This window comes from Bradyrhizobium sp. SZCCHNPS1003, from assembly GCF_032381555.1.
In the GTDB taxonomy this organism is placed as follows: Bacteria; Pseudomonadota; Alphaproteobacteria; order Rhizobiales; family Xanthobacteraceae; genus Bradyrhizobium.
The window spans coordinates 112,337-168,341 of the sequence record NZ_JAUHIU010000004.1; the positions used below are offsets into that span (position 1 = coordinate 112,337).

Below are 56,005 nucleotides of genomic sequence, written 5' to 3' on the forward strand. Positions count from 1 at the left end.
GATCCGGCGATGGGATGCTGCAGGACCTTCACGCCATCGCCATGCCGTCCCTGCACGTCGTTGTCGCGCCACATCGCCGCAAATTCCGGGCTCGTCGCGCAGAGCTCATCGACCAGCGACTGGACATTGCGGGCCGCACCGGCGCGCGCCACGTCGGCGCGGAAGGACGCGACCACATAGCGCGCCACGGCCTGCCAGTTGGGCTGTGCTGCGCGGACACGGCTGTCGTGGAACATCATGCGCAGAACATTGCGCTGGTCCTCCGGCAGGGTGCTGTAGTCGGTGAGGACAGCCGCAGCCGCCCTGTTCCAGGCGAGGATGTCCCATGTCGCCGTGCGAACGAAGGCGGGACTGTATTCCAGCGTGTCGAGCACGCGTTGGAGACGGGGTGAGATGCCGTCGATCGCGTGATAGCGGGCTTCGGGTGGCCGGCCGAGACCGAGCAGGAACAGATGCTCGCGCTCGGCGTCGGTCAGCATCATGGCGCGAGCGATGCGGTCAAGCACGTCGGCGGAGGGCGCGCCGCCGCGCCCTTGCTCGAGCCAAGTGTACCAGGTGGCGCTCACATTGGCGCGTTGCGCCACCTCTTCGCGCCGAAGCCCCGGCGTTCGCCGCCGCTGCAGCGGCAGGCCGAAGGCGGTCGGATCGAGCTTGGCGCGGCGATCCCTGAGATAGGTCCCGAGAGGGTTAGCGTCCGTCATCCTGTTAGCGATTATACCCGTATAAAGTCACGACTTTACCCGCATGAGCAGCCTAGCAATATTCCGGCGGTCTGAACAGGGAGTGTGTCTCATGCGCGTATTCGTCACCGGCGCCGCCGGATTCATCGGCTCCGAAACCACCAGGGAGCTGATCGCCGCCGGGCATCAGGTCATCGGCCTCGCGCGCTCCGCCGAGAACGTCCGCACGCTCGAGCAACTGGGCGCGCAGGTTCATCGCGGCTCGCTGCAGGACCTCGACAGCCTGAAGCGCGGCGCGAGGGATGCCGACGGCGTGATCCATCTCGCCTTCATCCACGACTTCGCGAAATTCGCGGAGAACGGCGCCATCGACAAGGCCGCCATCGAAGCCATGGGCGATGTGCTGGTGGGCACGAACAAGCCGTTCATCGTCACCTCTGGAACGGGGCTCGTTGCGGCCAACGTGGTGGTCACCGAAGACATGCGGCGCGAGTCGTCAGCGCATGTCCCGCGCGTGTCCGAGCAGGCCGGCCTGGCCTATGCATCGCGTGGCGTGCGCGCGATGGCGATCCGCCTGCCGCAGGTGCACGGCGCGCCCGGAAGGGCCGGGCTGATCTCCTATCTGGTGGAGCTCGCGCGGCAGAAGGGCCGCGCCGCCTATGTCGGCGAAGGCACCGAGCGCTGGGCGGCGGCGCATCGATCGGACGTCGCCCGCCTCTACCGGCTGGCCCTTGAGAAGGGCGTGGCAGACGCGATCTACCACGCCGTCGGCGAGGAAGGCGTCGCGATGCGTGAGGTCATCGAGGTGATCGGTCGCGCGCTGAACGTGCCGGTCGTTTCGATAGGTAAGGAGGAGGCGGGCGACTACTATGGACCACTGGCGATGTTCGCGGGCCTGCACATGCCGGCCTCCAGCGCCCTGACACAGCAGCGCCTGGGCTGGAGACCGGACGGGATCGGCCTGATCGCCGACATCGGCCAGCCGGGTTACTTCAAGGCGTGAGCGGCGGCCGCGAACGTGGGAAGTGCACGAGCCAAGCGCAGGGTCGCGCGAGTCTTGTGCACTGCCACCGGCCTCATGCGATCGGCACGACGCCGGCACTGTGTCGTCCGCGCGCCCCGCAATGACGGCGACGCGGAGATTGGGGCCTTCGGGCGCGAGGCGACTGAACGTAGCGCTCCTGCCGTCATCGCTGCTAGTCTGGTTCATCCCTGCATGAGCCCGCCATGGCAAAACAGCCCATCCCGCACCCGATCCTCTCGACCGCCCGCCTGCGACTGCGACAGTTCGATCCCGATGACACCGAAGCAATGCACCGGTGCTTCAGCGATCCGGATGCGATGCGCTTCTGGAATCATCCGGTTCACACCAAACGGATCGAGAGCGAACGTGCCGTCCGCCGGTTCATCGATTGTACGCCGTCCTACTACCGGTTCTGGGCGGTGGCAGAAGCCGAGACCGACCGCTGCATCGGCATGGTGAACTATCACGACGGTCACATGCGTGCGAAGCGCGTCACGATCGGCTACATCGTCGATCCTGCCCGGCAGCGCGATGGCATCGCCACCGAGGCGGTCGGTGCGATGCTCGATTTCTGCTTCGGCGAGCTCGGCCTGCACCGCGCGCAGGCGCTGATCCATCCCGACAACGCCGCGTCGCGCAAACTGGCCGAGAAGCTCGGCTTCCGCTGCGAGGGCCGGCTGCGCGACCACCTGCGCGTCGGCGGCGAATGGCGCGATGACATGCTGTATGCGTTGCTGAAGACCGATCCGCGCGGGTGGGGGCACAATGCGTAGCCCACATGAGCGTAGCGACATGCGGGACCCATGGCGCGGCACATCCGCAACGGTCTCGTGATCCCGGATGTCGCTACGCTCATCCGGGCTACGCTTGCTGTTTCGAGCCTTGAAAGGGACGCCGCAAATTCAGTACAGGCGGCGTCCCAAACTGTGCTGGGACAAACTATGAGTTGGTTCGGGGCGGTATTCCTACTCGTCCAACGAGGTGTGATAAGAAGATCGCGAATAGGAGCAGATCCGTAGCAATTTGCAGACCTACGACCGTGTTTGCACCGGGCGGATAGCCGAGCGTGCCAAGAACCGTAATCGACGAAAACAGGGCGTCTTCCTTGCGTACGTTGGTTCCGACAATTTGATACCAAATAGCAAACATAAAAACGATCTGAGCGACGTTACAGATAAATAGGATAAGTGATCGCTCCGTAGATTCGACGCTCCCCAAGACTTTTGAGAGAAAGACCACGTCCAACAATGCGACAACCGAGCTTGTCGAAAAATAAGCGCAAAGGGCGCCTGCCCATTCTCTCGGCGTAAGCCAGAATGGGATCACTAGCTCAATCGGTCTAAGCCAGAACCAAATCGTCAGTCCCAAGCAAATTGATACATAGATCTCGATCGCAATATCGGGGCGTCGGCGAGCAACGGGTATTTTCTGAAGATAGAAAGAAAGGGACAAAGGCCAGATCCAATAGAGACCAGTGGCGAGGATGGCTTCAAACCCAGCTAATGACCTCCATACTTTCGAGCCTTCCGCGGGCCATGGCAATTTTCGTTGCATATGGGTGCCCTCGACGACTCAAGATCGTGTGGTGTTTCAAACCGGGAGAAACTTGGCCGAAAATCTGGAAGAGTCCAGATAAAATAGAACTCACCACGCGAGTGCCGGGGGAACGCTAGCGACCCCTCGTGAGAGTCATAGAGCGTTATGGATTGGCTTGAGCGTTAGTCCCCCCGCGTTGGTCGGTAGACCGCGCCCAAGTCCCGGGCGGCCACCCGCCCCAGTGGGTGTGCGGTCGGCGGCTATGCCGCCAGCCCCCCGTGCGCCCAGCCGAGCACCGCAAAGCCGCTAGACTAGGGCTTGCGGTCCGCAACCTCCGCGTTCTGTGGGGCGGTGACGCTGCATTAAACGTTGCAGACCACTTGGTCGCTCGTTGTGAGTTTTATACAGTTTAGCACTGTCACCTTAATACCCATCCACCCGCTCATTGCGGGGACGTTGCCGCTGCGTTCCAGCTGATTTCTTAATGATTGGATCATATCGATGATCCTGGTCCTCAGGCGGCGATCATGCGTGGAGGTTAGGCATGAGTGACGATGTGCCTTGGTACGTAAGTCTCATCATAGCCTGGTTGCCATTGATCATGTTCGTCTCAGCCGTTGTATGGAGCACGCGCCGGCTTCGGACATCTCTGATGACCGACGACGGTCGCTCGCTGGTGCAGGTCGTCGGTGATGTGGCGGAGGAGATGAAGCGCGTGAATGATAGAAGATGGTAGCCCGCCGCGCGGATCATCTGAGCCAGACTGATTGATATCGAAGGCAATCGTAGGGAAGAGCTCGGGTATGGCTAATGATGTGCCTTGGTATGTAAGCCTGATCGTCTCCTGGCTTCCCTTTATCATGTTCATTGCCGCGATTCTATGGAGCTCACGGCAGCTCCGGAAATCGCTGACCACTAGCGATGGACGCTCGCTGGCACAGGTTGTTGACGATCTGGCGCGAGAGATGAAGCGGACGAACGACATCCGTGACGAGGGGCGATCATAGGACTTGGCTCGCGTCTTGCTGTACCCTCCATTCGGCGAGGCGCAGGAGCGATTGGCCGGACTAGAATCACCTCCGCCAAAGCACGATTTTCTCCAGCAATCTCAACGCGACTCGCCCTGTCCAGTCCTGCCGCGAAAAATATTCGACTTCCGTTTATCAGAAAATCATGTTTCACTCTCTCCGTCCCGCCTCGGCACGAGGGGCGTATCGCGATCGTCACGGCACGCGGGGTGGGATGCGGTGGGCGCTTTGGGTCGCAGCATGGCTGATGCTGTGCGGACGAACGGCTTAAGGCGCACGTTGAAAACGTATGGTCCTGGCATCCCGACGCTGATGCTACGCCGGTGGTGATGATGATCCGCCGGTCACGGGGGCAAGACAGCCCGGTCCCCGGGGAGAGTACGCATAAGGCGTAAAGCCATCGCGCAGGGAATGCCGGTTGACCGGCTGGACCTGTGGTGACTGCCGCCTGCTTTTTTTCTGCAGGCGGGCCATGGGTTGCGGCCAGCACCCGGCATTCCCTGCGCCCTCGTCTTTCGAAGAGGGTGAAATGAGATGCAAGCCTCGGGCGTTACATGCCGCGAGAACGATGGCTCATGTCAGTTCACCGTCATTGCGAGCGCAGCGAAGCAATCCAGGGTGGTGTGCGGGACTCTGGATTGCTTCGCTGCGCTCGCAATGACGATGTGGCAGCAGCTGTGTGCACGTCAGACAGAGAGCGTTGCTGCGCGCGATCAGCTTTCCGCTGTCGCCGCGCCGCCCTTGTAGATGCGATGATAGCGCCGGCCGAGATTGGTCAGGACTTCGTAGCCGATGGTGCCGAAATGATGCGCGAGCTCGTCGACCGTGATGCCCTCGCCGAGCAGCGTGGCGAAGTGACCGCGGCGGGCGGCCTTCGGCGGCAGGTCGGTGACATCCACCGCGATCAGGTCCATCGAGATGCGCCCGGCGATCGGGCAGCGTTGGCCGGCAATGATGACGTCGGCGCCGCGGGTGCCGTCGTTGGAGCTCGCCGCGCGGAAATAGCCGTCGGCATAGCCGGCGGAGAGGATCGCGATCTTCGTCGGGCGGCGCGCCGTCCAGGTGCCGCCATAGCCGACCGTGTCGCCACGGGCGAGGTCGCGCAACTGCACGATGCGCGCCTTGATCTCGGCCACCGGCTGCATCGGATTGTCGGCCTCCGGCGTCGGATTGACGCCGTAGAGCGCGGCACCGGGCCGCACCATGTCGAACTGGAAGGCGGCGCCGAGGAAGATGCCGGAGGAGGCGGCAAGCGCGGCGGGCACGCCGGTGAACACGCTGGCGACCTCGCGGAACGCAGTGAGCTGGCGTGCATTCGACGGGCTGTTGATCTGCTCGGCGGAGGCCAGATGGCTCATCACCAGCGTAATGCCATGGTCGCCGCTCTGGATGCGTGGGATCATGCCCTGCGCATCGATCGGGCTGAGGCCGAGCCGGTTCATGCCGGTGTCGATATGGATCGCCGCGCCGCCCTTCCAGCCGGTGCGGCGGCAGAACATGTCCCATTCGGCGAGCTCGTTGAGCTCGCCGATGACAGGACGGCAGTTGATCGCCGCGTAGTCTTCGCCGGTGTTCTGGAAGAAGCCGTCGAGCACGTAGAGCGCGGCCGTGTCGGGCAGGGCCGCGCGGGCGACCTTGGCCTCGGCGAGCGTCGCGACGAAGAAGGTCTTGCAGCCGGCGGCCGCGAGCGTGCGCGCCACCTGCGGGATGCCGCAGCCATAGGCGTCGGCCTTGATCACCCCGGCGCATTCGGCCGGCACCGCGGTCTTTTCCAGCTTGCGCCAATTGGCGGCGAGCGCGTCGAGATCGATCGTCAGCACGCCGGTGGCGCTGGCGGGCACCTGGACCTCCTCAGGACCGAGGGCGGGCTGATCAGCGGCGGGTTTCAGATCGGGAACGCTCATGCCGCGCTTTTACGCGGTGCAGCGTCCCGGTTCAACAGCACACGGTCAATAGTCGTGATGCTGCGGCGGCAGGCCGTCATGGGCGAGGTCGCCGAAGCGGGTGACCGAGGCGTCGAAGTGCAATTCGACCGTGCCGGTCGGACCGTGGCGCTGCTTGCCGATGATCACCTCGGCCTTGCCGAGCGCCAGATCCATTTCCATCTGCCACTTCTGGTGCTCCTCGGTGCCGGGGCGCGGCTCCTTGGCGGCGAGGTAGTACTCGCCGCGATACACGAACAGCACCACGTCGGCGTCCTGCTCGATCGAGCCGGATTCACGCAGGTCCGACAGCTGCGGCCGCTTGTCCTCGCGATTCTCGACCTGGCGCGACAGCTGCGACAGCGCGATGATGGGAACGCTGAGCTCCTTGGCCAGCGCCTTCAGGCTGGTGGTGATCTCGGTGATTTCCTGCACGCGGTTGTCGTTGCCGCGCTTGCCCGAGCCCGACAGCAGCTGGATGTAGTCGATCACCAGCAGGTCGAGGCCCTTCTGGCGCTTCAGACGGCGGGCGCGCGCCATCACCTGGGCGATCGAGATGCCGCCGGTTTCGTCGACATAGAACGGCAGCGACTGCAGCTCGATCGAGCACTCGCGCAGCTTCTCGAAATCGGCCTCGGTGATGCCGCCGCGGCGGATGTGGCTCGACGGAATGCCGCTGCGCTCGGCGATGATACGGGTGGCGAGCTGCTCGCCGCTCATTTCGCACGAGAAGAACCCGACCACGCCGCCCTGGGCGGCCCGATAGGTGCCGTCGGGCTGCAATTCGGGCACATAGGCCTGGGCGACGTTGTAGGCGATGTTGGTCGCGAGCGAGGTCTTGCCCATGCCGGGACGGCCGGCGAGGATGATCAAGTCCGAATGCTGCAGGCCGCCCATCTTGGCGTCGAGATCGCGCAGGCCGGTCGAGATGCCGGACAGCTTGCCGTCGCGCTGGAACGCCTTGGCGGCCATGTCGAGCGCGGTCGTCAGGGCTTGCGAGAATTTCTGGAACCCGCCGTCGTAGCGGCCGGACTCCGCGAGCTCGTACAGCCGGCGCTCGGCGTCCTCGATCTGGTTGCGCGGCGCGAAGTCGACCGGCGCGTCATAGGCGACGTTGACCATGTCCTCGCCGATGCCGATCAGATCGCGGCGCAACGACAGGTCGTAGATGGTGCGGCCATAGTCCTGGGCGTTGATGATCGTGGTCGCTTCGGCCGCGAGCCGCGCCAGATACTGCCCGACGGTCATGCCGCCGATGTCGACGTCGGCGGGCAGGAACGTCTTCAAGGTCACGGGCGTCGCGACCTTGCCCATCCGGATCAGGCTGGACGCGGTCTCGAACACGGTCTGGTGCAGCGGCTCGAAGAAATGCTTCGGCTCGAGGAAGTCGGACACGCGATAGAACGCGTCGTTGTTGACCAGGATCGCGCCGAGCAGACCCTGTTCCGCCTCGATGTTGTGAGGAGCGCTGCGATAGGCCGGCGTTGCTGCGTCAGCCGGCGCCAGCTTGTGAACGTTCGAATCGGTGAGTGCCATGACCGCGTGTTTAGCAGCTTTGAAGGGGAGGGGATAAAGCGCCAGTCGCGCGCGAAGCGGAAGCGAAAGCTGAGCGCTATTCACCGTCCGGTAAATCTGGTGGATGAATCCGGACTCGCCAGATGTCGCGCTTGACGGAACCAGCGGGACTCAACGCCGCGCAGGTGGGAGCGACGCGCCGCTGCAATCAGGGAACGCGATCGTTCGACAGTTCTGCGATATGGGAACGGGAGCCGGCACGCCCAGGCGCGCCACGGCCGCAAGCGGATCCGCGCGGGACGTCAGACCAGCAGCAGATAGAGGAGGGCGAGGAGGGAGGCACCCACGCCGGCGGCAATCAGCGCGTAGTCGGTGCTGAAGTCGGTCTGCGGTTCCAACATGGCTCTGGTGGGGCTCTGGGACATGCGGGGACACTACGGCCAGGCTTTCCCGGGGTCTGTGAGCCAGTTCACAGACCGCACGATTTGGTTGAAAATTTGAGTCGGATGGGCATGATCTCGCGCGCGAGACGCAACCTGTCCACCACGTATCTCAAAATTGAACCCGAGCCCGGCGGGGCGCTGCCGAGCGAATGCGGGCGTCCGTCTCTGCAAGACCATCGCACTGACGCCGCCCTCCGCTGTCGTCCCGGGCCGCGCGCGCTACTCCCCCGCCATCCGCAGCGCCGGACGGCTGCCGCGCTCGCGCGCCCGCAGCCGCGTCTCCTCACGGGGAATGTAGTCGCGCGTCATCGGCACGACGCCCTGGCGCTTCGTCAGCTGGATCTGGACATTCATCAGGTTCTGCTTGCGGAACGCCATCTCCGATATCGCCAGGTAGAACTCCCACATCCGCGCGAAGCGCTCGTCATAGAGCTGCACGGCCTCGTCGCGCCGGGCCATGAAGCGTTCGCGCCACGCCTTCAGGGTCTCCGCGTAGTGCAGGCGCAGGACCTCGATGTCGCAGACGAGCAGCCCGGCGCGCTCGATCGCCGGCAGCACCTCCGAGAGGGCTGGGATGTAACCGCCGGGGAAGATGTATTTGGCGATCCATGGATTGGTCGCATCCGGCCCCCCGGAGCGTCCGATCGAATGCAGCAGCATGACGCCGTCGTCCGCGAGCAGCTCGGCGCAGCGGCGAAAGAAGGTGTCGTAGAAGGCGACCCCGACATGCTCGAACATGCCGACCGAAACGATGCGGTCGAAGGTGCCGGGCACGTCGCGATAATCCTGCAGCAGGAAGTGGGCGGAGGCGGAGAGGTTACGTTCGGCCGCGCGGGCCTCGGCAACCTGCAACTGCTCGGCCGACAAGGTCACGCCGGTCACGTCGGCATCACACATCTCGGCCAGGTAGAGTCCAAGCCCGCCCCAGCCGCAGCCGATGTCGAGGATGCGATGGCGGCGGCCGATCAGCAGCTTGGCCGCCAGATGACGTTTCTTGGCGAGCTGGGCCTCGTCCAGCGTCGCGTCCGACGTCTCGAAATAGGCGCAGGAATATTGCCGGTCGGCATCGAGGAACAGCGAATACAGCCGGCCGTCGAGATCGTAATGATGGGCGACGTTGCGGCGCGCGCGTCCCCTGACGTTGAGCTGGCGCAGATGGCGGGCCAGGTAGCGCAGCCACCATTGCGGTTTTGCCCAGTCGGGCACCACGGCCGGCTGGCTCATCACGATCGACAGCAGATCCGCGATCGATCCCCGTTCGACCACGAACGAGCCGTCCATATAGATCTCGCCGAGCGCGAGCTCGGGATTGGCCAGAAGCCGGCGCTCGGCTTCATGGGTCAGAAATCGTGCCGCCACGGGAACACCGGTTCCATCCCCGCAGCTGAACGTCGTGCCGCTGGCGGTCGTAAAGCTGATCGACCCACGGCAAATGAAGCTACTCAACAGACTTCGCAGCAAACGGTCCATCCACACCACCCAACGAGCCATCCCGTGAGTTGTTGACTTTCCCGGCCGTCGCACTCGACGCATCGAGAACCGATTGGTTCCCTATCATCATCTTGTTATGTTACTCAGCGGGCACAAGCCGACGCCACTGCCATGAACACAAAGCCGATATTCCGTCATGTCATTGATCGATGGACATCTCAGCGCAGGAACATCTGTGCGCTTTCATTCGCTCCGCAATCCGTTAAAAAGGCCGCGGCCGCCGGCCTTTTGGCCGGTGTCCGGCATCTGACCGCCGGACGAGGTCTGAAGGAATCGCCATCGAAGGCGTGGAGCGACCGCAACGTCCGCTGTCACGTTCGGCTGATAGCGAGAGGAAACACGGCAGCGGATGTCGCGCGGGGGCGGCGCCGTGTGGGCGAAACCATAGCTGGAGAATGAGAATGGTGGGCCGAGCGCTCAATTTGGCGACGGTGGTGGCGGTGTTCTGCTTGGGCTTTGCGGGGGCCGCCGTTGCGCAGGAAAATCTCGATGCGGGCAAGAGTCCTGCGCAGATCTACAACGGGACCTGCGTGGTCTGCCACAAGTCGCCACGCGGCCTGGTCAAGAACACTTCGGCCGGCTCGCTGCCCGGGTTTCTGCGCCAGCATTATACGACGAGCCCCGAGATGGCCGGCGTGCTCGCCAACTACCTGATTGCGAACGGCGCTGCGGATGCGCGCTACACGGGCCATTCGGCCAAGGACGGCAAGGAGACGCGGTCCGAGCGCCGCGCTCGGTCGGCCGCCACCGAGCCGTCGGAGGCGAAGCCAGCCGCCGCGGATGCTGCTGCCAGCCCAGGCGAGCCGCGCCGCCGTTCGGGTCATCACTCCAAGCGCTCCGCGCCGGCCGAGGCGAAGCCCGACGCGGCAGCGGATCCAACCGCTGCGCCGGCCGACGGCGAGGGCAGCGCGCCCGCGAAGAAGGGCAGGCTCGGCAAGCGCAAGAAGCCGGCCCAGGAGGGCTCGGCTGCGGAGGAGACGCGCGGCGAGCCGACCGGTGCGACCCGGCCGTCGCCGTCGCGAGAGGACAGCGCCGCCGGCTCCGAGCCGCCGCGGGTCGAGCCGGCGAGATCGAGCGACGCCGCCCCGGCGCTGCGGGCCGATCCGGTCCCACCGGTGACGCCGGCGCCGGCCACGACCCAGTCGGTGCCGTCGGATCCCTCGGTTCCGTCCTCGCCCTCGCGGTGAGACGACAATGAAAAAATGAAAAAGCCCGGCTCGTTGAGCCGGGCTTTTCCGCAAATGGGCTGAGCGCGCTTACTGCTGCGCGGGCTCGCCGGCAGCGCCCTCGTCCTGGGCCTCCGGATCGAAGAACTCGCCGGCGGCGGCAATCGCTTCGGCGGCGGCGTCGCGGTCCTCCTGGCGGGTCGAGATGTCCTCGCCGCGCTTGATGCGCTCGGCCTCGTCGGCGCTGCGGGCGACCGTCACGGTCACCGAGGTCTCGACCTCCGGGTGGATCGCGATGGTGATCGTCTGCTTGCCGATCGTCTTGATCGGGGCGTCGAGCCAGACCTGCGGCCGGCTGACGGTGATGCCGTCGGCGGCCAGCGCGGCGACGATGTCACGCACCGAGACCGAGCCGAACAGCTGGCCGGATTCGGAGGCTTGGCGGATGATGACGATGTCGCGGCCGTCGATCTTCTCGGCGACCTTGGCCGCCTCGCCCTTGGCCTTGATGTTGTTGGCCTCGAGATCGGCCTTCATGCCCTCGTACTTGGCCTTGTTCTCGGCCGTCGCCCGCAGCGCCTTCTTGCGCTTCAGCAGGAAGTTGCGGGCGAACCCGTCCTTGACCTTCACGATCTCGCCCATCTGGCCGAGCTTGGCGACACGTTCCAGCAGAATGACTTCCATCGATGTTCTCCTTGTAATGTTCGGAAGCGGTTGGTGTGAGGTTGAACCTTTACGGCACCGGCAAAGGCGGCGGCTGCCGCGGGCCGAAACGGTGGCGGAGGTCGAAGGCGGCGTCGGCGAGGCCGAGGACGATCATCGCCAGCATGGGGATCGGCCAGATGAAGGTCAGCATCAGCGCGTAGGCGAGGCCGAGCCAGAGCGGCCGGGTGCGCAGCGGCAAGGTCAGCGTATGCAGGACCGCGAAGCCGGTCAGCGCATAGGCGGTCAGCAGCGCTGCGGCGGCGATCCGCGCCAACATGCCGATCAGTCCGCCTGGGAAGCAGAAGGCGATGATCGCAAACAGCGCCGGAAGCGTCATCAGCGGCAGCTTGGTGTCACGCAGGCGAGGCCATGGGCGCATCAGCCGGCCGGAGATCGCCGTGATCTTTGCGGCTGCCAGAACGTTGAGCGACAGGATCGTGGTCATGATCACCGCTGCCATGGGTGGCGCCATGAAGACCAAGAGCTCGATCAGCCGGGGAATGTCGACCGCGTCGGTCGACGTGACGGTATTGCCGAGCACGCGCGACAGCAGCCGCCTGAGACCCTGATTGGTGGCCGTCATGTCGGTGCCGAAGGAGAACGCGGCGATCAGCGCTGCGATCATCGCGATCCACAGCAGGATATGGCCGGGCGGATACCATTCGATGCCATCCTGGCCGGACGGGCTGGTCGTCGGACGGCCGAGCAGGACGAGGTGGCCGAGCCACCAGGCCGGCAGCGTCACCGAGACGGCAAAGGCGAGAGCGCGATCGAAGCCGAAGATGGCCAGCACGCAAGCGGTTGCTACGAGACCGCCGATGACAGCGCAAAGCCGGCCCCAGGCGATTGCGGCGACCAGCAGCGGCACGGGCGCGAGCAGCGCAAGCACGAGCGCCGTCATCACGCCCGACCCGGTCGAGGCGAACATGACCGCGGAGGCAGCGCCTGCCGCGAGCGCGATGAGAAGCGTTCCGATCATCAGCTGTCCCGCTCCCTTCGAGCGGTTAGAGGCGTGGTGGCCCCAACCATCGGCGACCGGACGACCCGGAAGCCTTATGAGAATTCAACGAGAGGAGCCGGCGGCGCGGGGCCGCCGGTCCGAGGTCCGCAATCAGCGGATGACGTAGGGCAGCAGGCCGAGGAAGCGGGCGCGCTTGATGGCGCGCGCGAGCTCGCGCTGCTTCTTTGCCGAGACGGCCGTAATGCGGCTCGGCACGATCTTGCCGCGCTCGGACACGTAGCGCATCAGCAGCTTGGAGTCCTTGTAGTCGATCTTCGGCGCGTTCGGCCCGGAGAACGGGCAGGTCTTGCGGCGGCGGAAGAACGGGCGACGTGCGGGGGCTTCAGCCATTGATCTTACTCCTCGTCCGCAGTTTCTTCGTCACGGGGACGGCGCGGGGGACCGCGATCACCACGGTCGCCACGATCACCGCGGAAACCGCCGCCATCGCGCTCACCGCGGAAGCCGCCGCCGCGGTCGTCGCGCTCACGGTCGCGATCGGCCTTGCGCATCATCGCCGACGGACCTTCCTCGAGCTCGTCGACGCGGACGCTCAGGTAACGGATCACGTCCTCGCTGATCCGCTCCTGACGCTCGATCTCGGCGATCGCCGCCGAAGGCGCGTCGATGTTGAGCAGCACGAAGTGCGCCTTGCGGTTCTTGTTCATGCGGTAGGTGAGGGAGCGAACGCCCCAATTCTCGGTCTTGGTGATCTTGCCGCCGAGACCTTCGACGATGCCGGTCATCTGGGCTGTCAGTTCTTCCACCTGCTGGGTGCTCGCGTCCTGACGCGCGAGAAAAACATGCTCATAAAGAGGCATGGCTGTCCTTTCCATGTTGGCGCAGATCCCGGCGTCAAGCCCTTCGAGCCCTTGTGGAAAGGACTCGCAGACGTCAGCTCAGAAGGCGGGAACACGGGACGACGGGCCGACTGGCCCTGCCCCATCAAAGTCGCCTGGACATCCTGGAGGAGATACATCCCCAGGATCGAGCAAGGTTAATTTGCTGGAACCGTCCGTTCAGCTCCCGGCTCGGGATCCACGGATGGCGGGCCTTATACCGATTTTCGGCGCCAAGGCAAGGGAAAGTGGTCGAATTGCGCCCGTCACGCGCTTGACATCCCGGCCTTTGCCAGTGTCTTTCCGGCCAAAGCTACTCAATTCCAGGGATTTTGGAACGTTCAGGGGGCGGCCATGACGGCAGCATTCACTTTTCCGGGGCAGGGGTCCCAGGCCGTCGGCATGGGCAAGGCGCTCGCGGACGCCTTCCCGGTCGCCCGCTCCGTGTTCGAGGAGGTCGACGCCGCCCTCGGCGAGAAGCTGACCGCCCTCATCTGGGAAGGCCCGGCCGAAACCCTGCAATTGACCGAGAACGCCCAGCCCGCCCTGATGGCGGTTTCGATGGCAACCTTGCGGGTGCTGGAGGCCGAGGCGGGGTTCTCGGTCGGGCGTGATGCGGCCTTCGTCGCCGGCCATTCCCTCGGCGAATATTCGGCACTCGCGGCTGCCGGCAGTCTGACCATCGCCGACACCGCCCGCCTGCTGCGGACGCGCGGTCTCGCCATGCAGAAGGCCGTTCCGGTGGGCGTCGGCGCCATGGCCGCGCTGCTCGGGATGGATTACGAAGCCGCCGTGGCTGTCGCCGACGAGGCGGCCCAGGGCGAGGTCTGCCAGGCCGCCAACGACAATGGCGGAGGGCAAGTGGTGGTGTCCGGCAACAAGGCCGCCGTCGACCGCGCGGTCGAGATCGCGCGCGGCAAGGGCGCCAAGCGCGCCATGCTGCTGCCGGTCTCCGCGCCGTTCCATTGCAAGCTCATGCAGCCGGCGGCGGACGTCATGGCGGAGGCGCTGTCCAGGGTCACCATCAAGGCGCCGGCCGCGCCGCTGGTCTCGAACGTGCTCGCGGCGCCGATCAGTGATCCCGACGAGATTCGCCGTCGCCTGGTCGAGCAGGTCACGGGTACGGTGCGCTGGCGCGAATCGATCGCCTATATGGCGAGCCAGGGCGTGACGCGGTTTTTCGAAATCGGCGCCGGCAAGGTGCTGAGCGGCCTGGTCAAGCGGATCGCGGACGGTGCGGTCGGTGTCGCCGTCGGCGGGCCGGCGGACATCGCGGCCGCCAAGGATGCGCTGGCCGCGGCCAAAACGTCGTAAAGGGCTGCGTGCAGCGGCATTGAGGAGAGTTTGATGTTCGATCTGAGTGGCAGGACCGCGCTGGTCACCGGCGCGACCGGCGGCATCGGCAATGCGATCGCCAAGGCATTGCATGCCCAGGGAGCGACCGTGGCCGTTTCCGGCACCCGGCGCGAGGTGCTCGAGACCCTCGCGGGCGAGCTGGGCAGCCGCGTGCACGTGCTGCCTTGCAATCTGTCGGATACGGCCGAGGTCGAGGCGCTGGTACCGGCCGCCGAACAGGCCATGGGGCAGGTCGACATTCTCGTCGCCAACGCCGGCATCACCCGCGACAACCTGTTCGTGCAGCTGCGCGACGAGGATTGGGACGAAGTGATCAAGGTCAACCTGACCGCGACATTCCGCCTCTCGCGTGCCGCCACCAAGCTGATGATGCGCAAGCGCTTCGGCCGCATCATCGCGATCACCTCGATCGTCGGCGTCACCGGCAATCCGGGGCAGGGCAATTACACGGCGTCCAAGGCCGGCATCATCGGCATGATCAAGACGCTCGGCGCCGAATATGCCAAGCGCGGCGTGACCGCCAACTGCATCGCCCCGGGCTTCATCAAGACACCGATGACCGACGCGTTGAACGAGAAGCAGCGCGAGTCGATCCTCGCCAAGGTGCCGGCGGCGCGGTTGGGCACGCCCGAGGACATTGCTGCAGCTGCGGTGTACCTCGCCTCAAACGAGGCGGCCTATGTCACGGGCCAGACCATCCACGTCAATGGCGGCATGGCCATGATCTAGGCTCTGCCGCGGCTCGGAATGCGGCGAAAAGACGTCGCGACCACCATACCGGGCCGTGTGGTCAATGATTCGCGTGTATGGTAACCGGGCGGCTGATGGGGGCACGAAGAACGCCATTGCAGGATTTCCAAACCCTGTATATTGGCGGGGCGAGCTACCATCGTTCGCCGGGCCTCCGTCGACTGGTGCTGCTGATCCGGGTTTCTGTTTGAGCGCTCTGGATCGGAGGCGTACCGGCCTCATGGAGAGTGTGGATTGGAGTTTGTGAGTGGCCCCGTTTCCGAAGTTTTCGGACCGCAAGTCGTCCGCCAAATTTCGGTAAAGGGGCGCTGCGGGGCAAATCTGGTTTTGCGCGATCGCGAAGGAAGTTTAGCGGCCGGGGTGATGCGGATCATCCGGGGGTCGGGTCTTAAAGGAACAAGCACGAGGTTGAACGATGAGTGAGATTGGCGAGCGGGTTAAGAAGATCGTGGTCGAACACCTTGGTGTCGAGCCCGAGAAAGTGGTCGACAACGCGAGCTTCATTGACGACCTCGGTGCTGACAGCCTCGACACGGTCGAGCTCGTCATGGCCTTCGAGGAGGAGTTCGGTTGCGAGATTCCGGACGACGCCGCGGAGACGATCCTGACTGTCGGCGACGCCACCAAGTTCCTCGAGAAGAACGCCAAGAGCTGACGCTCTAGCGAAGTTGCGCGAAACCGGCCGATCCGTCTTGTGCGGTCGACCGGTTTCTTGCTGTTGGCGGCGTCGCGATGAGCCGTCATCTGGCGGCCGGCGACGGACGATTCGGACGCGCTGCCTGGCCAGAACGTGTTACTCGAACAATTGACCCGAGGTGCGGCGACGGCAGTCAGCCGATCCACAAGCGCTCAAGGTCGGGTCTGGAGAAGCGAACATGAGGCGGGTTGTCGTCACTGGCCTTGGTATGGTTTCGCCGCTTGGCTGTGGTGTGGAAACGACCTGGCAGCGCATCCTTCAGGGCAAGAGCGGTGCGCGCTTGATCGAGTCGTTCGACGTCTCCGATCTTCCCGCCAAGGTGGCCTGTCAGGTGCCGCGCGGCGATGGTTCCGACGGCACCTTCAATGCCGACCAGTGGATGGAGCCGAAGGACCAGCGCAAGGTCGACGATTTCATCATTTTCGCGATGGCTGCGGCGCGTCAGGCGCTCGATGACGCCAACTGGCATCCGGCAACGGAAGAGGACCGCTGCGCCACCGGCACGTTGATCGGGTCCGGCATCGGTGGCCTCTCGGGCATTGCCGACACTGCGATCCTCCTGAAGGAACGCGGTCCGCGCAAGGTGTCGCCCTTCTTCATTCCCGGACGTCTGATCAACCTCGCCTCGGGCTATGTCTCGATCGAGCACGGGCTCAAGGGCCCCAATCATTCGGTGGTCACCGCCTGCTCGACCGGCGCGCATGCGATCGGCGACGCCAGCCGCCTGATCGCGCTCGGCGATGCCGATGTCATGGTCGCCGGCGGCACCGAATCGCCGATTTGCCGAATCGGCATGGCCGGGTTCTGCGCGGCGCGCACGCTGTCGACCGGATTCAACGAGACGCCCGAGCGGGCATCGCGCCCTTACGACAAGGACCGCGACGGCTTCGTGATGGGCGAGGGCGCCGGTGTGGTCGTGCTCGAGGAGTATGAGCACGCCAAGGCACGCGGCGCGCGGATCTACGCCGAAGTCTCCGGCTACGGACTGTCCGGAGATGCCTATCACATCACCTCGCCATCTCCGGACGGCGACGGCGGCTTTCGCAGCATGAGTGCCGCCTTGAAGCGTGCCGGCATCACGGCAGCCGATCTCGACTACATCAACGCCCACGGCACCTCGACGCAGGTCGGCGACGAGATCGAGCTCGGCGCCGTCGAGCGTCTGCTCGGCAATTCCGCGTCGAAGATCTCGATGTCCTCGACCAAATCGTCGATCGGTCATCTCCTGGGAGCTGCGGGCGCTGTCGAAGCGATCTTCAGCATTCTCGCGATTCGGGATAACATCGCTCCGCCGACGATCAATCTGGAGAACCCGTCGGTGGAGACCGCGATCGACCTCGTGCCGCATGCGCCTCGCAAACGCGAGATCAACGTGGCGCTGTCGAACTCGTTTGGTTTCGGCGGCACCAACGCGTCGGTGGTTTTGCGGCGCGTGGCGAACTAGTGCGGAAGGACGGATGCCGCTCGGGCCGATTGTCGCTTGGTCACGTGGATATCCGACTGCAGCCACACTAGAACCCAAGACTTCGCGTGTCCTTCGCAGGTCGGCCTTCGGCGCCGATGCGGTAAGTGGATGCGCATGGCGGTGAGGCCCGGCGAAAACACCTTTTCGCCGTATTCGATGACGACATGACGAATCGTTAAATTGGGCGTGGACTTCAGGTCGCTTGCGTTGGGGAGCGCACGGCCACGACGAGAGCGACAGGACTGAAGGTTGCATCGATGAGTGAACGGCCGCCCATCTCACCCCGCAGCCCGCGCGCAGCGCTGGAGCCGGAACGCGTGCCGCCGCCGCCGCGCCGCTCCGACCGCGCCCGCAATCCGTTCGTGGTGGTCGGCAATGCGATCATCACCTTGCTCATCCTGGCCATGCTCGGCGTGGGCGCGGCCTACTATTATGGACGGCAGATCCTCGAAGCGGCAGGACCGCTGCAGGAGGACAAGATCGTCAATATCCCGCAGCGCGCGGGCAAACGCGATATTGCCGACGTGCTCGCGCGTGAAGGCGTGATCGACGTCAATCCGTGGATCTTCATTGGTGGGGTCTATGCCCTGAAGGCCAGTTCCGACCTCAAGCCGGGCGAGTATGCGTTCCAGAAGAATGCGTCGTTGCGCGACGTGATCGGCGTCATCGTCGAAGGCAAGGTCGTGCAGCATTCGGTGACCGTGCCCGAGGGCCTGACGTCAGAGCAGATCGTGGCCCGCCTGTCCGAAAACGAGATCTTCACCGGCAGCGTCCGCGAGATTCCGCGCGAAGGCACGTTGTTGCCGGAGACCTACAAGTTCCCGCGCGGCACCAGCCGCGACCAGGTCGTGCAACGCATGCAGCAGGCGCAGAAGCGGGTGTTGGCCGAGATCTGGGAACGGCGTAGTCCAGATCTGCCGGTCAGGACGCCGGAGCAGCTGGTGACGCTGGCTTCGATCGTCGAAAAGGAGACCGGCAAGCCCGACGAGCGCAGCCGGGTGGCCGCCGTATTCGTCAACCGGCTGAAGCAGAGGATCAAGCTGCAGTCCGATCCGACCATCATCTATGGTCTGGTTGGCGGCAAGGGCACGCTGGGCCGTCCGATCAAGCGCAGCGAGATCACCCAGCCGTCGCCCTACAACACTTATGTGATCGAGGGCCTGCCGCCGGGACCGATCTCCAACCCCGGCCGCGCCTCGCTGGAAGCGACGGCCAATCCGGCGCGCACGCGCGATCTCTATTTCGTCGCCGACGGCACCGGCGGCCATGCGTTCACTGAAACCTACGACCTGCACCAGAAGAACGTCGCCAAGCTCAGGGCGATGGAGCGGCAGACCCAGAACGACACGGTCGAGCCCGACGAGGCGCCGCCTGCCGTCGCGGGCGGCGCGGCCGATCCGGCGGCCGGAGCGGCGGCCCCACGGGCTCCCGCAGCGGCAAAGAAGCCGCCGGCCAACCGCGCCACCGGCGGAGTTGCACCGGGGGCCGCACCTGGCAATGGCGCCCGTCAGGGGGCGGCGCAGCCGAGCCCGCCGGTCGTTCAGCAATAATTTCCCACGCATGTCGGCCGCGCAGAACCGGGCTTAACATTTGCCCAAAAGGCCGTAAGGTTCGCGCACTTTTGGCGGGGGCTGAGTCTGTCCTCGTTCCCAATGTGCCGGAGACATGGACGAAATGGCGCTGTCGAGCATGACCGGCTTTGCCCGTAGCCACGGAGCAAGCGGTCCCTACTCGTTCGAGTGGGAGTTGAAGTCGGTCAACGCCAAGGGATTGGACATCCGGGTGCGGTTGCCGCAGGGCTGGGACGAGGTCGAGGCCTTCGCCAAGAAGCGCGCAACGGAAGTCCTGTCGCGCGGCACCGTCTATGCGAATCTCACCGTCAAGCGCACCGAGACCGGGTCGACGGTGCGAATCAACGAGGACGTGCTGGCTGCGGTGGTGAAGATGGCGAGCTCGCTTGCGGGCCGGATCGACGCGGTCGCACCGAGCATCGATGGGCTGTTGTCGATCAAGGGCGTGATCGAGGTAGCGGAGCCGGAGAGTGACGAGGCCGAGGACAAGGCCGCCAAGGAGGCGGCGATCGCGGCGTTCGAGACCGCGCTGAAGCATCTCGTCGAGATGCGCCGGCGCGAGGGCGACACACTCGGACAAATCCTCAATCAGCGCGTCGACGAGATCGAGGCGCTGGCGAAAAAGGCGGAGGCATCGCCGGGCCGCAAGCCCGAGGCGATCAAGGCGCGGCTGGCCGAGCAGGTGGCAGCGCTGCTTGAGACCTCCGATCGTTTCGATCCCGATCGCCTGGCGCAGGAGGCGCTGCTGATCGCGGCCAAGGCCGACGTGCGCGAGGAGCTCGATCGCATTGCCTCGCACATCGCGCAGGCGCGCGAGATGCTCGGCAAGGGCGGGCCTGTCGGCCGCCGGCTCGACTTCCTCGCCCAGGAATTCCATCGCGAGGTCAACACCACCTGCTCGAAGTCGAACGATATCGAGCTGACGAACATCGGCCTCGAGATGAAGACCGTGGTCGAGCAGTTCCGCGAACAGGTTCAGAATCTGGAGTGATCCATGGCGGCTCACGACGGAAGCTTCGATGGGGTCGAGCGGCGCGGCCTGATGTTCGTGCTGTCATCGCCTTCGGGGGCGGGCAAGACGACGCTGTCGCGCCTGCTGATCGAGCGCATGCCGGGCCTGCGGATGTCGGTTTCGGCGACGACGCGTCCGATGCGCCCCGGTGAGATCGACGGCCGCGACTATCACTTCGTCGACCGGGCGCGCTTCGAGGACATGGCCAAGCGCAACGAGCTGCTCGAATGGGCCACCGTGTTCGACAACCGCTATGGCACGCCACGCGCGCCGGTCGAAGCGGCGCTCTCCGGCGGCCAGGATGTGCTGTTCGACATCGACTGGCAGGGCACGCAGCAACTGCGCGAGAAGGCGCGGCAGGACGTCGTCAGCGTGTTCATCCTGCCGCCGTCCGCCGCCGATCTCGAGAAGCGGCTGCATACGCGTGCGCAGGACTCCGATGAGGTCATACGCGGGCGCATGAGCCGCGCCAGTCACGAGATGAGCCATTGGGCGGAGTACGACTACATCGTCATCAACCGCAACGTCGACGATGCGTTTGCCGAGGTGCAGTCGATCCTCAAGGCAGAGCGCCTGAAGCGCGAGCGCCGGACCGGATTGACGACCTTCGTCCGCGAGTTGCAGCGCCAGCTCGAAAGCTGAGGCGCCTGTCACGCCCGTCGGCCGAGGCGCGCCAGGATGTCCTGGATGCCGTCGAGCGACTCATCCTGCTGAATGCTGCGCGGCCGCGGCCGCAGCGCCGGCGGCCGCGGAATGAAGTCGAGCGGCGGGGTCGCCGGGTCCTCGAACGGCGTCGGCACGAACAGGGGGCGCTGCTGCTGCGGCCGCTGCGCCTGCGGTCTGTCGATGGGGAGCGCGGCGGGGATCGACGACCGCGATTCCAGGAGACTCATCAGTCGGGCCGCGGGATCATCATGCATGTGCGCGACGTTCTGCTGAGCCTCGACGGAGAACTCCTCGTGCTCCTCCTGCTGCGGCTCTGCCTCCAGCTCGTCTTCGGGCAATGAAAAGCGCGACTGCAGAAGGTTGATCAGCGCCGCCGCGGGATCGTCGAGCTCATCGTCTTCGGCGGCAGGAGCCTCCGACATCATCGCGGGTCCGGCCATGGCGATGCCATCGTCAGGCTGAGGGGCCGGTTGTCGTGCCGCATGCGCGCGAAGCGTCTCGATCAGTGCGGCCGCTGGATCGGCTGGTGCTGTCGACGGCGCGCGCGTGGGTTGATCGGGTATCGCGGGAACGGGCTGAGCGGCCGGCTGGCCGCCACGCAGACGATCCGTCAGGTGTTGCGACGCCGGCGTGGACTGGGGTGCCGCGTCCTCACGCGCTGGCGGAGCCGTCTCAGCGAGGACCGCTGCAGCCGGAGCATCGCCAGCCTCGCCGGGTTGCGTGGTACGCCGCTTGGCCGCGCGCGATACCAGCAGCGCGGCAATCACCTTGGCGGCGTCGACCGGGGCGCCGGCAGAGGGGGACGCGGCTTCGCTGCTGCGGGCCTTGCGCAGCGCCGACACGATTTCGCTGACGTCGACAGGGGCGGGGGGGGCGGCGCTCGTGGCAGCCTGCGTCGGTGGCGGGGCGGGTGGCGGCATTGGTGCGGCCGCCTGGACGCGGGTGGGATTCGCGGGTTCAACTCGCTGCGCAGCCGGCCAGGGCTCGGCGGGTGCGGTCGGCGCCGCATAGGTCGGCGAGCGTTGCGAGGCGGCTGCGGCACTCGCCTGGGCTGCTGCAATCTTGGTGGCAGTGGCCTGCGCCGCGGCCATCTGGGCAGCCGTCAGTTGTGCTTGCGCCGGAGCAGCAGGCGATGGGGTAATTGCGGCAACCGGCGATGGCTGCACGTTGGCCGCAGCGGCCTGTGCCCCGGAAGGCTCAGCCCGGCGCACCGCTGCGCGATCCACCAGCTCATCGACCGCCTGCCACACTGCGTCGGTGGACTGCGACCGTTGCATCTCCGCAGCCGCGTCCCGGTCGCGTCGGCGAGCGGCCACGGCCGGGTGATCCTGATGCTGGGGAGACGGCGCCGGTCGCTGTGCACGGGGGTCGATCTGGTCCGTTGAAGCGGACAGCCGCGCGCTGGCGAGGTCGAGCGCCGAAGCCGGCTGAGAGCCGCGGCTGCCGCCTGGATGGGATGGTGCCGCCGGCATGCTGCCGCGGTTCGCACGCATCCCGCCCTGCGGCGCCTTGGACCGTGGTTTGATGCGACTACGGCGCATCCGTACTGCGTCCGCGTGCCAGCTGCCGTTGCGCCGTTGCCGCCGTCCCATCCGGCTGAGCCGATAGAGCGCGCTCGCCAGCAGTCCTGAAATCGCGAGTGCGCCGATGACCACGAGCATGAGCACGTGGATGGGCGCTTCGGGCTTGCTCGGCTTGGGTGCGATGATCGGCCCGTCGGCAGCCGGCGCCGCATTCGCGTCCGGCTCCACATTGCCGTCGTCGGCCATTGCCGGCGGTGGCGCATCGGCCGCAATCGGGTCAGCCTGTTGCGGCGGGGCAGAGGGCCAGGGCGAGCTATCGAGGCTGCGCGGCAGGCTGGCGTCCGACGCCGTCAGCGTCGTCCGTGTGGCGAGGGTCTGCGGCTTCGGCGTGCCTCGCACGGCGAGATCGGTACGCAGCCGCGGCTGCGGCGCTTCTGCGAGGGCATCGCTGGTGCGAACGACCGGGCCATCGGTGCGTCTTGGCGTCAGTTTGGGTGGAGCGGGCTGGGCGAAGTCCCAGGGAGCCGGCTGCTGCGTCGTCCGTATCGGTGCCGCGGCGTCACGGGGGTTGCCGTTGGCGTCTTTCAGATACCAGCAACGTCGATTGGTGCCACGATCGAAACGATAGTACCAGCGTTGCGCGTCGGACTTCTCTCCCGTCGGCTCGGTCAGACATTCCTCCGCTGCCAAGACGACGCGCGGCAGCACGAGCACGACGGTGCCAGCGATTCCGGCAGCAATGGCAAATGCAACTCCTGCCGTTCGGCTTGCCATTGAAGACTCCGGATACGCTTACGCAACGGCGCGTTCTCGGAGACAAGTTGGGTGGCAATGAGCCGCAATTCCGGATTAATTCTGTCTCGATCCTTTCGTGTCCGAGTGCGGCTTTTTTCCCACAAGAGGATTTGCATCGCGCCGCGATTTTGGCCGCGCTATCGCGCCAAATCGGTCACATCGGTGAAGATGGACCTGGTTTTTCACCCTCAAGGATCAAGGGCGTCACACCGACAACCTCTGCGTTTGTGGACAAATGATTGGCAGCAGCGGCAGCGGTGCAGCACCGCCGCCGCGTCCGATGTCGCAACAGGCAACGGATCAGTTCGTCAGCACCACACGTCCGACCACATGGCCGGCGCGCAGCGCATCGATCCACTTCTGTACGTCAGCCATCGGCTCCTCGCGCATCGGCGGCGGCTTGATCTTGCCGGCGCGCGCGAGCGCCATCAACTCGTGCGCCTCAGTCAGCGTGCCAACCATGAAGCCCTCGATGGTCATGCGCTTGTACACCCATTGAACCATCGGCAGGGTGAACTGGCCGCCCATCAGTCCGGAGACGACGATCTTGCCGCCGCGTGCAACGATGGACACCGCAAAGGCCATCGACTTCTCGTTGCCGGCGAAATCGACGACCTCGTCGAAGCCGCCCTCGGTCTCCTTGAGGATGCGCTTGACGACATCCGGCTCGGCGGGATCGTAGGCCGTCGTGGCGCCATTCTGCAGCGCCGTCTCGCGCGCGGCTGCCGAGAGGTCGGCCACCGAGATCGGTTGCTTGAACATCGCCTGCGCGAACGACAGGCCCATCATGCCGACGCCGCCGAGCCCGATCAGCAGCAGATTGCGCTGGCGCGGGCGGTCGACGAGGCGCTTTAGCGCGCCATAGGCCGTTACGCCGGAGCACATCAGCGTCGCGGCCTGGTTGACCGGCAGCGGATCGTATTCCAGCAGATATTTCGCATCCGGCACCAGCACGTGGGTGGCGAAGCCGCCGTCGATCGAGACGCCGAGGAAGCGCTGCTTGGCGCACAAATTCTCGTCGCCATTGGCGCAATCGCGGCATTGGCCGCAGCCGATCCACGGAAACACTGCGCGGCGCGCGCCGATCAGCTCCTTCGGCACATCGGGTCCGACCTCGTCGACGACGCCGGCGATCTCATGCCCGAGCGTGAAGGGCAGGGTCATGCCGCGTGTGGTGTCGAGTCGCTTGCCATTGCCGAGATCGGCATAGCCGTCCTGGATATGCAGGTCGGAGTGGCACAGGCCGCAGCGCTCGATGCGAACCAGAACTTCCCGGCCTTGCGGCTTCGGCGTCTCGACGATCGTCTCGCACAGCGGTGCATCGAACTTGACGAGCGACTGACGGCGCATCAACGCCATGATGAAACTCCCTGAAATGCTTGTTGATTAAGACTTGTTCTCGTTGCGACTATTGGTCAATTCGCGGGCCATGGCAACAAAGCCGGAAACCGGAATGGTCTCGGCGCGGCGGGTGGGATCGACGCCTGCGGCGGCCGCGAGCCGCACGGGATCCGCCGGCAGCGACTTCAGGCTCTGCCGCAGCATCTTGCGGCGCTGGCCGAAGGCGGCGGCCGCGACCTGCTCGAGCGCGCGGCGGTCGCATGGTTCGGGCGAAGGGCGCGGCACCAGCCGCACCACCGACGAGGTGACCTTCGGCGGCGGCACGAAGGCCGACGGCGAGATGTCGAACAGGATCTTGGTCTCGCAGCGCCAGTTGGCGAGCACGCCGAGCCGGCCATAGGCGTCCTCGTTCTCGCGCGCGACGATGCGCTCGGCGACCTCGCGCTGAAACATCAGCACCATCATGTCGTACCAGGGCGGCCACGGCTCTACGGAAAGCCAGCCGATCAAGAGATGCGTGGCGATGTTGTAGGGCAGGTTGGCGACGATCTTCGCCTTGGTGCTGCCGAGATAGGGCCGGACGTCGAAGGTGCGGGCGTCGGTGCAGACGATTTCGAGCCGCCCCGGATAGCGCGCAGCGATCGCCTGCAGCGCTGGGATCGCGCGCTCGTCGTGCTCGACCGCGATCACGTGGCGCGCGCCGAGCGCGAGCAGCGCCCGCGTCAGGCCTCCCGGGCCGGGGCCGATCTCCACCACCGTGGCGTCCTCAAGCGGACCCGCGGCGCGCGCGATCCGGGCGGTGAGATTGAGATCGAGCAGGAAGTTCTGACCGAGCGCCTTGCGCGCCGACAGCTGATGGTCGCGAATGACCTCGCGCAGCGGCGGGAGGTCGTCGATCGCGCTCATGACGACTGGCTGGCCATGCGCGCCGCGAGCTCGAGCGCCGCGATCAGGCTCGCCGGATTGGCGGTGCCCTTGCCGGCAATGTCGAAGGCCGTGCCGTGGTCGGGCGAGGTGCGGATGAAGGGCAGGCCGAGCGTCACGTTGACGCCGTCGTCGAACGCCAGAGTCTTGATCGGGATCAGTGCCTGATCGTGGTACATGCAGATGGCGCAGTCATAGGTCTTGCGCGCAGCTTCATGAAACATCGTGTCTGCCGGCAGCGGTCCCTTCACGTCGAGCCCGGCGTTGCGCAACGTCGCGATCGCCGGCGCGATGATCGTGTCCTCCTCGCCGCCGAGCGTGCCGTCCTCGCCCGCATGCGGATTGAGTCCCGACATGGCGATGCGGGGCCGCGCCACGCCGAAATAGCGACGCAGGCTCGCCGCGACGATTCGCGTCGTCGACGTGATCAGCGGGCTCGTCAGCTGTTCGATCGCATCGCGCAACGCGACGTGGATCGTCACCGGCACCACGGCGAGAACAGGCGACCACAGCATCATGACCGGCTGTGGCGTGGCTCCACCATCGGCGGCGAGCTCGGCGAGAAATTCGGTATGGCCGGGATGCGAGAAGCCGGCGCGGTAGAGGACGGCCTTGGCGATCGGGTTGGTCACGACGGCGCTGGCGCGTCCGGCCCTCACGTCGGCCACGGCCTCCCGGATCGAGCCGATGGCCGCCTCGGCACTCGTCATGTCCGGGCGGCCCGGCAGGGCCGTCACGGCGTGCCCGGTGGAGACCACGGGCAGCGCGGTCGCAAACGCCTGCGCCGCTTGTTCGGGACGAACCTCGTCCACAGTGACGGGGAGGTCGAGCAGCTTGGCGCGCTGAGCCAGGAAGGCCGGATCACCGCGCACGTAGAAGGCGGGGAGTCCGAGCTCGGTGCGGCGCAGCCACGCCTGCAGGGTGATGTCGGGGCCGATGCCTGCCGGTTCCCCCAGGGTCAGCGCGAGCGGCTTCGTCATCAGCGATATTCGATCATCGCCGCCTTGCGGACTTCCTGCAGATAGGCCTTGGAGGTGGCCTCGTATTTCTTGGTGTACATCTGCTCCTTGATCTCGCGCTTCTTCGGCGTGTCGATCGTGGTCGGAGTCCGCGAGCAGAGCGCCACCATCTGGATGCCCTGCCGCGTCGCTTCCGGCGGAGTCAGGTGGCCGATCGGCGTGTCGTCGAGCAGCTTGCGCAGATTCGGCGGAATGTCGGCGGACGTCTTGACGACGATCTCCTTGATGACCGCGTTCGCCGTCGTCTTGAAGATGTTGTTGGCTTCGGCGCAGGTCTGCACCCGTGAGCGCAGCGCCTCCGCCTCCTTGTGACGTGCTTCCATCAAGCCCTGGTTCGAGGAGTTCGACACGATCAACACGATCGGCTGCATCTTGTACTCGAACGCTTGGCCCTGCTGATCGCCGTCGCCGCCGGCGGCGGCGACGGCCGCGGCGACGTCCTTGTCGGAGACGAGCAGCCGCTCCTTGTAGCGGCCGCGCACCAGGCTGCTCCAGACGATCTCGGCCTTGATGCGGGCCTTCAGCGTCTCCGGCCGCACGCCCTGGCTCTCCAGCGATTTGGTCAACTGTTCCGGGTTGAGCCGCATGCGAGAGCCCATGCCGGCAAACGACTGGTCGACGTCGGAGGCAGTCGGCTCGACGCCGTACTTCTTGCCCTCCTTGATCTTCACCTTGTCGTCGATCAGCTCGTTGATGATCTCCTGGCGGGACTGATGCTTGCGAGTGCTCAGGAAGTTCAGCTTGGTGCGCTGCTCGATGTCATAGTCGGTGATGGGATCGCCATTGACCATGACGACGATGCTCTGGGCGCGAGCCGACATCGTTCCGATGCCGCAGACGAGTGCGGCAAGAGTGCAGATGGCCAGGGCCCGAAGGCGAGGAGAGAACGCGATCGTCATGACCAAGCTTCGCTGTCGCTATTGATCCAACTGGAAACCGCGCCACGGCTCCCGACGAGGGACTTTCGAACCCCACGGAGCGGCCCGTCGGAGACTGGCGCGCGCTACTGAAGGCCTCCAGCCCCGGTTCCCGCGGCCGAGGAATTGGCCAGCGTCCGGAGTCCGATCTGGAGCATATAGGCATGGCTCAGAACGGGAGGAGTGGTGCCTGCCGTATAATTATACGACGTTACATAGTTGGCAGCCAGCACGAAACAATCATCCACATAGCCGGCGCCGATCACATACTGGTTGATCTTGTTGGCTGCCAGATCCCAGCGCGCCGCACCCGTGACGACCCAGTTCGGCGCCACCTTGACCGAGCCGCTGCCCAGGATGCCCTCGCGCCGGTCGAGATAGCCGAGCGCCGGATCGGCGGCATAGTTGCCGTAGGTCAGGGCCACCGACCAGCGGTCGAAGTTCGCCTTGGCTTCCGCCTCGAAGCGCTGGATGTTCAGGGTCTGCTGGTCAAACCGGCTGCGCATGCTGAACGTGTAGGTGCGGTTCGGCGAGTAATCGACACGCGCCACGTAGTCCGAGACGTTCTTGTCCAGGCCGGAGCCGATGGCGGTGTTGTTGGCATCCTGCACCGCGAACGAGTTCATCCCGAACAAATGGTAGGACTGGCCGAACAGCACGTTGATGGTGCCGCCGCGGTCGAACTGCGTCGTCGCCTGGACGCCGACATTGGCGCGGCCGCCGCCTTCGACGCGGTCGTAGCCGGAGAACTTGTCGACGCTGAACAGGTTGCTGGCGTCGAACACCATGCTCTGGGCGTCCTCGTTCGGCAGCCGGCCGGCGTAGGTCTCGTTCGGTCGGATGATCACTTGCGCGATCGGCTCGATCGTCGTCGTGCCCCACGGCTGAACGTTGATGAACGGGTAGCGATATTCGAGGCCGACCGTCGGCATCAGCCGCAGCGCCTGGGTGTCGCCGGTCTGCAGGAAGTTGCCCACGCCCGGCTGGTTCGAGACGTTGGCGTTGATCGCATCCGCGCGCAGGATCGCGAACGGCGTCCAGATCTGGCCGTAGGGATCCGTGAACGACCGCCGCCACTCCGCCTGCGCAGTCAGGCGGGTGTAGGTGCCGGGCGTGGCGCGCAGCAGGCACTGGTTGGGCAGGCGCGCCCGCGGATCGGCGGATACCGTCGTACACAGTCCGGCGGTGTTGGCCGTGGTCGTGATCGGGTCGAACACCGCCGTCTGGCGGCTCAGATTGACGAAGTTGGTCTTGTAGCTGAACTCGCCGCCGAACACGGGGTAGTTCAGCACGTTCGAGTAATCCAGCACCGGATAGACCACCGGCACGGTCTGCTGGTTGCCTGAGAAGCTCAGATAGTGGATCGCCCGGACGTCGAAGAAGCTGCGGCTGCCGACGCCGGTCAAATACAGCTGCGAGATCGCTTCGGTCGGGAGGCTCATGAACGAGTTGAACGGGTCGCGGTACTGCGCCAGCCGGTAATCCGACAGGAACATGTAGTCGGACAGCAGGATGCCGTCCCAGCCCCAGCCCCACTTGTCGTTGAGCGCGAACTGGCCCTTGGTGTCGACGCCGCCGCGGAATTGGCGGTTGCCGGGCTGGCCGGCGAAGGCTTGGGGGTCGAGCTGGTCGATGCCGTACAGGCGCACCTGGTAGCTGCCATTGCTGAGGCGCTGGCGAAATTCGGTCTGCAGCAGCACGCCCTGCTTGGAGGTGATGCGCGGCGTGAAGGTCGCGTCGTAATCCGGCGCGATCGCCCAGTAATAGGGGATGTCGACGCCGAAGCCGTAGCCGCCGGTCTGGGTGATGCCGGGCATCAGGAAGCCGCTCTTGCGCTTCACGGTCGGATCGGGCGTCGAGAAGTAGGGGATGTAGACCAGGGGAACGCCGAAGAACTCGAGCTGGGCGTTCTCGAAATACAGCATCTTCTCGGTCTGGTCGTGGATGATGCGCGCACCCTTGACCTGCCACAGCGGCGGCTTCTTCGGATCGTCCTTGCAAGGCGCGCAGGCGGTGTACACGCCGTTCTCGAAGACGGTGTAATTGCCCTTCGAGCGGTCGGCGCGGGTCGCCGCCATCCGCGTCTGGTCCTCGGTCTCGACGCGCAGCGAATCGACGAAGCCGTCGCGATAATCGTCGGACAGATCGAGGCTGTTGGCGTAGGTGATCTTGCCGTCGGCGTCGGTCATGCGGATGTTGCCTTCCGCATGCAGACGCTTGGTCTTCTGGTCGTAGATCACCCGGTCGGCCTCGACCGAGGTGCCGTTGTAGAACAGCTGCACGTTGCCGACCGCCGACACGCGCGAGTTGTTGTAGTCGTAATCGACCTCGGTCGCCTGCACCAGCATCTGGTTGTCGTTGGCGACGCGCGGCGGCGGCGCCTTGGGCGGGCGCGGATTGTAGGTGAAGCCCTGCGCGGCGGCAGGACTCGGCGCCACGACCCCGGTCGCAGCCGCAACCATCAGGCCGAGCCCGCAGGCCAAAACGAATCCAAGCACGCCAGACCCGGCGCGACGCACGCGCACGCAACCGCGGCGCGCAACGGCATGCTGCCGAAGCGCGGCGAGCGCTGTCTGACGGACGGCAACGAACGACACTAGCCGTCCTCCTGGTAGAGCAAAGCCATGAAACCGGTGAGGCCGCCGACGAACACCGGCAGCCACGCCGCAGCGATCGGATTCATCAACTCAGCCTTGCTCAAATCTTCAGTTACTTTCGACAGAACGTAGAGCAGAAACCCGGCGCCCACGCCACTCAAAACCATTTTCTGTACGCCACCCATTCGGAAGAACCTGAGCGACACGGACGCAGCGAGCATGACCATCGCAGCCAGCAAAAACGGCTGCGCGATCAGCTTATGATACTGCAGTCGGTACCCCGCGGTCGCGAAGCCTGAGCTCTCCGACGAACGGATGTATGTCGGCAGTTGCCAAAACGACACAGTTTCGGGGGTGGAGAAGCTGTTTCGGACCTGCGCCGGCGTCAGGCTGGTCGGAAGAATGAACGTCGGTTCGTCGACAGGGGGCGCATCGAGGGAGAATCGGCGCACCGAGCGGAAGACCCACCGGCCTTCTTCGAGGGTCGCCTCGCGGGCTTCGATTCGCTCCTTGAAGTGCTTGTCCGTATCAAAACGGAACAGGGTCAGTCCGGTCAGGCGGACGCCCTGCTGCTCGCTGCGGGCGGCATTGATGATCACGGAGCCGTCCGGGTTGATCTGGTTGAGCCAGAAGCCGGCCGCATCCTGCACGCCGCCGCCGGGGGCCGCGCCGAACAGCTCGGCCTCCATGCGCTTGGAGAGCTCGCGCAGATTGGCCGACATCGGGTTGTAGAGGGTCGTGGCCATCAGCCCGAGCACGATGGCGCTTGCCAGCGCCGGCGCGATGAACTGCCAGGCGGAGACCCCGGCTGCGCGCGCCACCACGAGTTCGAGCCGGCGCGACAGCGCGAGATAGCAGGTCATGGCGCCGATCAGGACGCAGAACGGCATCATCTTCTCGAGCAATTGCGGCACCCGGAACAGCGACGTTTCCGCCACCATCAGCGCCGAAGCGGAGGCGAGCCCGGAGGTCTTGCGCACCATCTCGATGTAGTCGACGAGCACGAGCAGGATGAAGATGCTCGCGAACACGCCGACCGCCGAGACCAGGAAGCGGCCGGCGAAATAGCGCCCGAGCGTGTTGGTGACCATGCTCATGCGGTGGCCGGCCTTCCGAACAGCCGCGCGATCCGCGCGTTCGAGCGGTTGATGGCTTCCATCAGCCGCGCCGGCGGCTCGACCACCACGCCGCCGATGATGATCCAGATGCTGAGGCCGAGCACGCCGAACAGCATGAGGTACTGCACCAGCGCCGCCATCGGCGTCTTCACCGTCATGACCGAGCAGGCGAAGCCCGCCATGCGGACGCCGAAGACGGCGAGGATCGCGCTGCCGAACGAGAAGTTGCGGCTCTGGCGTGTCGTCCGCGGCGCGCCCAGGAATGCGAAGGTGAGGGCCGCGAAGGCGAACGGATAGATCGGCGCCAGGAAGCGGTCGTGCAATTCCTGGCGGAATTGTCCCGGGATCTGCTTGTAGATCGGATCGTTCTCGGCGGGGGCCATCAGCTCCCAGAGATAGCGCTCGCGGATGCCGAGCGTGACGTCGCGGCCCTGATTCGAAAACTTCGACATGTCGAAGGCGTAGCGAGCGAACGCGACCATCGCCGGCTCGCGCTTGCCGAGCTCGAAGCGTTCCAGATTGCCGTCCTCGAGCACCAGGAACGAGCCGTCGGCATTCTTCACGACGGTGCCCTTCTCGGCGATGATCGTGATTCGCTCCTTGGGGTCGCGGCGGTCGTCGATCAGGATGCCGGACAGCTCGCCGCCGGGTTGGCGCTCGCGGATCCGGATGGTCAGGTTCTGGTCGAGCTGCGCGAACCGCCCGGGCTGCAGGATGTTGGCGAGCACGTCGGCGGTGATCTCGGCATCCCACTGCTTGATCCGGCGCAGGCCGTCGGGGGCGAAGAACGCGGCGATCACCGTCACCAGCACGGCCACCGCGCAGGTGGCATAGGCGAACGGCACGAACAGCCGGATCGGCGACATGCCGGCCGCGTTCATGACGATGATCTCCGAATCGGTCGCGAGTTTGTTCAGCGTATGCGAGACCGCGATCATCAGCGCGATCGGCGCGATGACGCCGAGCAGGGAGGGAATCACGAGCCCGGTGATGCCGAGGAAGGTCAGGATCGTCTGGCCCTGGCTGGTCATCAGGTCGATGCCGCGCAGCGCCTGCGTAATCCAGATCACGCCGGTGAGGCTGACCAGGACCAACGCGAACGACGCCAGCGTCGTGCGAAAGATGTACCTGTCGATGGACCCCATCGTCTGCGCTCGATCCCCAATCAGCAGTCCCGGAACGAGCGCTGCAGCCCCCCTTGAAACGGGTCCCCCAAGGCCGCTGTCGCCGTGACGTTCCAAGAGCAGTGAATATCATTACCATCTCGTTGATCCGTCGACAAAATGGCTGTGGCGTGGCGCCCCGAAAATACGGTCAAAATTTCATGATTGTGACTGGCCCGCCACGCGGCGCTTGGCAGCCGCGGCCCGGGCAGGTCATACTGCCGCCAAGTTGGGTTCCGAACTGCCGCCATCCGCGTCTGGTCCTTGAGGTTTTCGGCCGGACGTGGCGGCTCATCACGTCGAAATTTGGAGGATTGCTTGATGTCCGACGCCGTCAAGGTCGGCTTCGTCCCGCTGTCGACCGCCCCGCGCGGCATCGTGGTGGCGTTCTGCGATGACACCCTGCGACTCGGAGTCGCGACCGAGAAGGCCCTTGGGGGAGCCTCGGACCTGATCAAGCGCGCGGCCGCCACAGCCCGGTTCAAGGGCAAGGACGGCGCGGTGCTGGACCTGCTGGCTCCTGAGGGAATCAAGATTCAGCGCTTGATCGTCATTGGCACCGGCAAGGGCTCAGATCTCAAGGACAAGGATTTTCTTAAATACGGCGGTACTTTAGCCGGAAAGTTGAACTCCGGAACTGAAGCGGTCGCGGTGCTGGCCGAGTTGCCTTCGGGACCGCTGTTGCCGGATCAGGTCAGCTCGCTGGCCACCGGGATCCGGCTGCGGGCCTATCGGTTCGATCGCTACAAGACCAAGAAGAAGGACGAAGAGGGCGCCGTCAGCGCCAATGTCTCGATCGCCGTGGCGGATGCCGCGGCGGCCAAGAAGGCGTTCGCGCCGCGGTCCCACGTCACTGACGGGGTGATACTGGCGCGCGATCTCGTCAACGAGCCGCCGAACGTGCTCTACCCGGAGGAGTTCGCCAAGCGCGCCGCCGCCTTGCGCAAGCTCGGCGTCACCGTCGAGATCCTCGACGTGCCTGCGATGAAGAAGCTCGGCATGGGCGCGCTGCTCGGCGTCGGCCAGGGCTCGGCACGGCCGAGCCGCACCGTCGTGATGCACTATAATGGCGGCAAGCGCGGCGAGCAGCCGGTCGCCTTCATCGGCAAGGGCGTGTGCTTCGACACCGGCGGCATCTCGATCAAGCCGGCCGGCTCGATGGAGGACATGAAGGGCGACATGGGCGGCGCGGCCTGCGTGGTCGGCCTGATGCATGCGCTCGCCGCGCGCAAGGCCAAGGCCAACGTGATCGGTGCCATCGGCCTGGTCGAGAACATGCCGGACGGCAATGCGCAGCGTCCAGGCGACATCGTCACCTCGATGTCGGGCCAGACCATCGAGATCATCAATACCGATGCCGAGGGCCGGCTCGTGCTCGCCGACGTGCTCTGGTACGTCGCGACCAAGTTCAAGCCGAAGTTCATGATCGACCTGGCAACCTTGACCGGCGCGATCATGGTCGCGCTCGGCACCGATCATGCCGGCCTCTTCACCAACAATGATGATCTCGCCGACAAGCTGTTCAAGGCGGGGCAGGAGACGGGTGAGAAGGTTTGGCGCATGCCGCTCGGCCACGAATACGACAAGCTGATCGATTCGCAGTTCGCGGACATGAAGAATACCGGTGGACGCCATGGCGGCTCGATCACTGCTGCGCAATTCCTGCAGCGCTTCGTCAACGACACGCCGTGGGCGCATCTCGACATCGCCGGCACCGCGATGGGCGCGCCGAAATCGGAGATCAACCAGAGCTGGGGATCGGGCTATGGCGTCCGGCTGCTCGACCGGCTGGTGTGGGATTCGTACGAATCCAAATCCGACGCCAAAGCTGAAGCCAAGTCCGGCGCCAAGGCGTGACGCGGGACGATGACAGAAGTCCTGTTCTACCATCTGCAGAACATGACCATTGAAGGCGTGCTGCCGCCGCTGCTGGAGAAGTCGCTCGAGCGCGGTTGGCGCGTCGTGGTGCAGTCGACGTCGGAGGAGCGCGCGGATGCGCTCGATGCGCATCTGTGGACCTATCGCGACGATTCGTTTCTGCCGCATGCCACCTGGCGGGTGGCCGATGTGGCCGACCAGCCGATCGTGCTCGCGGTGGAAGAGAGCAATCCCAACGGCGCAAACGTCCGTTTCCTGGTGGACAACGCGCCGCTGCCATCGGACTCGCACAGCTACGAGCGCATGGTGCTCGTATTCAACGGCGATGATGCGGACGCGCTCGCGGCTGCGAGATCGGCGTGGACCGATTGCAAATCGCGGGGATTCGAGGTCACCTACTGGCAGGCGGATGAGCGGGGGCGTTGGCAGCGCCGGCAATGATGCGGAAGTCCGTGAAGCGCCAATGATGGCAGCGCGGCGCGATTCATGATAAACTGCTGATTTACCGGCAGAGCGTTGGCAAAGCCACGAACGTGCCGCAAAGTGATGTTGGGACAACACATTAGAGTGTCCACAGGTTGCAATTCAGCAAGGTTCATCGTGCGAGACCACAACAAACAGCTGACGCGCGCTCTGGCGTTCCTTGTGCTTGCCCCGGTCGTCGCCGGATGCTCGAGCACGCCCGATTTCCTGTCCAAGGACACCGAGTGGTTCAACCGGCCGCAGCGCCTGTTCATCAGGAACATCTCGATCGACGCGCCGCCGCTGACGCCGGATAAGCCGGTCACGGCTGAGGACCTTGTGAGCGCCGAAGGCGCGTGCCCGGGCATGGCGCCTGCGGCCGGTGCTGCGGGCGCGAACGCGCTGGCGAATGATCCCGCCGCCGCAACGCCGGCCGTCGGTGGCACCGTCGCACTCGGCCATACCGAATGCGACGTGGTGCGCGGCATCGGTGCACCCGACAACGTCAACGTCTCGAGCAATGGCGGCGAGCGCGTGGCCACGGTGACCTGGCTGCGCGGCGCGCGCGCCGGCGTCTACACGTTCAGCTCCGGCCGCCTGACCTCGGTCGAGCGAGCGCCCGATCCGGGACCCGCGCCGAAGACGGCCAAGCCGAAGGCGAAGAAGCGCGCGACCTGAGTGTGCGCTGAAGTTGCCGAGAGAGTAGTTCGTCGGACGAACGTTGGTTCGTCGCGGATTGCTCGATCAGCCGGTTGCCTCGTCATACAACGTGCTCGCTTCCAGCCATTGCTCCTCGGCGCGCGCCAGCGCGTCGGCGGCATTGGCCCGTGCCTTCGACAATTGCGCCGCCTGTTTCGGGTCGCGTGTGAAGATGTCGGGCAGCGACAGCGCGCCGTCGATCTTGGCGATGATCTCGGTGATGCGGGCGATCTCGGCTTCGACCGCCGTGATCTTCTGCTTCAGCCCGCTCCGCCTGTTGTCGCCGCGCGGCCGCTCTGCTTTCTCGGTCACCTGCGGACGTTCGGTCTCTCGGGTGCCGGCGCCGCTGCGTGACGACAGGACCATGCGCCGGTAGTCATCGAGATCGCCATCGTAGGTCTTCACCGTGCGGTCGGCGACGACCCAGAGGCGGTCGGCGCAGGCCTCGATCAGATAGCGGTCGTGCGAGACCATGATCACGGCGCCGGGAAATTCGTTGATCGCTTCGGCGAGCGCGGCGCGGCTGTCGATGTCGAGATGGTTGGTCGGCTCGTCCAGGATGATCATGTTGGGGCCGAAGAAGGTCGCGAGCCCGAGCAGCAGCCGCGCCTTCTCGCCGCCCGACAGGCTCTTCACCAGCGTGTCGGCGGCCTTGCCGGAAAACCCGATCGCGCCGGCGCGCGCGCGTACTTTCGACTCCGGCGCGTCACCCATCAGCTTGCGCACGTGACTATACGGCGATCCGGTCTCGTCCAGCTCATCGAGCTGGTGCTGGGCGAAATAGGCGATCGACAGCTTGTCGGCGCGCGTGACCTTGCCGGAGAACGGCGCGAGCCGGCCGGCCAGCAGCTTCACCAGCGTGGACTTGCCATTGCCGTTGGCGCCGAGCAATGCGACGCGGTCGTCATTGTCGATGCGTAAGGTGACGCGGTTGAGCACCGGTTGCGCGGGGTCGTAGCCGACCGAGGCGTTGTCGACCGCGATGATCGGCGGCGACAACAGTCGCTCCGGTGCGGGGAACGTGATCTCGTGCACGTCCTGGGTGACGAGCGCGGTGATCGGCTTCATCCGCTCCAGCATCTTGACGCGGGACTGCGCCTGGCGCGCCTTCGAGGCCTTGGCCTTGAAGCGCTCGACGAAGGCCTGCAGCCGCGCGCGCTCCGCTTCCTGGCGCTTGACCGCCTTGGCATCGAGCATCTCGCGGGTGGCGCGCTGCTCCTCGTAGGAGGAGTAGCTGCCGCGGTACAGCGTGAGCTTGCAACGGTCGAGATGCAGGATCTGGTCGACGGAGGTTTCCAGCAGATCGCGGTCATGGCTGATCACGATCACCGTGCGCGGATAGTGCGCCAGATGATCCTCGAGCCACAGCGTGCCCTCGAGGTCGAGATAGTTGGTCGGCTCGTCCAGCAGGAGCAGGTCGGGTGCGGCGAACAGCGTGGCCGCGAGGGCGACCCGCATGCGCCAGCCGCCGGAGAATTCGGCGCAGGCTCGCGCCTGATCCGCGGCGGAAAATCCGAGGCCGCTGAGAATCGCGGCCGCGCGCGCCGGGGCGGAATGCGCGTCGATGTCGACGAGGCGGGTCTGGATCTCGGCGATACGGTCTGCGTCATGGGCGGTCTCGGCCTCGTGCAGCAGCGCGTGCCGCTCGAGGTCGGCCCGGAGAACCACCTCGATCAGGCTTTCGGGCCCGCTCGGGGCTTCCTGGGCCAGGCTGCCGATGCGCCACCGCGGCGGCACGCTGATGCTGCCGGTCTCCAGCGACAGTTCGCCGCGGATCGCTTTGAACAGGGTGGACTTGCCGGTGCCGTTGCGGCCGACCAGCCCGACGCGCGCGCCCGGCGGAATCTGCACCGAGCTCTGGTCGATGAGAAGCCGTCCGGCGAGGCGGATGGAGATGTCGGTGATGGAAAGCATGCGCGCCTTGTCACCGCGCGCGCGGCCAAAGGCAACCGCTTTGTCGCGGTCTCAGCGGCCGGATAGGCTCGTCCCGGCCTCGTCGCGCTTGCGCAACTCGTTCATCAGGTCCGCAAGGGAAGCTGGCAGGTGAGAGCCGTCCGGCGGCAGGCTGCGTTGCAGGCGCTCGCCGACGGCCTCGCAGATCGATCGGCTGGTCTTGCGATCGAGAGCCTCGCTGAAATTGGCGGTGCGGCCAGACATGACGGAATTCCACGAGCAGTTGCAGGACGATGCCGTAACAAGTCGTGGCCGCTCGATTTGTTTCCGGCTCCTGACCGGAATACCCCGAAATGAGGTTGAAACTGCACAAAAAAGGCCCCGGCGTGGGGGAGACGCCGGGGCGATGCGAGTTCGGTGCGGCGGGGGGCGGGTGCCGCGCCGAGGCTCGTATCAATAGCAGCGGTTGATCAGGCGCCAGCGCGGTCCCCACGGGGTCGGAACCACGCGGCGCACATAGCAGCCGCCATAGCCGTAGCTGTAGGCCGGGCCGCCGACGAAGAAGCGGGGACCGTAGAACGGACGGTGCCAACCGCCATGCCAGCCGCCTCCGTGCCAACCACCGCCATGCCAGCCACCGTGCCAGTGAGCCGAGGCGGCGGTCGGGGCGAGGGCGGCTGCGCCGAGGGCAACGGCGGCCGCCGCGATGAGGGAGAGTTTGCGCAACATGATCGTCTCCTGGATGACAGCGTTGGAGGCGCCGAAATTGTCCGACGGATGAGGCTGGGAGAGGGCGGCCACCGGAACGCTGCTGGCTCGTCCTCGCCCGATACCGAACACGTTAAGACATGACAGCTGAATGATGGTCGCACGAACCCTTCAGGCTATGTTCAGAAACGTGAAATTGTCGTAAGGCGTTGCGCCTCCGGGCTGGGTCCCGGTCGCTTGCCGTCGACCAATCGCGTCGATATAAGCCCGCAACCCACCCAAATCCCGCACCTCCAAGGACGACATCATGGCGATTGAGCGCACCTTTTCGATTATCAAGCCCGACGCGACCGAGCGTAACCTCACCGGCGCGATCAATGCGCTGATCGAGAAGGCCGGCCTGCGCATCGTGGCTCAGAAGCGGATCCGCATGACCCGCGACCAGGCCGAGACCTTCTATGCCGTGCACAAGGCGCGGCCGTTCTTCGGCGAGCTGGTCGATTTCATGATCTCCGGCCCGGTCGTCGTCCAAGTCCTCGAAGGCGAAGGAGCCATCCTGAAGTACCGCGACGTGATGGGCGCGACCGATCCGTCGAAGGCCGCCGACGGCACCATCCGCAAATCGCATGCGAAGTCGATCGGCGAGAACTCGGTGCACGGCTCGGATGCCGCCGAGACGGCTGCGGTCGAGATCGCGCAGTTCTTCGCCGGCAACGAGATCGTCGGCTGAGCCATGATCGCTGCGGCGGAGCCTCGCTCCGCCGCATGCCGACGTGCTCAATCTTCGTTGAACCGATCTGAAAGGCTTGGCCGTGAACTGGCTGTCGCAACTCGCTGATCCCGCCACTTTCGGCCATTTGCTCGCTCAATTCGAGGCCGACCTGCAGAGCCCGGGCTTCTGGCTCGCGCTCGGCAAGATCGTCTGGATCAACGTGCTGTTGTCGGGCGACAATGCGCTGGTCATCGCGCTCGCCTGCCGCGGCCTGCACGGCAAGCATCGCGTCTGGGGCATGGTGGCCGGCTCCGGCATTGCCGTCGCACTGCGCATCGCCTTTACCGGCATCGTCGCCACCCTGATGGCGCTGCCGTACCTGAAGCTGATCGGCGGGCTGGCGCTGATCGTGATCGCCGCCAAGCTGCTGGTGCCCGAGGACGAGAACGACGAGATCGCAGCCGGCACGACGCTGTGGCATGCGGTCCGCATCGTCGCGCTTGCCGACCTCGTGATGAGCCTCGACAACGTGATCGCGGTGGCTGCGGCCGCGAACGGCCAGGCGTCCCTGCTGATCATCGGCCTCGCCATGAGCATCCCGCTGATCATCGCGGGCGCCGCGCTGATCATGCTCGTGCTCGATCGGGTCCCGCTGCTGGTCTGGCTCGGCGCGATGTTGCTCGGCTGGGTGGCCGGCGAGGTGATCGCGACCGATCCCGCGATCGAGCCGATGCTGCACCATCTCCTCGACGGCACCGTGGTCATCAACATCGAGGCGACCTCGGCGCTGTTCGCCGGCAAGACCAATCTCGCGAGCCACGTCGATGTCATGGAGACGCTGATGTCGCTGATCGGCGCCGGTGTGGTGCTGATCGCCGGCTCGATCTGGCGCGGCCGCGCGCTGCAGCGTCAGGCCGAGAGCGAGCTGGTGCCGGCGCGCGGCGTCGATCTGCCGTAGCTGATCGTCAGGAGGCGTCGCGTCCGACCGGGCGGCGTCAGGACTCCGCATCCAGCCGATCGAGGAATTCGCGAACGGTGTGGACCGATCCCGTGGCGGCTGGCTGGTAGCCGGGCAGGGCAGCGACGGCGCGATGGAATTCGTCGCCCTTCATCACCTCGAGCACCCGCCGCATCGGGTCGGTTTCCAGAAACGATTTATGGCAGGCGAAGAAATAGTCTTCGGTGAGGATACGGATGAAGTCGAGTCCGAACTGCCGCGCGGCGGCCTCGACGCCGAAGCAGACGTCGGCCATGCCGCTCGCGACATAGGCGGCGACGGCTGCATGGGTGAACTCGATCTGCTGCGCGCCATTGATGCGCGCTTCGTCGATGCCTTGTGACGCGAGCAACTGATCGAACAACAGGCGGGTGCCGGAATCATGGTCGCGATTGACGAAGCGCGCCCTGCCGTCGGCAAGATCGGCCAATGAACGGATGGACAGCGGATTGCCGCGCTTGACCATCAGCCCCATTTCACGGGTCACGAAGCTGATGACGCAGTCCTGTTTGGGATCAAGCCAATCCCTGCAGGCCCGGATGTTCTGGGCACGCAGCTCGCCGCGCGGCAGATGCAGTCCCGACAGGTCGCATTCGCCTTGCGCCAGCGACGCCAGCGAATGCTGGCTGCTGACATAGCGGACATCGACCCCGACGCCTGGCTCGCGATCCAACAGCTCGCGCAGCTTGGCGACGGCAAAGCCGTGGCTGGCGTGAACGCGGATCACGCCGGGATGCGGCTGCAGGAACGGCTTGATCTCGGTCACCAGCTCCTGCGCCAGATTGTCGAGCTGCGGGCCGAGGCGGGCGTGCATGCGCTCGCCGGCCCAGACCAGCTTGTCTCCGAACGTGGTGAGCTTCGATCCCTTGCCGCGCTGGGTCTCGACCAGCGGCACGCCGAAGAATTCAGACCACTGCTCGATCAGATTCCAGACGTGACGATAGGACAGATGCGCGTCACTGGCCGCGCTGGTGATCTTGCCCGTCCTCCTGATTTCACTGAGCACGCGGAGCATCACGACGATGCTCTGCGGGCCGTCGTCCTTGTAGAAACGCCAGACAGGTTCGATCGCGATCCGCAACATCAGGGCCCGCTTGTGAAGTCGGCTTCATATGACCGCCGGCCATAGGCAACAGATATCATATTTACGAACAGATATTTGTTCTTACCTTCATTGGTATACAACAAACGGAGGAAATATGATGTCGATTGCATATGATTACGAGCGCGGCTCGAGGGGGACGTCCTATCTGACGAAGCCGTTCCAGCTCCTGATCGGCGGCCGGCATGTTCCCTCGCTCTCGGGACGCACCTTCACCTCGCTCAATCCTGCAACCGAGCAGGCGATTGCGACGGTCGCCGAGGGCAATGCCGAGGATGTCGATCTCGCAGTCGCCGCGGCCCGCAAGGCCTTCGAAGGGCCGTGGCGAACGATGCGTGCGGCGGAGCGCGGCGCGATCCTGCTGAAATGGGCGCAGCTGTTGCGCGACCATGCCGACGAGATCATCGAGCTCGAAAGCCTCGATGCCGGCAAGCCGGTGTCGGCGATCCTGCGCCAGGATCTTCCCGCCGCCATCGATACGCTCACCTACTACGCCGGATGGGCCGACAAGATCAGCGGTGAAGTCGTCTCCACGCGCGATGATGCGCTGACCTATACCGTGCGCGAGCCGGTCGGCGTGGTCGCGGCAATCGTGCCGTGGAATTTCCCGCTGATGATCGGGATGTGGAAGCTCGCGCCGGCGCTGGCCTGCGGCTGCACCGTCGTGATGAAGCCCGCCGAGCTGACGTCGCTGTCGGCGCTGCGGATCGGGGAGCTCGCGCTCGAAGCCGGACTGCCGCCCGGTGTTCTCAACATCGTGACCGGCCCTGGGCGCACCGTCGGCGAGGCGCTGGTCAACCACCCCGATGTCGACAAGGTCACGTTCACTGGCTCGCCCGGCGTCGGCCGCGGCATCATGAAGGCGGCGGCCGGCAACTTCAAACGCGTCTCGCTCGAGCTCGGCGGCAAGTCGGCCAACATCATCTTCGACGATGCGAACATCGAGGCCGCCGCGAAGGCTGCGGCCAGCGGCATCTTCTTCAACACCGGGCAGGTGTGCTCGGCCGGATCGCGGGTGCTCGTGCACGAGCGCGTGTATGACGAGGTGGTCGAGCGCCTGACCGAGCGCGCACGGGCGCTGCGGATCGGCGATCCGCTCGATCGCGCCACCTCGCTCGGACCGGTCATCTCCGAACGGCAGATGAAGACGATCCTCGACTATGTCGACATCGGACGCAACGAAGGCGCCACGCTCGTCACCGGCGGCCAGCGCGCGGCCGCCCGCGGCTATTTCGTCAGCCCCGCCGTCTTCGCTGGCGTCACGCACGACATGCGGATCTCGCAGGAGGAGATCTTCGGACCCGTGGTCAGCGTGATCAAGTTCAGGGACGAGGCCGAGGCGCTGCGGATGGCGAACGGCACGGCTTACAGCCTGGCCGCGGGCGTCTGGAGCCGCGACATGGGGCGCGTCCATCGCTTCGCTAAGCGCCTGCGCGCCGGCACCGTGTGGATCAACACCTATGGCTACACTGATGTGCGGCTGCCTTGGGGTGGCGATCGTGACTCCGGACTGGGCCGCGAGCACGGCACGGCCGCGCTGGACAACTTCACGGAGCCGAAGTCCGTCTGGATGAACCTCGCGGTGTGAGCCAGGCGTCGGTTGACGCGGACGGCCGCCATTCGCATCGGCGGCCGTCTGCGCGATCCAACGGATCAGTCGGCCTTGGCGCCGGTCGGCGGCCGGCGTGTCGGCGTCTCCGATGGCCTGTGAGAAGCACGATGGCCGTCGTGTTTGTTGCCGTTGCCGTCTCCGATCGCTGAGTCGGTCAGCAATCGTCGCGGCAGGATCACAAGCCAATCCACAGTGCTGCGGCACGGTGCCGCGCCTTTGACAAGTACCGCAGGGCGTGGTCGTCTGTTTCTTATAATGAACCCGTTCGCGCCGCCGCGACACCACTACGTCCAGCTCCACTGATCGGGCCCTGATTGGAATTGTTTCGAATTGGACTTGCGCATGTTGACTGCAGATGAGATTGCGCACGTCAAGTCGTCGTTCGACTTGGTATTTGCCAATGCTACACAGATGACCACAACGTTCTATGATCGCGTGTTCGAGCTCTTGCCGGAATGCCGCGCGATGTTTCCAGCCGACATGGACGTGTTGAAGCGCGATTTCATCGCGACGCTCGCGGTGCTCGTCGGCAGCCTCGATCAGATGACCGGACTTCTGTCGAGCACCGACATCCTCGGCCGCAACCATGCGCGCTACGGCGTCAAGCCGGAGTACTATCCGGTGGTCGGGGAGGCGCTGCTGTGGAGCCTCGCCAAGGGGCTTGGTCCGCATTGGAATGATGAGGTGGAGCAGGCCTGGCGCAAGGTCTACGGCATCATCGCCCAGCGGATGATCGCAATTTCGGTCGGCGCTCGGCGGCCCTGATCCGGATCTAGCTGCGCACGATCGAGCCGGAGCGGCCGACGAGACGCGCGAGCTGCTTGAAGCGTCCGCCGACACGGTCGGCGACGAGGTCGACCATCTGGTGCTCGAACACCAGCATCAGCTTGCGATCCTGGGTGCGGAAATGCGTTGCGGGCAGCACGCCGGGCCGCGCCGCCGAGATCAGATGCGCGACCCGAAACGCGGTGCCGAGCAGGCGCGCACGATCGATCTGGGCCGGGCTCAGCTGCTCGGTGAGGGCAGGCGCCGCCGCCTCGTCGCGCAGGCCCTCGTAGCGGAAGAACACCGACAGCGCGACGAAGATGCGGCCCTCGTGGTTGATCGAGCCGAAATTGCCGTTCAGAACGATGCCGTAGGTCTGCTCGCCGCGATGGTCCGGATGCATGCGCCAGCCGATGTCGGACAGCAGGCAGGCGGCGTGCCGCAGCCGGCGCTCGTCCTCGGTCTCGCGCATGTGCATCACGCGGAACAGGCGGTCGGTCCAGTCGATCAGCTCGCGGGCATGCTGGGCCGAGCGCGACAACAGCTCGTTGAGGCCCTGCGCCGCGCAGAGCAGCCCGTCCTTGGCGCGCTCGGCGTCGGGAAGCTTGGAGTAGAGCAAGCCCTCGCGCACGCCGAAGGTCGAGAACACGACCGTCGTCGGCCTGGCGACGCGGATGATGTGCTCGAGCACCAGCGCGGCATAGGCGAGCAGCGGGCGCCGCGCCTCGGCGATCGCTTCGATGTCGGCCAGCATGTCGGCGGCGACGAGACGGCGCAGCCGGCGCACGAAGGCCAGCGCATCGGCCGCCGGAATCGCATAGCCGTGCATCACCCCGAGCGGATAGCCGCTCTGGATGATGTGGATGCGCGCCAGCGCGCGCCAGGTGCCGCCGACCGCGTAGAAGGTGCGGTTCTGGCCGGCAAGCAGTTGCGGCAGGTCGGTCAGCGCCTCGCGCGCGATCCGCTCCGCCTTCTTCAGCGATTTCTCGGCGAGATCCTGCAGCGCCAGGCTGCCGAGCGGCAGGGTGACGCCGCTGCGGACCTGGTGCCCGCGCACGTCGATCAGCTCAAGTGAGCCGCCGCCGAGGTCGCCGACGATGCCGTCGGGCTTGTGGATGCCGGAGATGACGCCGAGCGCCGAATAGCGCGCCTCTTCGGGGCCGGTGAGGATCTGGATCGGGGCGCCGCAGATCTTCTCGGCCTTGGCGATGAAATCAGCGCCGTTCGAAGCATCGCGGCAGGCGGCGGTCGCGATGGCATGAACTTGCCCCACCCGCTGCACCTTGCACAACGCGCGGAAGCGCTTCAGCGCGGTCAGCGCCTTGTCGACGGCATCGGCCGCGAGCAGGCCGGTGGTTTGGACCTCGCGACCGAGCCCGCACAGCGCCTTCTCGTTGAACACGGTGACGAGACTGCGTTCCATCGCCTGGTAGACGACGAGACGGACCGAGTTCGAGCCGATGTCGATGACACCGACGCTCGCGGCCCTCGTGCCGGGCCGCTTCACCACGGCATGTCCCGGCGCAGAAGGCCCCGGTGCAGACAGCCCCTATGAAGGAGAGCGTTCATTCCGGCGCGTGAGCCGGCGCGGCGATGATTCCTTGAGCGACTTTCCACGGCCGGACAGACTCGGATTCGTCATGAAGTAATTGTGCAGGTTGAACGGCTCCTCGCCCTTCGCGGCCTTCATACGCGTTGACGACCCATCCGGCAACAATTGCCAGCTCTGCTCGGTGTCCTTGAGGTTCGCGACCATGATCTGTTCCAGAACCTGCTGATGCACGGTAGGGTTCTGAAGCGGGCACAGCACCTCGACGCGGCGGTCGAGATTGCGCGGCATCATGTCGGCCGAGGAGATGTAGACGGCGGCCTTGGCGCTCGGCAGGCCCTGACCCATACCAAAGCAGTAGATGCGGCCATGCTCGAGGAAGCGGCCGATCACCGATTTGACGCGAATGTTCTCCGACAGTCCGGGGAGGCCGGGACGCAGGCAGCAGATGCCGCGCACGATCAGCTCGATCGACACGCCGGCCTGCGAGGCCTCATACAGCGCGTCGATGATGTCGGGATCGACCAGCGAGTTCATCTTCATCCAGATCACGGCGGGCTTGCCCTGGCGGGCGAAGCTGGTCTCGCCGTGGATGTGCTCGATCATGCGCTTGCGAAGCGTGAGCGGCGACACCGCCATCTTCTCGATGTCGATCGGCTCGGCATAGCCGGTGATGTAGTTGAACACCCGCGTCACGTCGCGGCCGATCACCGGGTCGGAGGTGAAGTAGGACAGGTCGGTGTAGATGCGCGCCGTCACCGGGTGATAGTTGCCGGTGCCGGTGTGGACATAGGTCGTGAGGCTGCCGCCCTCGCGGCGTACGACCATCGACAGCTTGGCATGCGTCTTCAGCTCCAGGAAGCCGTAGACCACCTGCACGCCGGCGCGCTCCAGATCGCGGGCCCAGCGGATGTTGGCCTCCTCGTCGAAACGCGCCTTGAGCTCGACCAGCGCCGTCACCGACTTGCCGGCTTCGGCAGCTTCCACCAAAGTGCGCACGATCGGAGAGTTGTTGGAGGTGCGGTACAGCGTCTGCTTGATTGCGACGACGTCCGGGTCGCGCGCCGCCTGCTGCAGGAACTGCACGACGACGTCGAACGACTCATAAGGGTGATGGACGATCAGGTCCTTCTGCCGGATGGCGGCGAAGATGTCGCCGCCATGGTCGCGGACACGCTCAGGATGGCGCGGAACATAGGGCACGAATTCGAGGTCGGGCCGGTCGACCCGCGTCAGTTGCGACAGCTCGTTCATCGCCAGCACGCCGTCGACCAGGAACACCTCGTCATCGGTGGTCGAGAGCGCATTCTGCACGAAGCGGCGCAGCTCCTCCGGCATGTTGGCCTCGATCTCGAGCCGGATCACCGAGCCACGACGGCGCCGCTTCAGCGCGGTTTCGAACAGCCGCACCAGGTCTTCGGCCTCTTCCTCGATCTCGATCTCGCTGTCGCGGATGATCCGGAAGGCGCCCTGGCCCTTCACGGTGTAGCCCGGAAACAGCCGGCCGATGAACAGGCCGGTCGCCTGCTCGAGGGTGATCAGGCGGATCACGCCATCCTTGGAGCCGGGGAAGCGGATGAAGCGGTCGATCTTGCCGGGCATTCGGATGAGGGCGTTCATCGGACGCCCGTCGGCGGAGCGGATCAGCTGCAGCGCCACCGTGAAGCCGAGGCTCGGGATGAACGGGAACGGATGCGCCGGATCGATCGCCAGTGGCGTCAGCAGCGGGAAGATGTTGGCGAGGAAGTGGTCCTCGATCCAGGCGCGCTCGCTCTTGGTGACGTCCTGGCCGTCGACCAGCACGATGCCGAGCTCGCCGAGAAACTTGCGCAGGTCGCGCCAGATCGCCTGCTGGTCGATCGCGAGCTGTGAGACGGTCTCGTTGATCAGCTTCAACTGCTCAGTGGGGGTCAGCCCATCCGGGCTGCGCTCGGCGATGCCCTCGCGGACCTGGGCGCGGATGCCGGCGACGCGGACCATGAAGAATTCATCAAGGTTGTTGGCGGAAATCGACAGGAAGCGCACCCGCTCCAAGGCCGGATGTCGCGGATTGACCGATTCCTCCAGAACGCGGCGGTTGAAGTGAAGCCAGGACAGTTCCCGGTTGATGAATCGCTCGGGGCTCGAGGCAATCTCGAAGGACGGCGCCGCGACCGGTTCTTTCTCTGAAATTTCAGTAGCTTGCTCGGTATCCATCGGAATTCGATCCATATCCATCCAGTCGCGAATGGTCGACCGTAGCCCAATCTGGGTAACCAGGGGATGACGTTGCCGGCACCATTGAGGTTCCGTCACCCACCGCCGTCAAGATGGCCGCCGGTCACAGAGGCCGGAGCAGCTCCGCCGCCAGCGCCCGGGTGACCGGCCGTCCGAGCCGCAGGGACTCGTTGTCCAGCAGCGCGATGGTCTGGCGTGCCGCCGCATAGGAGCGCTCGATGTGGCTTGCGAGATAGCTGACCACGGTCTCGTCGATCGCCAGTTGCCGGTCCGCGGCCAGCTTGACGATCAAGGCGCGGAACAGCTGGTCGTCGGGCGGCAGCAGCGTGACGACCGGGACGGCGCGCAGCCGCGACCTCAGATCGGCCAGGGCGATGGGCAGGGCCGCCGGGGCCTCGCGCGCCGTGATCAGCACGAAAGCCTCGTCCTGGCGGGCCAGGTTCAGCAGGTGAAACAGCGCCCGCTCGTCGAGATCGGTTGCCGTCAGATCCTCCAGCACCAGCGCGCCGGTGGCGAGCGCCCCAGGGACCGCGCTCGCCTCGAGGGCATGCGCGGACAGGGATCGGGCTCCAGCCTGCTCGGCCCAGATCGCGGCGAGGTGGCTCTTGCCGGAGCCGTCGGGGCCGACCAGGAACATGGTCCGCGCCGGCCATTCCGGCCAGGCGTCGACCAGAGCGAGCCCGGCCGCGTTGCCTGGACCTTCGAAGAAATTGTCCCGCGTCAGGCTCTCCGCATGCGGCAGTGCGAAGGCCAGCTGACGAGGGGGGATATGGCCGGCCAAGGTCGAATTGCTCCGTATCGTGGGGTGCGTGAGGTCAGGACGGGCCCTCAGCGGAGGATCACCGGACCTCGATGGTGCTCATGTGGCGCACCCAGTCGACGAGATACAGCCCGACCGACACGAGGGTAAAGACCGTGACCAGCGCCATCAGCACCACATCGTAGGGCTTGGGCTCGAAGCCGAAGCTGAGCGAGGCCAGCACGAGCGCTGCGAATCCGACCTGGGCGACCGTGTTCAGCTTGGACACCATCAATGGCTTCATCGCGACCGGCCGGTCGAACAGCCAGGACACGATCACCGCCGAGACGATCATGATGTCGCGCGAGACCACCAGGATGACGATCCAGCGCGGGATCGCGCCCCAGATGCCAAGCGTGACGAAGATCGAGACCAGCAGCGCCTTGTCGGCGAGGGGATCGAGCAGGGCTCCCAGTTCGGACCGCAGGTTGAAGCGCTTTGCCAGGAAGCCGTCCACGGCGTCGCTCACCCCCGCGACCACGAAGACCAGAAACGCGATCTCCATCTCGCCGGCCGCAATGGCCCAGACGACGATCGGAACCAGCAGGATTCGACCGAGCGTGATCAGATTGGGGATACTGTGGGGAATGGTCACGCAGCGGGTCCCGACGACAACGATCAAAAGACAACCCGATTCCGAAACAGGGCGAACCGGTACGGTTCCTAGATAGTATGGGGACGAGCCCCTTGCGAGCCATTGCGCGCGGCCGGATTCCGACGTAACCAGCGGCCAGATTAGGGGTTTTTACCATGACCGAGCGCAAGAACGGGCTCACTTATGCAGATTCGGGCGTCGATATCGATGCCGGAAACCGTCTGGTCGATCTGATCAAGCCCATGGTGCGCGCAACCGCCCGCGCCGGCGCGGATGCCGAGATCGGTGGCTTTGGCGGCCTGTTCGACCTCAAGGCCGCCGGATTCAAGGATCCGGTGCTGGTCGCCGCGACCGATGGCGTCGGCACCAAGGTGAAGATCGCGATCGAGACCGGGCTGCATGGCGGCATCGGCATCGACCTGGTCGCCATGTCGGTCAACGATCTCGTCGTGCAGGGCGCCGAGCCGCTGTTCTTCCTCGACTACTTTGCCTGCGGCAAGCTCGACCCGGAGGCGACGGCCTCGATCGTCGCTGGCGTCGCCGAAGGTTGCCGGGAATCCGGCTGCGCGCTGATCGGCGGTGAGACCGCGGAAATGCCGGGCCTCTACAAGGACGGCGACTACGATCTTGCCGGTTTCGCGGTCGGCGCCGCCGAGCGCGGCACGCTGCTGCCGTCGCCGGACATCGCGGCCGGCGACGTGGTCCTCGGCCTCGCTTCATCCGGCGTGCATTCCAACGGCTACTCCCTGGTGCGCAAGATCGTCGCCCAGTCCGGCCTCGGCTTCGATGCGCCGGCACCGTTCGCGCCGGTCCTGACTCTCGGCGCGGCGCTGCTGACGCCGACCCGGCTCTATGTGAAGTCGTGCCTTCGCGCCATCCGCGAGACCGGTGCGGTCAAGGGGCTCGCGCACATCACGGGCGGCGGCTTCACCGACAACATTCCGCGCGTGCTGCCGAAGCATCTCGGCGTCTCGATTGATCTGACGGGCCTGCCGGTGCTGCCGGTCTTCAAATGGCTGGCGGAGCAGGGCGGCATTGCCGAGCGCGAGCTCTTGCGCACCTTCAATTGCGGGATCGGCATGATCGCGATCGTCAAGGCCGAGGCCGTCGATGCCGTCATCGAGGTATTCGCCGCCAATGGCGAGCACGTCGCCCGGCTCGGCGAGGTCGTTGCCGCCGCGGGCGATGAGCGCGTGATTTACACCGGCGCCCTCGATCTGGCCCTGTGAGACGAGTGAGCCGATGAAGCGCCGCGTCGCCATCCTGATCTCGGGCCGTGGGTCGAACATGGCCGCGCTGATCCACGCGGCGGCGCAGCCGGATTTTCCGGCCGAGGTCGCCATCGTGATCTCCAACCGAGCCGATGCGGCCGGACTGCAGAAAGCGCAGGAGAACGGCGTCGCGATCGAAATTATCGAGAGCAAGCCGTTCGGCAAGGACCGCGCGGGGTTCGAAGCCAGATTGCAGCAGGCGCTCGATGCACGCGGCATCGAGATCATCTGCCTGGCCGGTTTCATGCGCCTGTTCACGGCGGAGTTCGTGCAGCGCTGGTACGGAAGGATGCTCAACATTCATCCGTCGCTGCTGCCATCATTCCCCGGCCTCGATCCGCACGGCCAGGCGCTGCGTGCCGGCGTCAAGCTGTCAGGCGCCACCGTGCATTTCGTCATTCCGGAGACGGATGCAGGTCCGATCGTGATGCAGGGCGCGGTCGTGGTCAGGGACGACGATACGCCGGACACGCTGTCGACGCGCATTCTTGGCGTCGAGCATCGCATCTATCCCGAGGCGCTGAAGCTGCTGGCCAAGGGCCTGGTGCGGCTCGAAGACGATCTCTGCCGGACGTCGTCCGTGGTGCAGGCCGATGACGCGCTGATCTGGCCCGTCGTCCGTTAGCTGTCGCCGGACGAAAAAAATCCCCGGCGGGGCCGGGGCACATCAAGGCTGACGAAGTCTGGTCATCCGCGGCAAGTGAACGTGACGCGGAACTCGTGAGTTGGCGAGCGCGCGCTGTGGCGCCCTCCGCCGGGACGATGCTCACGAGAGCTTCAGGTTCTCTGCCGACGTCTTGCCGCGGCTCTCCACCAGATCATATTCGATCGTCTGGTTCTCGTTGAGCGTGGTCAGTCCAGCACGCTCCACGGCCGAGATGTGGACGAACACGTCCTTGTCTCCGCCAGCCGGTTTGATGAAGCCATATCCCTTGGTCGGGTTGAACCACTTCACGCTGCCCTTGTAGGTCGGCATCGCTGTCTCCTCGTCTAGACGAAAAAAAGACGCGGCCACGCTCACGCGTGCCACGCCACAAACGGGCTTCCGGGGATCTGCTCAATTTCCGAAGTCGCGAAACGCACAGTCGAACGGCCAATCCGATTGTACTGGAGATTGCAACACGATTTTCCGCCGATATCAAGTTTGGCGGATCGATGAGAACGCGTCGCGACGTCACGTCACCGTCTGCTGCTGCACTGCGTGGCTTGTGGCGCTGGAACCACAAATCCTTGCGGTGCAGCCGCGGCATGGTCAATTTCATTGACCGCGATCGGGAACTGCGGACAAATCGACGCGGCAATATTGAAGCGAATTTGAGCGGGCGGCGAACGGGGCATCGATGCGCGGGGCATCTCCGGCCAAGCGGGGCAGGCGACAGTGCACCCGTGTACCCGGGGCGGCGCTGCTGCCCATCGTCGCCTTTGGTATGGCCGTCGCGTCTTCGCCGTGCGCCGCGCAGGCCAGCCTGCCGAGCATAGCCGCTAGCCCGACACCAACGCCGAGCCCATTGCCCAGTCCTGCACCCGGCGCGATCAGTTCCGAACGCTCGTCCGGCCAAACCGTGCTCGATCTCGGCTCGAGCTTCCTCGAACGGCTCGGCACCCAGGCCACGCAGGGCGTCACCCGGCTGCAGCGGAGCAATCCGGGGGGCGGTGGTGCGCCGGAGGCTTCCGAACAGCCTCGGTTCCGGACTTGGGGCGAGACGTATGGCGTGGCGGTCCGCAGCAATGCGCAAGGCGACTTCGTCGGCGACAAGAGGACGACTTGGGGCGGTGTCGCCGGTATCGGCATGCGCCTCGTGCCGGGCGTGAACGTCGGACTCTCCGTTGACCAGAGCCGGACCAAGGTCGATGTGCCGCTGGCGCTGCAGTCGGCGACGCTCGATGTCACACAGTTCGGGTTCAACGCCTCGGTCGACCAGGGACCCTGGACCTGGGCGATCGCGATCGTCCATGGCTTCGGCGGGATCAGTGCGCGGCGCGACACCAGCCTCGGTGCGGCGACGTCGGTCTACGGCGCCCACATCACGGGCGTGCTGAGCGAGCTCGACTACTACTGGAGCATCGGTGAGAGCCGGATCGTTCCGAAGCTCGCCTTCGAATACACCCGCGCCACGACCGCGGCATTCCAGGAATCGGGCGGGCTCGATCCGCTGTCGGTCAGCGGCACCTCGCTGGAGCGCGCCCGCGTTCTCGTCGGCGCCGAATTCGGCCGCTACTTCATCGTCGACGGCAGGGTCCTCGACGTCTCGGCCTATGGCAAGCTCGTCGACAATTTCAGCCAGAATCTCGGCGCGGTGACCGTGAGCCTCGGTCCGCAGAGCATCACGCTGCAGGGCCTTGGCGAGGGCCGTTACGGCGCCGACGCCGGCGCGGCACTGTCGCTATCCTTGAACCGAACGTCACGCCTCTATCTGAACTACGATGCGAAGCTGCGTTCGGCGCTGCAGTCGCATCAGGGGACGCTCGGCGTCGAGTTGAAGTGGTAGGTCGTCAGACCGGTTTCGGCGCGACGTAGCCGCCGAAGCCGACGACATCCCGCGCGGACGCCATCAGAGGCACGAGCTCCAGCGGATGGATGAACTCGTCCCGGAAGCAGGCATGGACCTTCGGATCGAAGATGCGCTTCAGCCAGTCGATGACGACCTTGTGCCGGTCGGAGTTGCGAAACTCCTTGTGATAGGTCAGCCACAGATCCATGTGGTAGTTGATGCCGAGATCGACCGGAACGAGCGGCGCCCCGAGCGCGACCGCCGATGTCGGCAGGAAGCCGATGCCGGCGCCGCGCTCGACCGCGTAGAGCACGGCAACGCTGGAATTGGTGGAGATGCCGACGATGCCCTCGAGCGACTCCAAGCCGAGGATGCGCGCATAGCCCGTCTCGTCGAGCTGCACGCCGTGCTGCTTGATGATGCGGTGGTTCTTGAGATCCGCCAGCGATGTCGGCAATCCATGCGCGTCGCGATAGGCTTCCGACACGAAGCCGTAGATGTGCAGACGGCCGAGCTTCACAACGATCACGTCGGGGTTGGTCGGCCGTTCGAACTGGATCGAGATGTCAGCCTCCAGCCGCGACACGTCGGCCTGCTGCATCGCGCAGCTCAGATCGACCGTGATCCTGCGATAGGTCTTCTGGAAATCGATCAGTCGCGGCAGGATCCAGAAATTGCCGGGGCCTTCGGTCACGGCGACGCGCACCGATCCCTGAGTGTCGGTCGACAGCGAGGCGCGCCGGAAGATGTTGAAGCTCAGCCGCTCCATCTGCTCGACGTCGAACAGCAACGATCGTCCCTCGTCGCTGAGCGACAGGCCGGATTGATCACGGATGAAGAGCTTGAATCCGAGCTCGTCCTCGAGCCGGTCGATCTTGCGCATCAGGGTTGTGCCGGTCAGTCCGAGAACATCCGCCGCGTTTCGGAAGCTGCGGTGACGCGTACAAAGCAGAAATGCTCTCAAATCCTCCCATGAAGGGTTAAGCGTTTCGTCAGACTTCCTGTGCTGCGTGGATGCAGCACCCCGATGCAAATGTTGCCGCATACACTCCAGCCCCGACAAGTATGATGACGTTATCAAAGCCAAGCTGGAAACATAGATGCAGAACCTGCACCGCGGAAGCACAGAATTCACGCTGCGACATCAGCTCGACGCGCTGCCGCGGACGGATCGGGTCACGGCTCAGGCGGTCACGCTCGATCGGCTCGGCGAGCTCGCGGCGCTCGCACGCCGGGAAATACCAGGCGTTCGTGCCTCGGAACACGAACTTGCGGAGTTCTTGCGGCACGATCCGGACTCGATCTTCGCGCTCTACCGCGGCAGGAACTTGCTCGGCGGCATCGCCTTCCTCTATCTCAACTGCTCAGGCCTCGATGCGTTGCTCCTGGATGAGTTCAATTTGAATGATCCGCCGCGCAGATTTCTGGCGCGACCGGACGAAGACGTAGCTGCCATCTATGTCTGGGCGCTCGTGGCGCAAGGGCGAGGAGCAATCGGCCTCGGCAACGTCGCGCAGGCGCTGCGAGGCGCGAGATTTCGCGCCGCCGATTACTACGCACAACCGTCGAGTCCGGAAGGGCGCGCGTTTCTCGGCGCACTCGGCTTCACGCCGGTTCCAAGCTTTCAGCCCGATCTCTGGTGGTATCAGCGGCCGTGGAACCGCCTGCCCGAGATGATCGCGCCTTCGATCCAGTCGATCACGAGTTTCGGACAAGGGAGCATTGCGGATGCAAAGCATTAGTTCGGCCAGGGCGGCAAAGACAAATCCGCGCGCGATCACGGTGCGCATCGCGCGTGATCCGAATGACCTCATGCTCGTCACGGCGATCCGCTCGGCGGTCTACCTGACCGAGCAGGATTGTCCGATGGAAGAGGAGTTCGACGGCAACGATCTGGTTGCAGCCCACTTCCTCGGTTTCGTCGGCAACGAGCCGGCTGGATGCGTGCGCGTGCGCTTCTTCGGCGACTTCGCCAAGGTCGAGCGGCTCGCGGTGCGCCATCAGTACAGGCGCTCGCGACTGTCGTTCAAGCTGGTTCGCGAGGCGCTCGACTATTGCAGGCGCAAGGGCTTCAAGAAGGCCTATGGCCACGCGCAGGATCGTCTCGTCGATTTCTGGGCGCATTTCGGCGCCAAGCCGCTCGGCCATAATCGCAAGCTCACCTTCTCGGATTTCTCATACACTGAGATGGTGCTGGACCTTGAGCCGTGCGACGACGCGATCACGCTCGACAGCGATCCCTACATGATCATTCGTCCGGAAGGGGACTGGGACCGGCCGGGCGTGCTCGATCTCTCGGCCGGCCGGCCGGCGTCCTCGCCCTTGCGCGACTTCGCCGCAGCGAGACAGTGATGTCGAGCCGAGATCTGTTCGGTGCCACCGAGGTGGATCCGCCGGTTCTCGTCTGCGCCGATCTGCAATGCGAATATCTCGCCGAGGGACGCAGGCATCTGATCGCCGATGGCGACGTCATCACGGCGCGGTGCCGGCAGTTGATCGCGCTCTGGCGCGACAACCTGTGGCCGGTCGTCCATCTCAAGCGGATCGCACAGGCGGCCTGGTTCAACCCGGCCTCCAACCTGACGAACTGGCTTCCGGACTTCAAGCCGACCCCAGGGGAGCTTGCGTTCGAGCATCCACTGCCGTCGGCCTATAGCTCGGCTCGGTTCGCCGAGTACATGGCGAACATGCGCAGCATGCGCTGCGTGCTGCTCGGCTTCTCGCTGGACGAGACGATCCTCTCGACGGTGGTGGACGGTTTTCACCGCAGCCACCGCTATCAGGTGATCGGAGACGCCGTCGCATGCCGGCAGGCTTGCGCCGGCGACGCTGCGTTGTACAAGCTGGTTGTAACCAAGGTGATTGGCAATTTTGCCGGCGTCCTCGACAGTGCCGAGCTTATCGGCGCCGGCGGCCGGCTCGCGGTGTGACCGCGGCGGATATTGGCGGTATCATCCTGAGGCGAGTCGTTCGGCCAGATCGATAATCATACGGCGATCGGCCGGATCGCTGATCTTGTTGAACGCGACGACGAGGCGAAGGGCCTCGACGACGTGCAGGTCGACCGGATTCTCGCTGAGCAGCCGCAGCAGCTTCTGTTCCGGCGGTTCGCAATCGTCTTTGCTCACGCGGCAGCTCCAGGACCGAGACCACGACATGACCCGAGAGGAAGAGCTCAAAGAGCTGGCGAGCAGCCTCCAGGCGGCCATCGCGAAAGCGCGCCAGCTCAATCTGCCGACCAGCGCCTACATTCTTTCGATGGCTCTGGTTGAGGTGTCTCAGACAATCGAGGCGGAGTTGAGGGGGCAGACCAGCGCCGAATGATGGGCAGCATTATGGGCGGCCGTGCCGCCTGCTGCAATCAACTGGGCAAACTCCGGAAGACGTAGCCGGCCATAGCCGCTGCGATGCCCGTCAGGCCCGGTCGACCCGGACGACGCGGCCCTTCTCGATGGCGAGCGCGAGCTTGCCGTGCTTCAGCGCCAGCGCGGCCTCGCCGAACAGCTCGCGGCGCCAGCCCTGCAGCGCAGCAACGTCGGCATTGTCGTCGGCGGCGATCTGCTCGAGATCGTCGACGGTGGCGATGACCTTGCTCGCCACGGCATGGCGCTCCGAGGTCATGCGCAGGAGGACCTTGAGCAACTCGACGATCGCAGCGCCATTGGAGTTGTTGCGCGGCTTTTCCAGCTTGGGCAGGGCGGCGAGATCGCGCGCCAGCCCGCGCTGCACGGCGGCGACGATGTCGGAGCCCCATCTTGAGCGCTCGAAGCCCTTGGGCAGCGAGCGCAGATTGCCGAGCTTCTCGATCGTTGTCGGGGCATGGGTGGCGATGTCGCCGACCGCGTCGTCCTTCATCACGCGGCTGCGCGGCACGTCGCGGCTCTGCGCCTCCTGCTCGCGCCAGGCCGCGACCTCGATCAGCACCGCGAGTTCCTTCGGCTTGCGGACCCGCGTCTTCAGCCGCTCCCAGGCGCGCTCGGGATGGAAGTCG

General features: G+C 65.4%; 54 protein-coding genes (2 of these 54 cut by a window edge). 26 read left to right on the forward strand and 28 right to left on the reverse strand.

Features of this window, described 5'->3' with window-relative positions; all coding sequences use genetic code 11:
* Positions 1-701 carry the 5' portion of a helix-turn-helix transcriptional regulator gene (locus QX126_RS08520; protein WP_315780445.1) on the reverse strand. It extends 127 nt beyond the left edge of the window, so 701 of the gene's 828 nt are visible here — the first part of the coding sequence; the start codon lies at positions 699-701; the stop codon falls past the left edge of the window.
* 91 nt (positions 702-792) lie between these two features.
* Between QX126_RS08520 and QX126_RS08525 the strand changes: the two genes are divergently transcribed.
* The 4 genes from QX126_RS08525 to QX126_RS08540 all read left to right on the forward strand — a co-directional run bounded on the left by QX126_RS08525 (position 793) and on the right by QX126_RS08540 (position 4,247).
* Entirely contained in the window at positions 793-1,683 is an 891-nt protein-coding gene (locus tag QX126_RS08525) for an SDR family oxidoreductase (RefSeq protein WP_315780448.1), read from the forward strand.
* Positions 1,684-1,907: 224 nt separating this feature from the next.
* Entirely contained in the window at positions 1,908-2,477 is a 570-nt protein-coding gene (locus QX126_RS08530) for a GNAT family protein (RefSeq protein ID WP_315780450.1), read from the forward strand.
* 1,307 nt (positions 2,478-3,784) lie between these two features.
* Positions 3,785-3,976 (forward strand): hypothetical protein, encoded by a 192-nt coding sequence (locus tag QX126_RS08535; RefSeq protein ID WP_315780451.1) that lies wholly within the window; start codon positions 3,785-3,787, stop codon positions 3,974-3,976.
* A 67-nt stretch (positions 3,977-4,043) separates the two neighbouring features.
* Positions 4,044-4,247, forward strand: coding sequence for a hypothetical protein (locus QX126_RS08540; RefSeq protein WP_315780452.1), 204 nt, complete (start codon positions 4,044-4,046; stop codon positions 4,245-4,247).
* Between the two features lie 734 nt (positions 4,248-4,981).
* Here QX126_RS08540 and alr read toward each other — a convergent pair.
* From alr to QX126_RS08555, 3 genes are all read right to left on the reverse strand, one after another.
* Complete coding sequence (gene alr, locus QX126_RS08545) at positions 4,982-6,172, reverse strand: alanine racemase (protein WP_315780454.1); 1,191 nt, start codon at positions 6,170-6,172, stop codon at positions 4,982-4,984.
* Between the two features lie 45 nt (positions 6,173-6,217).
* Positions 6,218-7,726 (reverse strand): replicative DNA helicase, encoded by a 1,509-nt coding sequence (locus QX126_RS08550; protein WP_315755750.1) that lies wholly within the window; start codon positions 7,724-7,726, stop codon positions 6,218-6,220.
* 641 nt (positions 7,727-8,367) lie between these two features.
* Positions 8,368-9,618: a cyclopropane-fatty-acyl-phospholipid synthase family protein gene (locus tag QX126_RS08555; RefSeq protein ID WP_315780456.1), complete on the reverse strand. Its 1,251-nt coding sequence runs from the start codon at positions 9,616-9,618 to the stop codon at positions 8,368-8,370.
* A gap of 422 nt (positions 9,619-10,040) precedes the next feature.
* Between QX126_RS08555 and QX126_RS08560 the strand changes: the two genes are divergently transcribed.
* Positions 10,041-10,826: a hypothetical protein gene (locus QX126_RS08560; protein WP_315780458.1), complete on the forward strand. Its 786-nt coding sequence runs from the start codon at positions 10,041-10,043 to the stop codon at positions 10,824-10,826.
* A 69-nt stretch (positions 10,827-10,895) separates the two neighbouring features.
* Here QX126_RS08560 and rplI read toward each other — a convergent pair whose 3' ends face one another.
* The 4 genes from rplI to rpsF all read right to left on the reverse strand — a co-directional run bounded on the left by rplI (position 10,896) and on the right by rpsF (position 13,331).
* Positions 10,896-11,489, reverse strand: a complete 594-nt coding sequence (rplI, locus tag QX126_RS08565; RefSeq protein WP_315739393.1) for a 50S ribosomal protein L9 — start codon at positions 11,487-11,489, stop codon at positions 10,896-10,898.
* 49 nt (positions 11,490-11,538) lie between these two features.
* Complete coding sequence (locus QX126_RS08570; protein ID WP_315780460.1) at positions 11,539-12,489, reverse strand: hypothetical protein; 951 nt, start codon at positions 12,487-12,489, stop codon at positions 11,539-11,541.
* A 132-nt stretch (positions 12,490-12,621) separates the two neighbouring features.
* A complete protein-coding gene (gene rpsR, locus QX126_RS08575) occupies positions 12,622-12,861 on the reverse strand; it encodes a 30S ribosomal protein S18 (protein WP_008963441.1) in 240 nt (79 codons plus the stop codon).
* A gap of 5 nt (positions 12,862-12,866) precedes the next feature.
* On the reverse strand, positions 12,867-13,331 hold the full coding sequence (rpsF, locus tag QX126_RS08580) for a 30S ribosomal protein S6 (protein WP_315739396.1): 465 nt from the start codon (positions 13,329-13,331) through the stop codon (positions 12,867-12,869).
* Positions 13,332-13,703: 372 nt separating this feature from the next.
* Between rpsF and fabD the strand changes: the two genes are divergently transcribed.
* From fabD to gmk, 7 genes are all read left to right on the forward strand, one after another.
* Positions 13,704-14,663 carry an ACP S-malonyltransferase gene (fabD, locus tag QX126_RS08585; protein ID WP_315777482.1) on the forward strand — a complete coding sequence of 320 codons (960 nt, stop codon included), beginning with the start codon at positions 13,704-13,706 and terminating at the stop codon, positions 14,661-14,663.
* Between the two features lie 33 nt (positions 14,664-14,696).
* Complete coding sequence (fabG, locus tag QX126_RS08590; RefSeq protein WP_315739398.1) at positions 14,697-15,434, forward strand: 3-oxoacyl-[acyl-carrier-protein] reductase; 738 nt, start codon at positions 14,697-14,699, stop codon at positions 15,432-15,434.
* Positions 15,435-15,870: 436 nt separating this feature from the next.
* A complete protein-coding gene (locus tag QX126_RS08595) occupies positions 15,871-16,110 on the forward strand; it encodes an acyl carrier protein (RefSeq protein ID WP_006610957.1) in 240 nt (79 codons plus the stop codon).
* A gap of 220 nt (positions 16,111-16,330) precedes the next feature.
* Positions 16,331-17,596, forward strand: a complete 1,266-nt coding sequence (gene fabF, locus QX126_RS08600) for a beta-ketoacyl-ACP synthase II (protein ID WP_315739400.1) — start codon at positions 16,331-16,333, stop codon at positions 17,594-17,596.
* 278 nt (positions 17,597-17,874) lie between these two features.
* Positions 17,875-19,167, forward strand: coding sequence for an endolytic transglycosylase MltG (gene mltG / locus QX126_RS08605; protein ID WP_315755743.1), 1,293 nt, complete (start codon positions 17,875-17,877; stop codon positions 19,165-19,167).
* Positions 19,168-19,291: 124 nt separating this feature from the next.
* Positions 19,292-20,179, forward strand: coding sequence for a YicC/YloC family endoribonuclease (locus tag QX126_RS08610; RefSeq protein ID WP_315755823.1), 888 nt, complete (start codon positions 19,292-19,294; stop codon positions 20,177-20,179).
* Positions 20,180-20,182: 3 nt separating this feature from the next.
* Positions 20,183-20,842 (forward strand): guanylate kinase, encoded by a 660-nt coding sequence (gene gmk / locus QX126_RS08615; RefSeq protein ID WP_315739402.1) that lies wholly within the window; start codon positions 20,183-20,185, stop codon positions 20,840-20,842.
* A gap of 8 nt (positions 20,843-20,850) precedes the next feature.
* Here the strand turns inward: gmk and QX126_RS08620 are convergent, their stop codons facing one another.
* The 8 genes from QX126_RS08620 to lptF all read right to left on the reverse strand — a co-directional run bounded on the left by QX126_RS08620 (position 20,851) and on the right by lptF (position 32,245).
* Positions 20,851-23,163, reverse strand: a complete 2,313-nt coding sequence (locus tag QX126_RS08620; protein WP_315780462.1) for a hypothetical protein — start codon at positions 23,161-23,163, stop codon at positions 20,851-20,853.
* A gap of 321 nt (positions 23,164-23,484) precedes the next feature.
* Complete coding sequence (locus QX126_RS08625) at positions 23,485-24,543, reverse strand: alcohol dehydrogenase (RefSeq protein WP_315780464.1); 1,059 nt, start codon at positions 24,541-24,543, stop codon at positions 23,485-23,487.
* A gap of 27 nt (positions 24,544-24,570) precedes the next feature.
* Entirely contained in the window at positions 24,571-25,431 is an 861-nt protein-coding gene (gene rsmA / locus QX126_RS08630; RefSeq protein ID WP_315780466.1) for a 16S rRNA (adenine(1518)-N(6)/adenine(1519)-N(6))-dimethyltransferase RsmA, read from the reverse strand.
* Positions 25,428-26,429 (reverse strand): 4-hydroxythreonine-4-phosphate dehydrogenase PdxA, encoded by a 1,002-nt coding sequence (pdxA, locus tag QX126_RS08635; protein WP_315780467.1) that lies wholly within the window; start codon positions 26,427-26,429, stop codon positions 25,428-25,430. Before pdxA ends, rsmA begins: the two co-directional genes overlap by 4 nt.
* Positions 26,429-27,367 (reverse strand): SurA N-terminal domain-containing protein, encoded by a 939-nt coding sequence (locus tag QX126_RS08640; protein ID WP_315777489.1) that lies wholly within the window; start codon positions 27,365-27,367, stop codon positions 26,429-26,431. The genes pdxA and QX126_RS08640 overlap by 1 nt, the downstream gene beginning before the upstream one ends.
* Positions 27,368-27,471: 104 nt before the next feature.
* On the reverse strand, positions 27,472-29,982 hold the full coding sequence (locus QX126_RS08645) for an LPS-assembly protein LptD (protein WP_315780468.1): 2,511 nt from the start codon (positions 29,980-29,982) through the stop codon (positions 27,472-27,474).
* Positions 29,982-31,079, reverse strand: coding sequence for an LPS export ABC transporter permease LptG (gene lptG, locus QX126_RS08650; protein WP_315739410.1), 1,098 nt, complete (start codon positions 31,077-31,079; stop codon positions 29,982-29,984). Before lptG ends, QX126_RS08645 begins: the two co-directional genes overlap by 1 nt.
* Positions 31,076-32,245: an LPS export ABC transporter permease LptF gene (gene lptF, locus QX126_RS08655; RefSeq protein WP_315749956.1), complete on the reverse strand. Its 1,170-nt coding sequence runs from the start codon at positions 32,243-32,245 to the stop codon at positions 31,076-31,078. Before lptF ends, lptG begins: the two co-directional genes overlap by 4 nt.
* Before the next feature lie 339 nt (positions 32,246-32,584).
* Between lptF and QX126_RS08660 the strand changes: the two genes are divergently transcribed.
* From QX126_RS08660 to QX126_RS08670, 3 genes are all read left to right on the forward strand, one after another.
* Positions 32,585-34,120, forward strand: coding sequence for a leucyl aminopeptidase (locus tag QX126_RS08660; protein ID WP_315739412.1), 1,536 nt, complete (start codon positions 32,585-32,587; stop codon positions 34,118-34,120).
* Positions 34,121-34,129: 9 nt separating this feature from the next.
* Positions 34,130-34,582 carry a DNA polymerase III subunit chi gene (locus tag QX126_RS08665; protein ID WP_315739413.1) on the forward strand — a complete coding sequence of 151 codons (453 nt, stop codon included), beginning with the start codon at positions 34,130-34,132 and terminating at the stop codon, positions 34,580-34,582.
* Between the two features lie 204 nt (positions 34,583-34,786).
* Complete coding sequence (locus QX126_RS08670) at positions 34,787-35,281, forward strand: hypothetical protein (protein WP_315777511.1); 495 nt, start codon at positions 34,787-34,789, stop codon at positions 35,279-35,281.
* Between the two features lie 66 nt (positions 35,282-35,347).
* On the opposite strand, the gene QX126_RS08675 is transcribed toward QX126_RS08670, so the two are convergent.
* The 3 genes from QX126_RS08675 to QX126_RS08685 form a co-directional block, all read right to left on the reverse strand.
* A complete protein-coding gene (locus QX126_RS08675; RefSeq protein ID WP_315739414.1) occupies positions 35,348-37,216 on the reverse strand; it encodes an ABC-F family ATP-binding cassette domain-containing protein in 1,869 nt (622 codons plus the stop codon).
* Between the two features lie 51 nt (positions 37,217-37,267).
* Positions 37,268-37,459 (reverse strand): hypothetical protein, encoded by a 192-nt coding sequence (locus QX126_RS08680; protein WP_315739415.1) that lies wholly within the window; start codon positions 37,457-37,459, stop codon positions 37,268-37,270.
* A 189-nt stretch (positions 37,460-37,648) separates the two neighbouring features.
* Positions 37,649-37,924, reverse strand: a complete 276-nt coding sequence (locus QX126_RS08685; protein ID WP_315739457.1) for a sulfur globule protein precursor — start codon at positions 37,922-37,924, stop codon at positions 37,649-37,651.
* Between the two features lie 286 nt (positions 37,925-38,210).
* Here QX126_RS08685 and ndk point away from each other — a divergent pair, with 286 nt between their 5' ends.
* Both ndk and QX126_RS08695 read left to right on the forward strand, forming a co-directional pair.
* Entirely contained in the window at positions 38,211-38,633 is a 423-nt protein-coding gene (gene ndk / locus QX126_RS08690; RefSeq protein WP_315739416.1) for a nucleoside-diphosphate kinase, read from the forward strand.
* 82 nt (positions 38,634-38,715) lie between these two features.
* Entirely contained in the window at positions 38,716-39,573 is an 858-nt protein-coding gene (locus tag QX126_RS08695) for a TerC family protein (protein WP_315780470.1), read from the forward strand.
* A 37-nt stretch (positions 39,574-39,610) separates the two neighbouring features.
* Here the strand turns inward: QX126_RS08695 and QX126_RS08700 are convergent, their stop codons facing one another.
* Complete coding sequence (locus tag QX126_RS08700) at positions 39,611-40,696, reverse strand: substrate-binding domain-containing protein (RefSeq protein ID WP_315739417.1); 1,086 nt, start codon at positions 40,694-40,696, stop codon at positions 39,611-39,613.
* Positions 40,697-40,814: 118 nt separating this feature from the next.
* On the opposite strand from QX126_RS08700, the gene QX126_RS08705 reads away from it, so the two are divergent.
* Together QX126_RS08705 and QX126_RS08710 are read left to right on the forward strand one after the other, a co-directional pair.
* Positions 40,815-42,302 carry an aldehyde dehydrogenase family protein gene (locus QX126_RS08705; protein ID WP_315780472.1) on the forward strand — a complete coding sequence of 496 codons (1,488 nt, stop codon included), beginning with the start codon at positions 40,815-40,817 and terminating at the stop codon, positions 42,300-42,302.
* Positions 42,303-42,668: 366 nt separating this feature from the next.
* A complete protein-coding gene (locus QX126_RS08710; protein ID WP_315755728.1) occupies positions 42,669-43,091 on the forward strand; it encodes a globin family protein in 423 nt (140 codons plus the stop codon).
* A gap of 7 nt (positions 43,092-43,098) precedes the next feature.
* Here QX126_RS08710 and ppx read toward each other — a convergent pair whose 3' ends face one another.
* The 4 genes from ppx to QX126_RS08730 all read right to left on the reverse strand — a co-directional run bounded on the left by ppx (position 43,099) and on the right by QX126_RS08730 (position 48,251).
* Positions 43,099-44,598 carry an exopolyphosphatase gene (gene ppx, locus QX126_RS08715; RefSeq protein ID WP_315739460.1) on the reverse strand — a complete coding sequence of 500 codons (1,500 nt, stop codon included), beginning with the start codon at positions 44,596-44,598 and terminating at the stop codon, positions 43,099-43,101.
* A gap of 42 nt (positions 44,599-44,640) precedes the next feature.
* Entirely contained in the window at positions 44,641-46,836 is a 2,196-nt protein-coding gene (locus tag QX126_RS08720; protein WP_315780474.1) for an RNA degradosome polyphosphate kinase, read from the reverse strand.
* Positions 46,837-46,960: 124 nt separating this feature from the next.
* Positions 46,961-47,638, reverse strand: a complete 678-nt coding sequence (locus QX126_RS08725) for a DnaA ATPase domain-containing protein (RefSeq protein WP_315739421.1) — start codon at positions 47,636-47,638, stop codon at positions 46,961-46,963.
* Between the two features lie 58 nt (positions 47,639-47,696).
* On the reverse strand, positions 47,697-48,251 hold the full coding sequence (locus tag QX126_RS08730; RefSeq protein ID WP_315739423.1) for a CDP-alcohol phosphatidyltransferase family protein: 555 nt from the start codon (positions 48,249-48,251) through the stop codon (positions 47,697-47,699).
* Between the two features lie 155 nt (positions 48,252-48,406).
* On the opposite strand from QX126_RS08730, the gene purM reads away from it, so the two are divergent.
* Both purM and purN read left to right on the forward strand, forming a co-directional pair.
* Positions 48,407-49,480 carry a phosphoribosylformylglycinamidine cyclo-ligase gene (purM, locus tag QX126_RS08735; protein ID WP_315780476.1) on the forward strand — a complete coding sequence of 358 codons (1,074 nt, stop codon included), beginning with the start codon at positions 48,407-48,409 and terminating at the stop codon, positions 49,478-49,480.
* A 13-nt stretch (positions 49,481-49,493) separates the two neighbouring features.
* Positions 49,494-50,147, forward strand: coding sequence for a phosphoribosylglycinamide formyltransferase (gene purN, locus QX126_RS08740; protein WP_315780478.1), 654 nt, complete (start codon positions 49,494-49,496; stop codon positions 50,145-50,147).
* Positions 50,148-50,288: 141 nt separating this feature from the next.
* Here the strand turns inward: purN and QX126_RS08745 are convergent, their stop codons facing one another.
* Positions 50,289-50,498 (reverse strand): cold-shock protein, encoded by a 210-nt coding sequence (locus QX126_RS08745; protein WP_315712366.1) that lies wholly within the window; start codon positions 50,496-50,498, stop codon positions 50,289-50,291.
* A 364-nt stretch (positions 50,499-50,862) separates the two neighbouring features.
* Here QX126_RS08745 and QX126_RS08750 point away from each other — a divergent pair, with 364 nt between their 5' ends.
* Positions 50,863-52,011: an autotransporter outer membrane beta-barrel domain-containing protein gene (locus QX126_RS08750; protein ID WP_315780480.1), complete on the forward strand. Its 1,149-nt coding sequence runs from the start codon at positions 50,863-50,865 to the stop codon at positions 52,009-52,011.
* Between the two features lie 4 nt (positions 52,012-52,015).
* On the opposite strand, the gene QX126_RS08755 is transcribed toward QX126_RS08750, so the two are convergent.
* Positions 52,016-53,059, reverse strand: a complete 1,044-nt coding sequence (locus QX126_RS08755; RefSeq protein WP_315739428.1) for a LysR family transcriptional regulator — start codon at positions 53,057-53,059, stop codon at positions 52,016-52,018.
* 55 nt (positions 53,060-53,114) lie between these two features.
* On the opposite strand from QX126_RS08755, the gene QX126_RS08760 reads away from it, so the two are divergent.
* From QX126_RS08760 to QX126_RS08770, 3 genes are read left to right on the forward strand one after another with little or no spacing between them, the layout of a single operon-like run.
* A complete protein-coding gene (locus tag QX126_RS08760; RefSeq protein WP_315755723.1) occupies positions 53,115-53,756 on the forward strand; it encodes a hypothetical protein in 642 nt (213 codons plus the stop codon).
* A complete protein-coding gene (locus QX126_RS08765) occupies positions 53,743-54,366 on the forward strand; it encodes a GNAT family N-acetyltransferase (protein ID WP_315739430.1) in 624 nt (207 codons plus the stop codon). Before QX126_RS08760 ends, QX126_RS08765 begins: the two co-directional genes overlap by 14 nt.
* Positions 54,366-54,944, forward strand: coding sequence for an isochorismatase family protein (locus tag QX126_RS08770; protein ID WP_315780482.1), 579 nt, complete (start codon positions 54,366-54,368; stop codon positions 54,942-54,944). The genes QX126_RS08765 and QX126_RS08770 overlap by 1 nt, the downstream gene beginning before the upstream one ends.
* 21 nt (positions 54,945-54,965) lie before the next feature.
* Here QX126_RS08770 and QX126_RS08775 read toward each other — a convergent pair whose 3' ends face one another.
* On the reverse strand, positions 54,966-55,142 hold the full coding sequence (locus QX126_RS08775; RefSeq protein ID WP_315739432.1) for a hypothetical protein: 177 nt from the start codon (positions 55,140-55,142) through the stop codon (positions 54,966-54,968).
* A 28-nt stretch (positions 55,143-55,170) separates the two neighbouring features.
* Here QX126_RS08775 and QX126_RS08780 point away from each other — a divergent pair, with 28 nt between their 5' ends.
* Complete coding sequence (locus QX126_RS08780) at positions 55,171-55,338, forward strand: hypothetical protein (RefSeq protein ID WP_315739433.1); 168 nt, start codon at positions 55,171-55,173, stop codon at positions 55,336-55,338.
* 90 nt (positions 55,339-55,428) lie between these two features.
* On the opposite strand, the gene rnd is transcribed toward QX126_RS08780, so the two are convergent.
* Positions 55,429-56,005, reverse strand: the 3' portion of a protein-coding gene (rnd, locus tag QX126_RS08785) for a ribonuclease D (RefSeq protein WP_315739434.1). 572 nt of this gene lie beyond the right edge of the window; only the last 577 of its 1,149 coding nucleotides appear in the window; the start codon falls outside the window, past its right edge; its stop codon occupies positions 55,429-55,431.

Coding starts and splice junctions, on each gene's coding strand:
- QX126_RS08700 (WP_315739417.1), bottom strand. CDS start 40,696: ATGTTGCGGATCGCGATCGAACCTGTCTGGCGTTTCTACAAGGACGAC.
- rpsF (WP_315739396.1), bottom strand. CDS start 13,331: ATGCCTCTTTATGAGCATGTTTTTCTCGCGCGTCAGGACGCGAGCACC.
- QX126_RS08555 (WP_315780456.1), bottom strand. CDS start 9,618: ATGGACCGTTTGCTGCGAAGTCTGTTGAGTAGCTTCATTTGCCGTGGG.
- rpsR (WP_008963441.1), bottom strand. CDS start 12,861: ATGGCTGAAGCCCCCGCACGTCGCCCGTTCTTCCGCCGCCGCAAGACC.
- QX126_RS08780 (WP_315739433.1), top strand. CDS start 55,171: ATGACCCGAGAGGAAGAGCTCAAAGAGCTGGCGAGCAGCCTCCAGGCG.
- purM (WP_315780476.1), top strand. CDS start 48,407: ATGACCGAGCGCAAGAACGGGCTCACTTATGCAGATTCGGGCGTCGAT.
- QX126_RS08665 (WP_315739413.1), top strand. CDS start 34,130: ATGACAGAAGTCCTGTTCTACCATCTGCAGAACATGACCATTGAAGGC.
- QX126_RS08680 (WP_315739415.1), bottom strand. CDS start 37,459: ATGTCTGGCCGCACCGCCAATTTCAGCGAGGCTCTCGATCGCAAGACC.
- alr (WP_315780454.1), bottom strand. CDS start 6,172: ATGAGCGTTCCCGATCTGAAACCCGCCGCTGATCAGCCCGCCCTCGGT.
- QX126_RS08610 (WP_315755823.1), top strand. CDS start 19,292: ATGGCGCTGTCGAGCATGACCGGCTTTGCCCGTAGCCACGGAGCAAGC.
- QX126_RS08720 (WP_315780474.1), bottom strand. CDS start 46,836: ATGGATACCGAGCAAGCTACTGAAATTTCAGAGAAAGAACCGGTCGCG.
- QX126_RS08660 (WP_315739412.1), top strand. CDS start 32,585: ATGTCCGACGCCGTCAAGGTCGGCTTCGTCCCGCTGTCGACCGCCCCG.
- QX126_RS08570 (WP_315780460.1), bottom strand. CDS start 12,489: ATGATCGGAACGCTTCTCATCGCGCTCGCGGCAGGCGCTGCCTCCGCG.
- QX126_RS08685 (WP_315739457.1), bottom strand. CDS start 37,924: ATGTTGCGCAAACTCTCCCTCATCGCGGCGGCCGCCGTTGCCCTCGGC.
- fabD (WP_315777482.1), top strand. CDS start 13,704: ATGACGGCAGCATTCACTTTTCCGGGGCAGGGGTCCCAGGCCGTCGGC.
- QX126_RS08675 (WP_315739414.1), bottom strand. CDS start 37,216: ATGCTTTCCATCACCGACATCTCCATCCGCCTCGCCGGACGGCTTCTC.
- QX126_RS08750 (WP_315780480.1), top strand. CDS start 50,863: ATGCGCGGGGCATCTCCGGCCAAGCGGGGCAGGCGACAGTGCACCCGT.
- rsmA (WP_315780466.1), bottom strand. CDS start 25,431: ATGAGCGCGATCGACGACCTCCCGCCGCTGCGCGAGGTCATTCGCGAC.
- QX126_RS08710 (WP_315755728.1), top strand. CDS start 42,669: ATGTTGACTGCAGATGAGATTGCGCACGTCAAGTCGTCGTTCGACTTG.
- QX126_RS08595 (WP_006610957.1), top strand. CDS start 15,871: ATGAGTGAGATTGGCGAGCGGGTTAAGAAGATCGTGGTCGAACACCTT.
- lptG (WP_315739410.1), bottom strand. CDS start 31,079: ATGAGCATGGTCACCAACACGCTCGGGCGCTATTTCGCCGGCCGCTTC.
- QX126_RS08560 (WP_315780458.1), top strand. CDS start 10,041: ATGGTGGGCCGAGCGCTCAATTTGGCGACGGTGGTGGCGGTGTTCTGC.
- QX126_RS08765 (WP_315739430.1), top strand. CDS start 53,743: ATGCAAAGCATTAGTTCGGCCAGGGCGGCAAAGACAAATCCGCGCGCG.
- QX126_RS08620 (WP_315780462.1), bottom strand. CDS start 23,163: ATGGCAAGCCGAACGGCAGGAGTTGCATTTGCCATTGCTGCCGGAATC.
- mltG (WP_315755743.1), top strand. CDS start 17,875: ATGAGTGAACGGCCGCCCATCTCACCCCGCAGCCCGCGCGCAGCGCTG.
- ndk (WP_315739416.1), top strand. CDS start 38,211: ATGGCGATTGAGCGCACCTTTTCGATTATCAAGCCCGACGCGACCGAG.
- QX126_RS08640 (WP_315777489.1), bottom strand. CDS start 27,367: ATGACGATCGCGTTCTCTCCTCGCCTTCGGGCCCTGGCCATCTGCACT.
- QX126_RS08530 (WP_315780450.1), top strand. CDS start 1,908: ATGGCAAAACAGCCCATCCCGCACCCGATCCTCTCGACCGCCCGCCTG.
- QX126_RS08755 (WP_315739428.1), bottom strand. CDS start 53,059: ATGCGGCAACATTTGCATCGGGGTGCTGCATCCACGCAGCACAGGAAG.
- QX126_RS08760 (WP_315755723.1), top strand. CDS start 53,115: ATGCAGAACCTGCACCGCGGAAGCACAGAATTCACGCTGCGACATCAG.
- QX126_RS08625 (WP_315780464.1), bottom strand. CDS start 24,543: ATGGCGTTGATGCGCCGTCAGTCGCTCGTCAAGTTCGATGCACCGCTG.
- QX126_RS08525 (WP_315780448.1), top strand. CDS start 793: ATGCGCGTATTCGTCACCGGCGCCGCCGGATTCATCGGCTCCGAAACC.
- QX126_RS08535 (WP_315780451.1), top strand. CDS start 3,785: ATGAGTGACGATGTGCCTTGGTACGTAAGTCTCATCATAGCCTGGTTG.
- rplI (WP_315739393.1), bottom strand. CDS start 11,489: ATGGAAGTCATTCTGCTGGAACGTGTCGCCAAGCTCGGCCAGATGGGC.
- QX126_RS08705 (WP_315780472.1), top strand. CDS start 40,815: ATGTCGATTGCATATGATTACGAGCGCGGCTCGAGGGGGACGTCCTAT.
- pdxA (WP_315780467.1), bottom strand. CDS start 26,429: ATGACGAAGCCGCTCGCGCTGACCCTGGGGGAACCGGCAGGCATCGGC.
- QX126_RS08540 (WP_315780452.1), top strand. CDS start 4,044: ATGGCTAATGATGTGCCTTGGTATGTAAGCCTGATCGTCTCCTGGCTT.
- gmk (WP_315739402.1), top strand. CDS start 20,183: ATGGCGGCTCACGACGGAAGCTTCGATGGGGTCGAGCGGCGCGGCCTG.
- lptF (WP_315749956.1), bottom strand. CDS start 32,245: ATGGGGTCCATCGACAGGTACATCTTTCGCACGACGCTGGCGTCGTTC.
- QX126_RS08550 (WP_315755750.1), bottom strand. CDS start 7,726: ATGGCACTCACCGATTCGAACGTTCACAAGCTGGCGCCGGCTGACGCA.
- purN (WP_315780478.1), top strand. CDS start 49,494: ATGAAGCGCCGCGTCGCCATCCTGATCTCGGGCCGTGGGTCGAACATG.
- QX126_RS08745 (WP_315712366.1), bottom strand. CDS start 50,498: ATGCCGACCTACAAGGGCAGCGTGAAGTGGTTCAACCCGACCAAGGGA.
- fabG (WP_315739398.1), top strand. CDS start 14,697: ATGTTCGATCTGAGTGGCAGGACCGCGCTGGTCACCGGCGCGACCGGC.
- fabF (WP_315739400.1), top strand. CDS start 16,331: ATGAGGCGGGTTGTCGTCACTGGCCTTGGTATGGTTTCGCCGCTTGGC.
- QX126_RS08770 (WP_315780482.1), top strand. CDS start 54,366: ATGTCGAGCCGAGATCTGTTCGGTGCCACCGAGGTGGATCCGCCGGTT.